The following is a 55773-nucleotide window of genomic DNA, read 5'->3' as shown; positions in this document are numbered from 1 at the left end:
CGATCTCGCGAATCGTGCCGCCCGCCATCACCACGATCCGGTCGGCGCCGCGCACGGTGGACAGGCGGTGCGCCACCACGAAGGTGGTGCGGCCGTGCAACAGCCGCGCGACGGCCTGCTGGACAAGCGCCTCGGACTGGGTGTCCAGCGCCGAGGTCGCCTCGTCCAGGACCAGCACCCGCGGGTCCCGGATGAGCGCGCGGGCGATGGCGAGGCGCTGCCGCTGGCCTCCGGAGAGCCGGGCGCCGCGCTCGCCGACCATCGTGTCGAGCCCGTGGGGCAGCCGCTCGACGAACTCCAGGGCGTTGGCGTCGCGCAGCGCCGCGCGCACCGTCTCCTCGTCCGCGTCGTCCATGCCGTAGGCGACGTTCTCCCGGACCGTGCCCTCGAACAGGATCGACTCCTGGGGCACGACCGACACGAACCTGCGGTAGGTGCGCAGATCGAGGCCGCTCATGTCCCGGCCGTCGAGCAGGAGGCGGCCCGACGTGGGCCGGATGAAGCCGATGACGAGGTTGAGAACCGTGGACTTGCCCGCGCCGGACGCGCCGACGAGGGCGATCGTCTCGCCCGGCCGCACCGCGAGGTCGAAATCCCGTACGGCGGGCCGCCCGCGGTCGTCGTCGTAGGCGAGGCCGACGTTCTCGAAGGTGATCGCGCCGCGCACCGCGGTGACCTCCCGCTTGCCCTCGTTGTCCTCCAGTTCGGGGGCCTCGAGCACCTCGCCGACCGAGCGGACCGACTCGAACCCCTTGGTGATGACGGGGGCCAGTGCCGCGAGCGTGGTGGTCGAGTTGGTCAGGGTGGTGAGAAAGGCGCTGAGCATGACGACGTCGCCCGCGCTGACCCCCCACAGGCCGTAGTAGGAGATCAGCGCCGCGCCGGCCAGCACGAGCACGCCGACGACGTTGAGTACCACCCAGGCGAGCGAGGCGAACCGGCCGTTGAGCAGGTCCAGGCGCAGCCCGGAGGTCAGCAGGCGGCTGAGGGTGCCGTCCATCCGGCGCAGCGCCTTGTTCTCCAGTCCGTGCGCCCGGGTGACCGGGATGAGGCGGGTCATCTCGGTGACCCGGGTGGACAGCGTCTCCACCTCGTGCCGGAACCGTTCGTTGTGGGTGCGCAGCCGGGCCCGGAGCCGGGCCACGAGCAGCGCGGCGACCGGCACGACGACCAGGAAGACGGGGACGAACTCAGGGGTGCGGACGGCGATGATGACCAGTCCGCCGGTCAGCACGGTCAGGGCGCCGAGCCCGTTTTCCGCGGTCTGCTGCACCATCTGCTCCACGGTCTCCACGTCGCGCACGACCTTGGCCTGGAGCACGCCGGCGCTGACCCGGGAGTGGTAGCCGATGGACAGCTGCTGCATGCGGGTGCACAGCGCCGAGCGCAGGGTGGTTCCCATGCGCCGCACACTGCCGTACAGCAGACGGACGTAGAGCAGGTGCAGTGGATAGTTGACCAGCAGGATGAACAGGATGACCGCGGTGCTGGTCCACAGCCGTGCGATGGGCTGGTGCTGCACGACGGTGTCGATGATGGACGCGGTGATCAGCGGCAGCAGCCAGACGGGGCTGTGCTTGACGGTGAACACGAGCACGGCCCCGGCCAGCCTCCCGCGGTCGGCGCGGAACAGGTAGGCCAGGGTGCGCACCGGGTGTTCGCCGCGGTAGCGGTGGTCGAGGGGTCTTGGCGACGACGAGGCCATCGACGGTTCCTCTCCGGTGACCGGACGGTCGGGCAAGCGCTCTCTACCCAGCCGTCGCGGTCCTACGTCCGATCCGCACCGGCAATCCGGTGCCGTCCGCGGGACGGATGAGGACTGACGAGGACTGACGAGGACGGACGAGGACGGAGAGGGGGGCTACTCCCCCAGTGCGCGGGCCAGTTCCCTGGTGGCGCGGGCGACCTCGGGGCAGTCGCCCGGCGGCAGGTGGCGGATCAGGCCCCGGCCCGACCGGACGGCCTCCCGGGCGTTGCGCTCCCAGACCACGTGGTTCTCCCGGTGGTTGAGCAGCTTGGGGTAGACGGCGGCCGTCTCCTCCCACTGGCGTGCCGCCGCGATGCTGCCGAGGAGTTCGATGATCTGGGCGCGGCAGGCGATGCGGGGCTGCCGGGCAAGTTCCCACAGGAACGGCACGGTGACGGCCGTGGCCTGTTCCACGACGAATCCGTACTGGCAGATGCGGGTGCGCAGTTCGCCGAGTGCCTGCCGGGCGCGGTCCTCGTCGCCGCGGGCGATGATGTGCAGCAGCAGCGGGATGCCCTCGGCGGACCCGGTGGAGTCCTTGAACTGGTGCCAGGGCACCTCGTCGACGGCCGCCAGCGGCGCGGTCGCCGCCCGGAGCGAGGCCGTCGCGGATTCGGTCCGCCCGGTGCTGGAGGGGTTGGTCCGAGGCGCAGGCGATGACACGACATCTCCCTGATTCGCGGTCAGGTCGGGACGCCGACGGCGGGAGCGGCGTCGGCGCCATTATTCACGTCGACAACGCCCGCGTGCAATTGCACGGGAAATTGCGCGAGAAGTGGGTAGGAACCCGGGGCCCGCCCCGGCGGCCTCGCGTCAGGCGAGCGTCCGCTCCCCGGGGGCGGGACGTGAAGCCACAAGGAGGCTGTGATGTCACCGGTGCCGAACGGCGTGCGGGCCAGCTCGCTCGACGTGCGATGGATCAAGAGCAGGCACAGCAACGCCGAGGGCAACTGCGTGGAGGTGGCGGCCCTGTCCGGCGGCTGTGTCGCGATGCGCAACTCCCGCGACCCGGACGGCCCCGCGCTCGTCTACACGCCTGCCGAGATGGCCGCCTTCCTGGCGGGTGCGAAGGACGGCGAGTTCGACAACCTGCTCTAGCCACGCCCCCCGCGGCGCACCCTGCCCGGAACCCAACGCCCCACATGTGTCGGGGACATGGGCCGGGGTGCGCCGCGTGCGTTAGTCTGACGGTCTCCGTCGCCGGTCTGCCGGGAGCAAGGATGTCAGCGAAATCCCCTCGCGTCTCCCGTCTCGAACCCTATCTGGACCGCGCCGAACCGGCCCCGACTTTGCTGAAGATGCTGGTCGGCGTCCAACTGGCGGGCTTCCGCGAGGACGCGGGGCTGGCCCAGGAGCAGGCTGCGCGTGGCGTCGGCTTCAGCGCGGCGAAGCTGTCCCGCATCGAAGCGGGCAAGGGCCGCAGGCCCCCGACCGAGACCGATGTGCGGGCCCTGCTGACGCTGTACGGCACGGAAGCGTACGAGTCCTCGGTCCTGCTGAGGCTGCTGCGGCGGGCCGGTGAGCCGGGCTGGTGGCAGCGGTACGACAAGCGGCTGATGCCCGAGTGGTTCGACCGGCTGGTCGGTCTTCAGGAGGCCGCCGTCGCGATCCGTACCTTCGAGATCCAGTACGTTCCTGGTCTGTTGCAGACACCGGACTACGCCCATGCGGTGGTACGGCGCGGCCTTCCGACGGCGCCGGAGAACGAGGTGCGCAGACGCGTCGAACTGCGCATGCGCAGGGTGGAGTTGCTGCACCGCCCGGATGCGCCCCAGGTGTGGGTGATCATCGACGAGTCGGTGCTGCTGCGGGTCCTGGGCGGTCCCGAGGTGATGCGCGAGCAACTGGAGCACCTGCTGCGGATGGCCCAACGCCCGCATGTCACGCTGCAGATCGTCCCGCTGGACGTGACCGACGCGTCGGCGCCCGCGATCCCGGTCACCCATCTGCGGTTCGGCGGCCTCGATCTGCCCGATGTGGTCTACCTGGAGCACATCAGGAGCGCCAACTTCCTGGAGGACCGGGACGAGACCGAGGAGTACCGGGTGGCCCTGGACCGGCTGGCCGACGAGGCGTTGCAGCCGCGGCAGTCGGTCGACCTGCTGGACCGGATCATGACGGAACGCTACCCGGCCCCCTGACGGGCCGTGCGGGCCGTGCGCGCACGACCCGCCTGCGCTCTGCGCGTTGCTCTCTAGCCGACGCGGCCCACGCCGCCGAACTCGATCCACTCGTGGGTGAGCTGACGCGGAGCCACCTCCGAGTCCGGCCGCCATGTCGACACCTCGACGAGGCCGGGCTCCAGGATCTCCAGGCCCTCGAAGAGCTCGGCGACGTCCTTCTCCTGCCGCACCCGGCCCCAGTTCCCCTGCGTGGTCTGGTCCATGAAGTCGGTGACGAACTTACGGACCTCGGCGTCCTCGCTGACCAGTTGGCACATCACCATGAAGCTCCCGGGGGCGAGGCGCTCGGCCACCCGCCGGGCCAGGGCCGGCGGTCCGTCGGTCTCGCTGTCCGGGAGGCAGTGCATCACCGAGACGAAGAGCACGCCCACCGGCCGGCTGAAGTCGATGAGCCGCTGCGTCTCGGGGTGCCCGAAGATCCCGTCGGTGTCGCGCATGTCGGCCTGGATGACGGCGGTGCGTTCGTCCTGCTCCAGCAGCGCCCGGCCGTGCACCAGCACCATGGGGTCGTTGTCGACGTAGACCACATGGGAGGTGGGGTCGACGGACTGGGCGACCTGGTGCACGTTGTCCTGGGTGGGCAGCCCGGAACCGTGGTCGAGGAACTGCCGGACGCCGTAGTCCCGGGCCAGCGTGCGCACCACGCGCTGCAGGAAGCGGCGGTTGTTGACGGCGAGCCGCCGGGTGCTCGGCACCACCTTGTCCAGTTCTTCGCACGCCGCCCGGTCCGCCGCGTAGTTGTCCTTGCCGCCGAGGTAGTGGTCGTACATCCGCGCGGCCGTCGGCACGGTGGGGTCGATCTCCTTGGACGGCTGGTTTCCTGCTTGCATCGCTCCCCCGGTACGTACTGTGTCAACTGGCCGGTGATAACAGGGAGTACATACTAGGGACTGGGCCGTACTCGTGGTAAGTCCACGCGCGGACGATCTGTGAAACCCTCATCCAGGACCGGCGGGCCGCGCCGGTCGTCACGTTCGGCACCCTGGAGAGGCAGCGCGATGCGCATCGGACTGCTCGGCACCGGCCCTTGGGCCCAGATGGTCCACGCCCCCGCCCTGAGCGGGCACGACGAGGTCGAGTTCACCGGGGTGTGGGGGCGGCGCGCGGACGCCGCCGCCGAACTGGCGGACCGGCACGGCACCCGGGCCTACACCGACGTGGACGCCCTGCTCGCCGACGTGGACGCGGTCGCCGTGGCGCTGCCGCCCGACGTGCAGGCCGCGCTCGCCGCGCGGGCGGCCCGCGCCGGACGCCATCTGCTGCTGGACAAGCCGCTCGCCGCCACGGTGGCGCACGGCCGGGAGGTCGTCGAGGCCGCGCGGCGGGCCGAGGTCGCCTCCGTGGTGTTCTTCACCACCCGGTTCCAGCCCGAGGCCGACGCCTGGATCGCCGAACAGGCGAAGAAGGGCGGCTGGTTCACCGCGCGGGCACAGTGGCTGGGCTCGGTGTTCACGACGGACAGCCCGTTCGGGGCGTCGCCGTGGCGCCGGGAGAAGGGCGCGCTGTGGGACGTCGGCCCGCATGCCCTGTCCGTGCTGCTGCCGGTGCTGGGCGATGTGCGCCGGGTGAGCGCGGCGGCGCACGGACCCGGTGACACCGCGCATGTCGTCCTCGACCATATCGGCGGCGCCTCCAGCACCTTGACCCTCAGCCTGACCGCGCCGCCGGCGGCGGCCGGTGCCACCGTCGAGCTGCGCGGCGAGGCCGGGGTGAGCACGCTGCCGGACAGCGCGGACGGCGCCCTCCCGGCCTTCGGCCGGGCCGTGGACGCGCTGCTGGAGGCGGCGCGCACGGGGAGGTCTCATCCGTGCGACGCCGCGTTTGCCCTCCGGGTGAGCGAGGTCCTTGCCGCAGCGGAGTCCCTGCGGGGCCTTGGCGGGGGGGGCGTCCCTCAGCTGAACGCTCCGCTGGAAGAGCCGCGCTGTGCCGTCGGTTGCCTGCGGCGCCGTGGCCGTTAGCGTTCTGCTGAAAGAGCCGCTACCTGTCGTTCGTCGTGTGCGGCGCCGTTGTGGCTGGTCGCGCCGTTCCCCGCGCCCCTTCCGGGGCGCTGTCGCACCGTCCTTTGCCGAGTGCTTCGTGGGAAGGGCCGCTACCTGTCATTCGTCGACTGCGGCAGCGTCGTGGCTGGTCGCGCCGTTCCCCGCGCCCCTTCGGGGCGCCGTCGTGGCTGGTCGCGCCCGCGCGGCGGAGCCGCATATCGACACGGCCCCGCGCCCCTTCCAGGGCGCTGTCGCACCGTCCGGGCCGCTACCTGTCGTTCGTTGGCTGCGGCGGCGTCGTGGCTGGGCGCGCCGTTCGCCGCGCCCCTTCGGGGGTGCTGTCGGTCGGCTCCTGGGCGCGGTGGAAATGGGCGCGTTCTCGGACGACGGGGTAGCCGGTGCGTGCGAAGTGGGCGGCCATGGGGAAGTTGCCTCGGTCGGTCGCCGCGGCGATGGTCTGCGCGCCGTGCTCGGCGAGGAAGTGGGTGCATTCGGCCAGCAGGTCGCGGGCGTAGCCGTGGCCGCGTTGTTCCGGCAGGACCCCGATGAAACCGATGCAGGGTCCCACCGGGTTGTGCGCGGGAATGTGGATGCCGACGGGCTCACCCCGCGGGGTGTACGCGATCTGCCACCACTCGCGCGGCGACGGACACCAGCGGAAGAAGTCGATCTCCTCCTGGGCGGCCAGTTCCACTCCGCCCTTCTCGATGGCCCGCAGGGCGTGGGCGTCCAGGGTGACGGAGTGGATGCGGCGCAGGGCGTCGAAGAACACCGCGTCGTCGGGCTCGGGGCGGAAGACGAGCCGCCCCGGCCGTGCGGGCAGCCCGCACGGCGGCGTCCACCGGTAGATGAAGCGCTCCACGAAGGGCCGGTAGCCGGCCGTCCGGGCGGCGGCGAAGCGGGTCTCGGCTGCGGCCTTCAGGGCGGGTACGTCGCGCCAGCCGCCGGGAAGGTTGAATTCGAGGTCGTCGACCTGCCAGGGCGCGGTCCGCAGCAGTTCGGCCCCCGCCTCCTCCTCGCCCTCGGCCACGTCGAACCAGTTGACGACGAGGGGCTGTGTGTCGTCGGGTCCGCCCCACCAGGCGGCCCGCGCCACCACCTGGCCGTCGCGCAGCGCCACCCGCTTCCAGTCGGGGCGGTACCGGGTCAGCCGGTGCGCCTCGCGTGCGCGCAGCGGGTCGGGCAGGGCGTCGAAGAGGTGGACGGTGTGCTCGTCGAGCGTCTGGATGACCGGACCGGTCATGGATTCCTCCGGGATGCGTACGTAACGGGTGCGCTCCCGGTCAGGTCAGACGTGGCACGCCGGGGCAACGGAGAGGGAGCGCTGGGTGAACTCGGACCACATGGCACTCGCCTCCTTCCGTCGGGTCTCGGGCGTGCGGTGCCAGCGTAGGGGCGGGCCATGCCCCGGGTCCACCGCTTTTCCGGGATGGCCCGGGGATCCCGCCCGGGGGGCGCCTGCGGACGGCCGGGTGCCGCGGCCGGGCGTAGCGTGGGCGTGTGGGAAGGGTCCGCGGCCGGCCCTGGCGCCGGTACCGGGACGAGCGTGACTGGCTGCGGGGCGCGCCGCCGCCGCGCTGGGTGCGGGTGCTGCCCGTGGCCCTGGTCGCCTGTGTCACCACGGCCACCCTGCTCAGCCGCAACGCGCTCGACATCGGTTTCCTGCTGGGGGCGATCCCGCCGCTCACCGTCCTGTCGTACGGGCCGCTGGCCACCGCGGTCATGGGCGCCCTGGTGGTGGTCGTGCTGAACGTGCCGGCCACCCATCTGAACCGGCCGGGCAACACCGATCTGCTCACCATCGTCTTCGTCGTGCTGCTGAGCGTGTTCGTCTCCTATGTGCGCAGTCATCGGGACGCCCAGCTGGTCACCGAGCGTACGGTCGGGCAGGCCGTGCAGCGGGCCATCGCGCCGCCGCTGCCCCAGCGGGTCGGCGATGTCGGCTGTGCGGGGCTGTACCGGGCCGCCCAGCGCGGGACGCTGGTCGGCGGGGACTTCTTCGATGTGCGCGACGGCCCGTACGGGGTCCGGGCGGTGATGGCCGATGTGCAGGGGCACGGGCTGGTCACCGTGCCCACCGTGGTCTCGTTGCTGGGTGCCTTCCGGGAGGCGGTGCTCGACCAGCCGGACCTGGAGGGCGTCGCGGCCCGCCTCGACCGCAGGCTGGCGGCGGACTCGGCGGGCGAGCGGCACGCCGAGATGTTCGCCACCGCGGTACTGCTGGAGTTCTCCGTCGACGTCCGCGATGTGCGGATCGTGGTCCGCGGGCATCCGCCGCCGGTGCTGCTGCGCGACGGGCAGGCCCGCGAGATCGGGGTCAGTCCCGGGATTCCGCTGGGTCTCGGCCCGTTCGGCCTGGACCCGCCCAAGGAGGTCACCGTGGGTCTGGAGCCCGGTGACCGGCTGTTCCTGGCCTCGGACGGGGTGTGGGAGGCACGGGACGCCTCCGGTGCGTTCTACCCGCTGGCGAAGCGGCTGCGTGCGCTCGCCGCCGGGGACCCGGCCGCGCTGACCTCCCGCGTGTGGGCGGATCTGCTGGAGCACGCCGACGCCGTCCGGGACGACGCGACCATGCTCGTCCTCACCCCGCTGCCCACCCGGTGAACCGCGCCCGGCGCCGGGTTCAGCCGACGTCCCACAGGAAGCGGTGGGTGTGGATGCCGAAGTACGGGAACGACTGGATCTGCCGTACGCCGTCGATCGGCCGCACGACGTCGTTGACGAAGTCGAGCAGGTCCTTGGGGCCGGGGGTGACGACCTCGGCGAACAGGTCGAAGCCGCCGGAGGTGAGCACCGCGTAGATCACCTCGGGGTGGTCGGCCAGTTCGTCGGCGACGGCACGCGGATCGCCGTCCACGCCGATGCCGAGCAGCGCCATGGCCTGACCGCCCATGGCCATCGGATCGGTGACGCCGACGACCTGGACCGCCCGGGAGTCCAGCAGCCGTTGCAGACGCTGCCGGGCCGCCGAGGCGGACAGGCCGACCTTCGGGCCGAGGTCGGCGTACGCGATGCGCCCGTCGGTCTGCAGTTCGCGCAGGATGGCCCGGTCGATCTCGTCCACGTTCGTCCTCTCCCGCCGTCGGCCCGGCTGCGCCCACCTTATCGGCGCGCCCCAGCCGGCCTGTTCCGTCAGGCCCGCGGCGAAGACCTCGGTGGGGGCGTCCAGGAGGCCCGGCCGCCCGGTCCACCCTCGAACAGGGAGACGACGGAACGCGGGAAGCGTACGCGCCGTAAAGCGCCAGGGCACGCCACCCCTTCCCCGGCATAGAAATATCTACAAGGATGCATATGCCGGGTCGGTGTGCCGTATCGTGCGGTTCTCTCGTGCGCCCGGCATCCGGAGCGGCAGATGACGGACGCGACGTGGATGCGGGGCGTGGAGTGGCTGGCGGCGGCCTCCTGCGACCCACGGACCTGCAAGCGGGAGTGGGACCATGGCGCCGGCATCGCCCTGCTGGAGGCGGGGCGCTACTGGGACGTGCTCAGCGTCCCCGACGAGTTGGGGCTGCTCACCCTCGATCTGCTGTGGAGCCCGTCGCTGCCCCTGCCGGGCCCCACGCTCGCGGACGGCGGCGCCCACCGGGTCGGCTTCTTCCTGCCACCGGACCCGGGCAGCCGCTGGGTCGGGGCCGGGCTGCGGCACGCGAGCAAGGGCGCATGGGTCGCGGTGCCGCCGCCGTACCGTCCGGCCGGGCTCATGGAGTGGCTGGTCCCGCCGGACGGATCGGGCACCCTGCACGCCCCGGCCGCGCTGGAGGTGGCGCTGCGTCAGGCACACGGCACCCTGTCCGTCCTCCAGCCGCCGGACCCCGGCTGAGCCGGGCGGCGCGCACGCCCGGGAGCGCTCGGCACATCCGGGCGCGTTCAGCCGATCCGGGCAGCGTTCAGCAGATCCGCGGCAGTTGCTCCCCGAGCGGCATGTCGACCACCCGGGTGCCGCCCAGGCCGGTGCGGGCCACCACCATCCCGGGGTGCTCCGCCACCGCCTCGCCGATGATCGCGGCCTGAGCGCCCAGCGGATGCGCCCGCATCGCCGCCAGCACGGCGTCGGCGTGCTCGCGCGGCACGAACGCCACCAGCTTGCCCTCGTTGGCGACGTAGAAGGGGTCGAGGCCCAGCACGGCGCAGGCGCCGGCCACCGCCGGCGGGACGGGCACGGCGCGTTCCGCGATGGCGACACCGGTGCCCGACGCGCTCGCGATCTCGTTGAGGCAGGCCGCGAGCCCGCCGCGGGTGGGATCGCGCAGGACGTGCAGATCCGGGGTGACGGCCAGCATGTCCGCCACCAGGCCGCCGAGCGCCGCGCAGTCGCTGACGATCTCGACCCCGAACTCCAGGCCCTCGCGCACGCTCATGATGGCCACACCGTGCGCCCCGACCGGCCCGCTGACGATCACCACGTCGCCGGGCACCACCCGGGCCGGGCGCAGATCGACACCGGCCGGGATCAGGCCGATGCCCGCCGTGTTGACGAAGATGCCGTCCCCGTGCCCGGACTCGACCACCTTGGTGTCGCCGGTGGCGACCTCCACGCCCGCGGTCCGCGCGGCGGCGCCGAGCGCGTCGGCCACCCGGGCGACGGTCTCGATCTCCACCCCCTCCTCCAGGATGAATCCACAGGAGAGGTAGGCGGCCCGGGCGCCGCTCATCGCGAGGTCGTTGACGGTGCCGTTGACGGCGAGGTCGCCGATGCTGCCGCCGGGGAAGAACAGCGGGCGCACCACGAAGGAGTCGGTGGAGAAGGCCAGCCGGACCCCGCCGAGGCTGAGCGCCGCGGCATCGCCGAGTTCGGCGAGGGCCGCACCGCCGAAGGCGGGGGCGAAGACCTGCTCGACCAGTTCCGCGGAGAGCGTGCCCCCGCCGCCGTGGCCCATGACCACGCGGGGCCGGTCGCGCAGCGGGGCCGGACAGGTCCAGCCGGTCACGTCCAGGGTGTCGGTGGTGTCAGGCAACGGGGCTCGCCTCCCGGGGCGCGGGTGTGGTCCGAAGACGTCGGTAGAGGTGGTAGGCGGCACAGGCGCCCTCGCTGGAGACCATGGTGGCGCCGAGCGGGGTGCGCGGGGTGCAGCGGGTGCCGAACATCTCGCACTCGTGGGGTTTGAGCAGCCCTTGCAGCACCTCGCCGCTGCGGCACTCGGCCGGCTCCAGGGTGCGGATGCCGTCGACGCGGAACCGCAGTTCGGCGTCGTAGTCGCGGTACCTGCCGGACAGCCGCCAGCCGCTTTGGGGGATCACGCCGATGCCCCGCCAGGCGCGGTCGGTGACCTCGAAGACGTCCTCCAGCACGGCCTTCGCGGCCGGGTTGCCCTCGGCGCGCACGGCCCGCGGGTAGGCGTTGTCGACGGTGTGTTCGCCGCGTTCCAGCTGTGCCACGGTCCGGCGTACGCCTTCCAGGATGTCCAGCGGTTCGAAGCCGGTGACGACGATCGGCACGCGGTGGCGCCGCGCCAGTTCGGGATACTCGCCGAGGCCCATGACGGTGCACACGTGCCCGGCGGCGAGGAACGCCTGCACCCGGCAGCTCGGCGAACGCATGATCGCCTCGATGGCCGGGGGCACCCGCACATGCGAGACCAGAACGCTGAAGTTGCGGATGCCCAGCCTGCGGGCCTGGTGGACGGTCATCGCATTGGGCGGCGCGGTGGTCTCGAAGCCGATGCCGAAGAACACCACCTCACGGTCCGGGTGCCGCTGCGCGAGCCGCAGGGCGTCCAGCGGCGAGTAGACGACCCGTACGTCGCCGCCCTCCCCGCGCACCTGGAACAGGTCGCGGTCCGTCCCGGGCACCCGGAGCATGTCGCCGAAGGAGCAGAAGATCACCCCGGGGCGGGCGGCGATCTCCAGGGCCTTGTCGATGACCTCCAGCGGTGTGACACACACGGGACAGCCCGGACCGTGGATCAACTCGATCTGCTCGGGAAGGAGTTGGTCGATGCCGTGCCGGATGATGGAGTGCGTCTGGCCGCCGCAGACCTCCATCAGCGCCCATGGCCTGGTCACCGTCGCATGGATCTCGTCCAGCAGCCGCCGGGCCAGCTCGGGGTCCTGGAACTCGTCGATGTACTTCACCGGTGGGCCTCCTCGCCCGTGTGCGCGGCGCCCGCGCCCGCGGCCGCCTCCCAGGGGTCGCCGAACTCCTCCTGGAGCATGCCGAGTTCGGCGAAGAGTTCCAGCGTCCGCCGGGCCGACTCCTCGTCCAGACGCTGCAGGGCGAAGCCGACGTGCACGATGGCGTACTCGCCGACCTTCAGGTCGGGCAGGTATTCCAGGCACACCTCCTTGACCACGCCGCCGAAGTCGACGGTGGCCACCCGGGTGCCGTCCCGCTCGTCGATGTCCAGCACTCTGCCGGGTACCGCCAGGCACATGGGCCTCTCCTCGCTGTCAGGTCGTGCGTCGGTCGTCAGGGGGTCGTCCCGCCCGGGCCGCCGGCGCGGGCGGCCACCATCAGCTGCCCGAGGGCCAGTCCCCCGTCGCCGGGCGGGACGAGGTGGTGGCGCAGCACGGTGAATCCGTCCGCCGTAAGGGCCGCGGCGCAGGCCGAGGAGAGCAGGGAGTTGAGGAACACGCCGCCGGTGAGGGCGACGGTGTCCACCCCGTGCCGGTCCCGGGCCAGCAGGCAGACACGGCGGACGAGGCCGGCGACGGCGCGGTGGAAACGGGCCGCGATCGACGCCGCCGGCACGCCCGCCCGCAGATCGTCGACGACCGCGGCCAGCACGGGCGCCGGGTCGGCCCGCAGCGGGCCGCCGGCCGACGCGGCTCCGGCCACGGCGAAGGCGTACGCGGTGGTGTCATCGGCGGGCGCGGACAGCGCGGCGGCCTCCAGTTCCACGGCGGCCTGCGCCTCGTAGCCGGAGCGGTGGCACACGCCGGCGAGGGAGGACACGGCGTCGAACAGGCGCCCCATGCTGGAGGTCGGCACGCAGTGGATGCCACGCTCCAACTGCCGTGAGAGCACCGTGAGTTCCACGGCGGGACAGGCGGCGACACAGGGCAGGTCGGCGGACCAGCCGAGCCCTGCGGCGCGCAGGTGCGCGAGCGCCATGCGGTAGGGCCGGCGCACGGCGGCGTCACCGCCGGGCAGGGGCACATAGGCCAGGTGCCCGACACGGGTGAAGCCTGCGTAGTCCGCGAGCAGGAACTCCCCGCCCCACACCGCCCGGTCGTCGCCGTGACCGGTGCCGTCGAAGGCGGCGCCGAGCACCCGCCGCGTGCCGTCGAGGCCGTGCTCCGCCATCACGGCGGCGATGTGCGCGTGGTGGTGCTGGACGCGGACCACCTCGCGTCCCGCCGCGTGGCGCAGGGCCCACTGGGCGGAGCGGTAGCCGGGGTGCCGGTCGGCCGCGAGCAGTGCGGGCCGCACCGGTGTGATCGACTCCAGGTGTGCCACGGCCCGCGCGAAGGCCCGCTGGGTGGCGAGGTCGTCCATGTCGCCGATGTACGCCGACAGCCAGGCACGCCGCCCCTCGCCGAGACAGCACGCGTTCTTCAGGTCGCCGCCGACCGCGAGGGCCGGGCGCACCGGGACGGGCAGGTCGAGCGGCAGCGGCGCATAGCCGCGGGCGCGGCGCACGATGAGCGGTTTCCCGTCGCACAGCCGCACCACGGAGTCGTCGCACGGCACCCGGATGGGCCGGTCGTGGGTGAGCCAGGCGTCGGCCAGGTGCGCCAGGCGTTCCAGGGCCTCCCGCTCGTCGGTGACGATCGGCTCGCCGGAGACGTTGCCGCTGGTCATGACGAGCAGCCGGGGCCCTTCGGGGTCGCCCGGCAGGCCCAGCAGGAGGTGGTGCAGCGGGGTGTAGGGCAGCATGACGCCGAGGTCGGGGCTGCCGGGCGCGACCTGCTCGGCCGGGCACTCACCGGCGGTCCCGGCCGGTGCCCGGCGGCGCAGCAGCACGATCGGGCGGGCCGGACCGGCGAGCAGTTCGCGTTCCGCGGCGGTGAGCGACACCAGGTGCTCGATGTCGTCCGCGCCGCGTGCCATGAGCGCGAAGGGCTTGTCGCCCCGCGCCTTGCGGCGGCGCAGCAGCGCGACGGCCTCGGGGTCGGTCGCGTCGCACGCCAGGTGGTAGCCGCCGATTCCCTTCACCGCGAGGACCGCCCCGCGAGCCAGCAGCCGGCGTGCCGCGGCCACCGCGTCCGCGTCGGTGACCTCCTCGGGGGCGCCGCCGCTGTGCGGGCGGGTGACGAGCAGCCGCAGCCGTGGCCCGCAGTCCGGGCAGGCCACGGGCTGGGCGTGGAAGCGCCGGTCGGCGGGGTCGGCGTACTCGCGGGCGCAGTGCGGGCACAGCGGAAAGCCGGCCATCGTGGTGTGTGCCCGGTCGTAGGGCAGACCGGTGACGATCGTGAAGCGGGGCCCGCAGTGGGTGCAGTTGACGAAGGGGTGGCGGTGGCGCCGGTCGGCGGGGTCGGCCAGTTCGCCGAGGCATGCGGCGCAGGTCGCCGTGTCCGGGGGGATCAGGGCGCCGGACCGGCCGTCGGACCGGGAGGCGAGGATGGTGAACACGCCGTCGCCGGTGGCGGGCACGTCCTCGTGGTCGACGCCGTCGACGCGGGCCAGCGGCGGGGCGTTCGGCGTAAGGCGGGCACAGAACAGGTCGACGGCCGCACGGTCGCCCTCGATCTCGACGACCACACCGTCGGGAGTGTTGGTGACGTGTCCGGTCAGGCCGAGCGAGGTGGCGAGGGCATGGACGTACGGCCGGAAGCCGACGCCCTGGACCACGCCGCGCGCGGTGAGCCGGCGGCGCAGGACCGTCGCGCCGGCCGTCCCGGTGACACTCACGAGCGGGCCGGGACCGCGGCGTGCGCGTGCCCGTGCTCATGCCCGGTGTGCTCGTGCGGGCGGGCGGCCATCACCGGGGTGTGCGGCGGGACGCCGTCCGCGGCGGCCAGGGCCCGCTCCAGCAGGATGCCCAGGCCCCGCCCGGCGCGTACCGAGGTCAGCACCACCTCGACGCCCGGGTTGACCTGTTCGACATGGGCGCGGAATGCCGCCTCGTCGAAGTCCACGGCCGCGGCGATGTCGGTCTTGGTGACGACCACCAGGTGGGCGAGGCCGAAGGCGGTGGGGTACTTCAGCGGCTTGTCCTCGCCCTCCGTCACGGAGGCGAGGACCACCCGCAGGGTTTCGCCGAGGTCGTAGGAGGCCGGGCAGACGAGGTTGCCGACGTTCTCCACGAAGAGCAGCCGCGTGGGCCGCGGCAGCCACTCCTCGACGTGCCGCGCGAGCATCCCGGCCTCCAGGTGGCACAGCCCGTCGGTGAGGATCTGCCGGACCGGGACGCCGGAACGGGCGAGCCGTGCCGCGTCGTTCTCGGTGGCGAGGTCGGCGGTGAGCGCGGCGACCGGCACGGATCGCTCACGGGCCAGGGTGAGTTCGTGCTCCAGCAGGGCGGTCTTGCCGCTGCCGGGGCTGGAGAGCAGGTTGACGACCGTGGTGCCGCGGGCCGCGAGCCGGGCACGCAGGGCGTGCGCCGACTCGTCGTTCCTGGCGAGCACGGACTGGTGCAGATCCACCGCACGGCACATGGTTCAGCGCTCCTCGCTCGGTTCACGGGCGGCTGCCGCCGTCGTGCCGTCCTCCCAGCGCACCCCGACGATGCGCAGTTCGCGGCCGGACAACAGCTCGGTGGTCGCGCCCCGGCACCGCGGGCAGCCGAGCCGGGGCGGCATGCCGACGGCCCATTCGTGGTCGCAGGGCGTGCAGCGGGCCCGTCCGGGCACCGCGTCGGTGACCAGTTCGGCGCCCTCCAACAGGGTTCCGGCGCAGGCGAGTTCGAAGGAGAAGGCGAGGGCTTCCGGTACCACGCCGGCCAGTTCGCCCACCTGGAGCCGTACCGAGCGCACCGCGCTGACGTCACCGGCCCGTTCGGCCGCCTGTGCCACCTGCTCGATCACCGCCAGCGCGATGGACATCTCGTGCATCTGCCTCCGTCCCGGCGGACCGTGTCTGCGCTGCGCGCCGGCCGCACGGACGCGATGCGGCCGCCTCCCATTACAGAGGCGGGGTACCGGGCCGGTGTTCCGGCACGCCGCCACAGCAAGCCCGCATCCGTCGTTTGCCGCAGCCCCACCCGGTGGTGGGTCCGCGACCGAGCGGGCTGGACACGGCCGCCGGTACGGTCGCGGCCAGTGCCCCGCCCGGTCGGCGCGCACCCGCGTCAGGTCACATGCGGCGGATGCGCAGATAGCGTCGCAGGTCGGGCAGGGACTGTACGACCAGCACGGCGGCCACGGCGGTCAGGGCGCCGAAGACGATCTTCTTCACGTCTCTCTCCTCAGGTCGCGGCCTTGCCGGCCGGCGGACATGGCTCGGGCTCGCGGTCCACGCCCAGCAGGTCCTCGACGAGCCGGACGGCCTGCGGTACGGCGTCGGAGACGGGCCCGCTCAGCCCCATCCCCTCGGCCACACAGGCCGGTTCGCACCCGACGACGAGCGTGCGGCGCGGGGGCTGCCCGCCGGTGCCGGCGCACAGGGTGCCGAGCAGGGCGAGCACGGCGTTGGGCGTCATGCGGTGACCGTCCGGCGCGGCGTCCGCCGGATCCGGCGCGGGGGTGCTCACGGGCTCGATGACGTACAGGGTGCCCGGCGGTCCACCGCGTGCGGTGGCGTCCACCAGGATCAGCGTGTCGTACCCGTCGAGGAGTTGATAGGCGAGGTGCACTCCGCGCACCCCGACGTCCAGCACCTCGACGTGGCGGGGCAGGGACCGCCCGGCCAGGACGCGGGCGGCCTCCACGCCGAAGCCGTCGTCGCCGAGGAAGACGTTCCCGACGCCGGCGACGAGGACCCGGCCGTCCGCGGGACGCGCGCTCATGCGGGCTCCCCGGGCCAGGCGAGTTCGTCGGGCTGGAAGTACAGGAAGCGGCCCTGTGCGCGGCGCAGATCGGCGCCCGGGTCGCCGTCCACGGTGACCGCGACGTGCACCGCGCCGTCCACGTCGTGCAGCACGGCCTCGACCGTCGCGGTGCGCCCGCGCAGGAACAGGTCCTGGGCGTCGGTACGGCGCAGCCCGGGCCGCAGCACGAGGCGGCTGCCCGCGCCCGCGGGCCGGCCGGCCACCAGGACGCTGTCGTGGCCGGGGTCGTACCCCGCGTCGCCTGCCGGGTCCCACCACGGGGTGTCCGGCCGCGGCACCCTGTGCTCGTCGGGGAGTCCGGTGCCGGCGGCCGGCCCGGTCACCTCGCGCAGGCCGCGGACCGCGCCGTGCAGGCGCTCCAGCACCTCGGACGGCAGCGAGTCCGCCAGGTCGATCACGGCTGCGGCCCGCTCGTCGGTGCCCCGCGCCTCGCGCTTCTCCTCGTCGGTGAGGGCGGCGGTGCGCAGCGCGAGGATCTCGTCGATCTCGGTGGCGTCGTACAGCGCGCCGGGGCTCTCGGGCGCGATGGCCGGGTGGTCCTCCAGGATGATCGGCGAGGACAGCAGCACGTCTGCGCGGCCCGGCTCGCCGGCCAGGACGGGCCAGGTGTGCAGATTGCGGCAGGCGGCGACCGCGCCCCGGGCCCATTCGGGAGGGTCGGTCATCGACAGGAACGATCCCCGGTCCACGGCCATGAGGAGGTGGGCGGCCACCAGGGAGCGTGGGAGTGCCGCGTCGCGGTCGGCGCCATGGCCGGCCGGCGGGGTCCAGTCGCTGGTGTTCTCGGTGACGGCGGTCAGCCGCACCACCCGGCAGGGGCCGTCGAGTTCGCGGGCCGAAAGCCGCAGCCGGCCGGCCAGCGGCTCGTACCGGTGGACGGTCCGGCCGGCCGTGCGGCCTTCCGGGTCGCGGACCGTCTCGTGCTCGGTGGCCGCGGACCGCTCGAAGGGCACCGTGACGTCCCCGGCGAGGAGGCCGGCGACCGGTACCACCGCCGCGACGCGCTCCTCGATCCCCTCGTCCCAGGGGACCAGCACCCGGTCGGCCAGGCGCAGTTCCGGTACGGTCTCGAAGCCGCCGTCCGCGCGGGCCCGTTGGACCGTGCGGCGGCGGGCGCGCAGGAAGCGCAGTTCGACGGCGAGCATGGCGCCGTCCTTGGGTTCCAGCAGGCACTCGGTGTGCTGGAAGGCGTGTTCCTCGCGGTCGGCGCCCCAGCCGGGCGGCACCAGCACGCCGAACTGCCAGCGCAGCCGGTTCTTCGCGGCGGAGGCCCGGTAGGGGTAGAGCACATAGCCCTCGAAGAGGACGGCGTCGGCCACCTTGCGGGCGAGGGCGAGGCGCGCCTCGGTCTGCGGGGCGAGGGCGGTCGTGCTCACGAAACGGTCCTTCCGGTGGTGCCGGTCGGGGCGGATTCCGGCGCGGGCACGGCGTGGGCGAGCAGGTCCCGCACGGTCGCCTCCCAGGAGGGCAGCGCCCGGCGCGAGCGGTGGGCCAGCAGGGCGTTCATGGTGTCGCGGGGCAGCCGGATCCAGCCGCAGCCGGGGAAGTGCTGTTCGACCATCTCGCGCCAGGTCGCGACCGGCATCCGGAAGGCGGCCTCCCGGTCCCAGGGGACGGGTTCGACACGGAAGCCGCCGGTTCCGGTGAACGCCGTTCCGGAGAACAGCATCAGCAGCGGCACCTCACCGCCGTCGAGCGCGGCGAGGTAGCGGGTGGCGGCGATGTCCATGTCGTAGGTGCAGGGCACGACGAGGTCGGTCTCGGTCTCCCGGGTGAAGCCGGGCACCATCAGCGGGACCTGCGCGAACTGCACCGGCTGAAGGGTGCTGCCCCAGCGGGACGGCTCGCCGAACAGGTCCACGAGCCCGTCGGCCTCGGCGCGGTCGTAGCCGCGCCTGGCGGGTTCGATGCGGATCTGGCAGCGCAGGGCCAGGGCGTGCACGGGTTCGTCGCCGGGTGTGGTGACGCGCAGCCGGAACACCAGGGTCGGCCCGGCGGCGTAGCGGTCGGCGCGCACCCCGGTGCAGGTGAAGGAGAGTTCCGTCATGGCCGGTCCCCGGTGCCGACGGGCCGGGCCAGGGTCTCGACGCGGGCGAAGAACGCGTCCAGGGCGGCCCTGGCCTCGGCCCCGCCGTCGAAGCCCTGCCACAACCGCCGCATACGGCCGACGAGTTCGTAGCAGATGTCGATGGGCACCAGGTAGCAGGCGCAGTCGTCGGCGGTGCGGCGCAGCAGCAGTGCCTCGACGTCGGGTTCGAGCAGTCCGGCGAGGGCGCTCTCGCCGAGGACCGTGGTCCAGGCCCGCGGTTCCCCTTCGCTCTCGGTGGCGCCGGCCGGGCTCGGGTAGAGGGCGACGAGGCGGCCGAGGGCGGTGTTGTGGAAGACGAAGGCGACGGAGACCGGGATGCGCAGGGTGTCCCAGGCGCGGACGTCGAGCCGGTGGCCGGGGTCGGTGAGGTAGCGGGCGGGGACGGGGCGGAAGCGGCCCGCGCCCGCGCCCGGCCGTTCCATCAGCAGGAAGCAGGGCGGGCAGGCGCAGACCAGGGACCGCTGTTCGGTGTCGGCGAGGTGGCGGTGGTCCGTGTCCGCCACGGGTGCCGCGCACAGCCCGCAGCGTTCGGGCGGTGCGGGGCGTTCGGTCAGGAACCGGCGCAGGCCGCGGCCGGACCGTGCCGTCGGGGCCCGGGTCGCGCTCATGCACCGGCCCCGGGGCGGGTGCCGATCTGCAGCAGTGCGGGCTCGTTCGGGCTGGGCTCGGTGCGTACCTCCACGGCCGTGACCTCGGGGGCGAAGCAGGAGAGCGCGTCCTCGGCGGCCCGGCGCAGGTCCGGTGCGCCGGCGGCGCAGCCGCAGCTCCCGCCGGTGGCCGCGCGCAGCCGGAGCGTTCCGGTCGCCTCGTCGAAGCCGAGCACATGAAGGGCGGCGCGCCCGTCGCCGTCGAGGCCGTGCAGGGCGCGGTCGATGCGGGTGGTCAGGTCCTCGGGGTGCAGGTCGTGCAGGAGCAGCAGGCTCGCGACGAGTGCGTCGCCGAACAGGGCCTCGGCGCGCGGACGGTCCTCGGGGGCCGACAGCAGTTCGAGGATCCGGGCGAGTCCCGCGCCGTAGAACTCCATGAGGGAGCGGACCAGTTCCTCGGCCGCGGCGGCGGCTGCCGGGTCCGTGGTGCCGGAGAGCCGGTCCAGTACCTCCTCGATGCGCCGGCCGGCCCGCTCCGCGTGTGCCGGTGCGGTGGTGGGGCTCATCCGCCCAGTCCGCTCAGGCCGGTGGGCACGTGCATCTTCTCCACGGTGTGGCCGGCGCCGACGTACATGTGGACGCCGCAGGGCAGACACGGGTCGAAGCTGCGCACGGTGCGCATGATGTCGATGCCCTTGAAGCTGTCCGGCGGGTTCTCCTCGAAGATCGGGGTGTTCTGCACGGCGTCCTCGTAGGGGCCGGGCGTGCCGTAGGGGTCGCGGACGCTGGCGTTCCACGGCGTGGGCGGGTACGGGTGGTAGTTGGCGATCTTGCCGTCGCGGATCACCATGTGGTGGGAGAGCAGGCCGCGGACCGCCTCGGTGAATCCGACGCCGATGGCCTCGTCGGGAACCTCGAACTTCTCCCAGGTCCGGTTGCGTCCGGCGCGTACCTCTTCGAGGCCCTGCTCGGCGAAGTGCAGGGCGAGGGCGGCGACGTATGCCTGGAAGTAGCTGCGCGCCCGGTTGCGTTCCAGCGCGTTGCTCCACTTGGGGATCTTCCACTCGAAGGTGGTCTCGGGCCGGGTCATGGTGCGCGGCAGGTTGATGACGACGCTGTGTCCGGTGGCCCGCACCCCGCCGGTGTCGACCAGGCCGGCCAGGGCGGTGGTCCACAGCCGGGCGAGCGGGCCGCCGCCGGTGTCCAGGGCGAGGTGGTCCTTGCCGTCGAACCAGCGCGGCGACATCACCCAGCTGTACTTGTCGTCGAAGTCGCGCTTCTGCGGGGCGGGGATGGTGTGCTGGTTCCAGGGGTGGCGCGCGTCGACCGGGTTGCCGAGCGGGTCGTGGGTGACGAACCGCTCCCTGCCCTGCCAGTCCTCGTAGTAGGAGCTGCCCAGCAGGATGCGGATGCCGAGGTTGATCTCGGTGAGGTCGGTGGTGACGAGTTTGCCGTCGACCACGATGCCCGGGGTGACGAACATCCGCCGGCCCCAGTCCGTCATGTTGGCGTAGGTGAAGTCGCAGTGCTCGGGGTCGTTGAGCGCTCCCCAGCAGCCGAGCAGGACGCGCCGCCGGCCGACCTCCTCGTAGCCGGGCAGGGCCTCGTAGAAAAAGTCGAACAGGTCGTCGTGGAGCGGGACGACACGCTTCATGAACTCGACGTAGCGCATCAGACGGCTCAGGTAGTCCGTGAAGAGCTGCACGGAGGCGTTGGTGCCGACACCGCCCGGGTAGAGCGTGGAGGGGTGCACATGGCGGCCCTCCATCAGGCAGAACATCTCCCGGGTGTAGCGGCTGACCTGAAGCGCCTCGCGGTAGAACTCGCCCTCCATGGGGTTCAGGGACCGCATGATGTCGGCGATGGTGCGGTAGCCGTGCTCCGCGGCGTGCGGTGCCTCGGTGCGCTCGGCGAGTTCGAGGACGCCCGGGTTGGTCTCCTTGACCATCTTCTCGCAGTAGTCCACCCCGACCAGGTTCTCCTGGAAGATGTTGTGGTCGAACATGAACTCCGCGCACTCGCCGAGGTTGATGATCCATTCGCCGAGGTGCGGGGGCTTGACGCCGTAGGCCATGTTCTGCGCGTACACCGAGCACGTGGCGTGGTTGTCGCCGCAGATGCCGCAGATGCGGCTGGTGATGAAGTGCGCGTCGCGCGGGTCCTTGCCGCGCATGAAGACGCTGTAGCCGCGGAAGACGGACGAGGTGCTGTAGCACTCGGCGACCCGCTTCTGCTTGAAGTCGATCTTCGTGTGGATGCCCAGGCTGCCCACGATCCGGGTGATCGGATCCCAGGACATCTCGATCAGGCCGCTACCGTCGCCGGCCGCCTTGGTCGTCGGTGCCATCGTGTCAGTCGTGCCCTTCTGCGAGCGGGAGGTGCGGGAGGTGCTGACGGGTTCGGGGACGGGCCGCCGATGGCGGGCCGCCCGTGGGCGCTCACCACGGCGGCCGGTATCCGGTGGTGAGCGTGCCGCCGGTGTGGCGCCACTTGGGTTCCTTGTCGACGGTGTGCCGGGTGATGTCGCGCAGCCGGCGGATGACCCGGCCGTAGGCGCCGCTGGCCTTGGTGGACAGGGTCGCGCCGGGAGGCTGGTCCATGAACGGCATGAACTTGTCGGGGAAGCCGGGCATGGTGCAGGCGATGCAGATGCCGCCGACGTTCGGGCAGCCGCCGATGCCGTTCATCCAGCCCCGCTTGGTCACGTTGCACTTCACGACGGGGCCCCAGCAGCCCAGCTTGACCGAGCACTTGGGCGAGTCGTACGCCTCGGCGAAGTCGCCCTGTTCGTAGTAGCCGGCCCGGTCGCAGCCCTCGTGGACGGTGGCGCCGAACAGCCAGGTCGGGCGGAGCTTGTCGTCCAGGGGGATCATCGGGGCGGAGCCCGCCGCCTGGTAGAGCAGATAGGTGAGCGTCTCGGCGAAGTTGTCGGGCTGGATGGGACAGCCCGGGACGCACACGATGGGGATGCCCGCCTTGGACCTCCAGTTCCAGCCGAGGTAGTCGGGCACGCCCATCGCGCCGGTCGGGTTGCCCGCCATGGCGTGGATGCCGCCGTAGGTGGCGCAGGTGCCGATGGCGACGACGGCGAGGGCCTTGGGCGCGAGACGGTCGATCCACTCGCTCGTGGTGATCGGCTGGCCGGTCTCCGGGTTGTCCCCGAAGCCGCACCAGTAACCCTCGGGCTTGATCGTCTCGTTGGGCACGGAGCCCTCCACGACCAGCACGAAGGGGTCGATCTCGCCCCGTTCCCCCTTGAAGAACCACTCGATGAACGTGTCGGCGCCGCCGACCGGACCGCATTCGAAGTCGATGAGGGGCCAGTGCACCTCGACCTTCGGCAGTCCCGGCAGCACACCGAGCGCGATCTGTTCGATGCTCGGCTGCATGGCGGCGGTCAGCGAGACCGAGTCGCCGTCGCAGCTCAGCCCGGCGTTGATCCAGAGGATGTGGATCGTGGGTGTCTCACCCGCGGGTGCACCGCCGGTGGGCGCCTCGGCGCTGCTGGGCGTGGCCGGAGTCATGGGACCGCCTCCTCGGGGAGGTAGGGGAGGTGAGGCAGGAAGGGGGCGGCCGGCACAGCGACCGCCGTGTTTTTCTTGCTACCAGGCGTCCGCGGGCGACGAGAGGTCGGCGCGGTCCGTTCCAGTGACGGGGGACCTCGTCGGGCCGCTTCGCCGGGTGCCCGCGTGCGGTCCGGTGGCGCGGGTGAGGTGCGGTGGTGTGACGGACGGGCGCTGCTTGCGTACGAAGGCCCGGCGCAGCGCGTGGTAGGGGGCGTCCGGGTCGTCGAAGACGGGGCGCATCCGGGCCAGCTCGCGCTGCCGGAACGCGGCCAGCGGCTCGGCGCACTCCTGGCGGTCCAGTTCCGCCTTCTTGGCCGCGATCCGGGACGGTGTCCCCGGCATCGTGGCGAGCCGGGCCGCGAGCCGGGCCGTCTTGGCCGCGAACTCCCCGGGCGGGCACGCGATCACCCGGTCGGCCAGGCCGGCCCGCAGGGCGCCGGCGGCGCTCACCGGCAGGGCGTCCGCCATCAGCCGCTCGGCCGCCGCCGCGCCCACCCGGCGGGGCAGCGAGTACGTCCAGTACTCGGACCCGTACAGGCCCATGAGCCGGTAGTGCGGGTTCAGCACGGCACCGGAGCGGCACCAGACCTCGTCGGCCGCGAGGGCGAGCATCACCCCGCCGGCGGCGGCGTTGCCCGCGAGGGCGGCGATGACGAGCCGGTCCGTGGTGGTCAGGACCGCCTCGACGAGGTCGTCGATGGCGTTGATGTTCGCCCAGGACTCGGCGGCGGGGTCCGGGGCGGCCTCGATGACGCCGAGGTGGATGCCGTTGGAGAAGAAGTCGCGCCGGCCGCCCAGCACCAGCACGGCGGTGGGGCGTGCGCATGCCTGACGGTAGGCGGCGAGCAGGCGCCGGCACTGCGCGGTGCTCATCGCGCCGCCGGGGAAGGAGAACTCCAGGAAACCGACGTCGCCGTCCTCCCGGTAGCAGATGTCGCTCCAGCCGCGGCTGTCCGCGTCCGCGGTCGGCGCGGGCGCGAACTCGGGCAGGTCGGGCAGCCGGTCCCCGAGGGCCGTCACCGCCGGCAGCTTGACCGCGGGCGGCTGCCCCGCACCCCGTCTGCGGCGCAGTTCGGGGATCCACACGGCGCCGTCGGCGGTGGCCCGGCAGACCGCGCCGGTGCGGGTGGCCAGCAGGGCTCCGGGCGCGCCGTGCAGCCGGTACTCGGGGTGGCCGCCGTGCAGGTACCACTCCTCGCCGCACAGGACGTCGAGCACGCCGGGCCGAGAGTCCGCGGCGCGCAGCTTGCACACGACGGTACGGGTGGAGTCGGCGGCCCAGTCGATCCGCCGGACGCTCTGGTCGAGGTGGGGACGGGTGCGCCCGGTCCGCTGCGGTACGGGCCGGTAGGTGCCCGAGGCGAAGCGCTCCACGGCGAGGGTCACGGCGGCCAGCGCGGCGTCGGCGATCTCGCCCCGGTACAGGTCGCTCTTGGCCACCGGGGGCAGCGGGCAGCCGACCGTCGCCCACACGGCGCCGGCGTCCATCTCCTGCTCCGCCTGCAGGACCGTGACGCCCCAGGTCTCGGCGCCCTCGTGGATGGCCCAGTCCAGCGAGGAGGGGCCGCGGTCGCCGAGCGGGCCGGGGTGCACGACGAAGCAGGGCCGCACCGTCCACACCTCGACGGGGATCGCCGTCCTCAGCATCGGGGCGAGGACCAGGTGCGGGTCGTGGCGGTCGACGGCCTCGGTCAGGCGGTGGCCGGGCAGGGCGAGTTCCACCGCCACGGTGTGCCCGCGGTCGCGCAGTTCGGCGTGGACGCGTTGGGTGAGGCTGTTGAAGGCGCTGGCCACGAGCAGGATGTGCACGGTGTTCTCCCGGCGGACGAGGGCGCGGGTCCTTCCGCCCGGCCGATGCGATCGTCGGGCATCGGCCGCCCCGCTCCCGGGCGCCGGGCTGCCGGGTCACCCGAAAGCGGACGGCGGCACCGCCACCCGGCGGCGTGCCCCGGCCGGGCGCGGGCTCCGCCCGCCGGCAGCCCGCCCAGGGCTCAACTCCGGTTCGGTATACGGGACTTGAGGCACCGTGCCCGGACGGCGGCCGGGCCGCGCACCGGCGCCGGTGCGGGCCGCGCGGCGGGGAACGCACCGTGGGGGCGCGACCGGTCCCCCGTTCCGGTCGTGCCCCCATCGAGTGCCGAACTTACGTGCGCGACAGGCCGTGGGGGTATCGCGCCGGTGCCCGCTGCGGCGCCGCGAGGACTCACCTGTGCACAGCCGAGTCCGTTTGACCCTGTTTTTGACCCTGCTTCGTACGGCGCAGCACGGGCTCGGGGAGGTCACCGACCACCAGGTGGGCGAGGACGACCTCGTACAGGTCGCTGCCCGAGGCGAGGAGCTGGCGTTCCAGGACGGGTTCCGCGCTGCGGACGTGCTCGCGCACCGTCTGGGCGTGCACGCCGAGGTCCTGGGCGGCCCGTTCGGCGTTCGCGCCGGCGCCGATCCAGGCGCGCAGGGTGCCGCGCAGGTCCCGTCCGTCGTGGGTCAGCCGGTCCAGCAGGTCATGGGCCCAGGTGCGGATCGCGGAACCGGCGAGCAGGGCGCCGAGCCGGACGGCGGGCGGCCCTGCGGCCGGTCCCGGGCCGCCGGGCACGGCGCAGCCCGCCTGGATGTTCAGCGCCAGATGGACGGTGGCACGGACGGCGAGGTCGGAGAAGTCGGTGTCCAGCAGCGTCTCGACGCGGTCCATGCGGGCCCGTACCGTGTTGCGGCTGACGCCGAGCACCTTGGCCGCGCTGACCGCGGTGTACTCAAGGCCCAGCCGGGTGGTGGCGAGCAGTTCGGCCCTGGTGTGGTGGGGCAGGGTGTCCAGCGGGCGCAGCACGTCGGCGGACCAGGCGCGCAGCGCGGCGAGGTCCATCAGCGTCTCCGGGTGCGTGCGTTCGGCGTAGACGGCCGCCTGCTCGGGGCGGAAATGGGCGACGGCGAGGGCGCTGATGGCCTGCCCGTAGGCGAGGGCGGTCTGGGCGAGGCTCTGCCGGACGCTGCCGCCGAGATAGGTGCCGGGGCGGCGGTCGACCAGCGGGCGCAGCCGCTCCTCCGCCGTGGCGGCGGGGCTGAGGACGATGACGTGCCGGTCCATCGCGGGGCAGCGCACGACGAGGGCCCGGCCGCCGGTCGCCTCTATGCACTCGTCGACGAGCCCGTCCCGTTCCTCGGCGGCCCCCTCGACGACATACACGCTGGCGGTGTCGGTGTCGAGCAGGCCGGGCCACAGGCCCGCGGCGACCCGGCGGGCGGCGACGGTGTCCTCCACCATCAGCAGTTGCAGGATGGCCAGCCGCAGGTCGGCGGTGGCCCGGCTGAGCCGCCGCCCGGCGGCCGTCAGTTCGCGTTCGCGCAGCAGGAGTTCGACGACCGGGGCGGTGCGGGCCACGATCTCCGCGCTGCGCCGGTCGAAGGGGATGGCGCGGGCCACGGCCAGCACGCCCGTCGCATCCCGGAACGGTCCGCGGTGGCGCACCGCGACCAGGCGGACGTGCCGCCCGCCGTCCGCCACCGCGGCGGACGAGATCCGGCCGCTCACCACGTCCGCGACCAGCGGCTCGGGGAGCGGCACCGGTTCGCCGGCGAGTACGGCTCCGGCGTCGTCCCGCAGGCAGACGGTGCCGTCCACGTTCCGTGCGAGCCAGTCGACGACCCGGCTCAGGTCTCGTCCGGTGGACCGCAGCTGGTCGAGGAGTTCCCCGGCCCAGGCGGCGTCCTCGCCGTGCGTCGTCCGTGTCTGCGGGCCCTCGTCCGCCAGGCCGGCCATCTCGCGCTTCTCCTCGTCCATCCCGTTGGCCTCGGTCTACGGAGAGCGACGCTACCCGACGCACGGCCCGGGTTCCGCCTGCCCGGCGGCCGACCTTGTTCTCCGCCGGCGGTCCCGGGGGACGGACCGCCGGCGGAGCAGGCCGACTCGGGCCGGGGGGTGGGTCCCGAGCGGCACGCCCGTCGCCTTCCCCGCCGAACCCGACCCATGCCTACGGCTGTCCGCCGGGAAACACCACCGCCGGCGCAGGCGGCGCGGGACGCCCGGGTGAGCCCCGTTCGGGGGAGGCGGACGGGATCCGGGTCAGAGACCGCCGGGAGTGGCGACGGGTGAGCGAGCCGAGTGTGCGCCCGTGGACGGGAGCCGACGGCGTCCGGCTCACCGTCGGCCGGGGAACATCCGAGCCACACACGCCCGCCCCGGCCCCTCGGCTCCCGCCCCCGCACACACCGCCACCCTCACCCCTCCGCCCGGCCACACAGCACCACGCCACCACCCGCACCACCCGACACCAGCCCCGACCCGCCCCCACACTGCGCAGCCCCCGCACACACCCCCACCCCCACCCCTCCGCCCGGCCACACAGCACCACGCCACCACCCGCACCACCCGACCCCGACCCGGACCCGCCCCCGCACGCCCGGCCGCCGCACTACGCCGCCCACCGGCACCCGCCGCGCCACCACCGGTCCTCCCCCACACCTCTCCCACATCTCCACCGTTCCGCTCCCCGTCGCGCAGCGCGAGGCACGGGGTGGGTGGTGCCGGGGGGGTGCGGGGGTGGGGGACGGCTTAAGCTCGGCGGATGGCGAAGTACTTCGACGTGCACCCCGACAATCCGCAGCCGCGCAGCATCGCCCAGATCGCCGACGCGGTGCGCTCAGGTGCCCTCATCGCGTACCCCACCGACTCCTGCTACGCCCTGGGGTGCCGGCTCGGCAGCCGTGACGGCATGGACCGGATCCGTTCGATCCGCCGCCTCGACGACCGGCACCACTTCACCCTGATGTGCCGGGACTTCGCGCAGCTCGGCCAGTTCGTACGCGTGGACAACGATGTGTTCCGGGCCGTGAAGGCGTCGACGCCGGGCAGCTACACCTTCATCCTCCCCGCGACCAGGGAGGTGCCGCGCAAGCTGCTGCACCCCAAGAAGAAGACCGTGGGCGTGCGCATCCCGGACCACGTGGTCACCCAGGCGCTGCTCGCCGAACTCGGCGAACCGCTGCTGTCCAGCACGCTGCTGCTGCCCGACGAGGACGAGCCGCTGACCCAGGGCTGGGAGATCAAGGACCGGCTCGACCACGTGGTGGACGCGGTGGTCGACTCCGGGGACTGCGGCACGGAGCCGACCACCGTGGTCGACTTCTCCGGCGGTGAGGCCGAGGTGGTGCGGCGGGGAGCGGGCGACCCGGCACGCTTCGAGTGAGCCGGGACGGGCCGGGCCCGCCGGACGGGACCGACCTGATCCCGCGTGACAGCATGGCCGGTACACGCACCGCCGGGGGCACGCCCGTTCCCCGGCGACCACCCCGCGCAGGGAGGCGACCACGCCATGACCGCCGTACAGGGAACGACCGTGGACATCCCGACCGAGGACGGCGTCGCCGATGCCTATCTGGTCCATCCCGGTGACGAGCGTCCCCGTCCGGCCGTCCTGTTCTTCCAGGACGCGTTCGGGCTGCGCCCGCATCTGCGGTCGATGGCCGACCGGCTGGCCGCGGCCGGCTACACGGTTCTGCTGCCCAATGTGTTCTACCGGCACGGGCGCGTCCCCGTGGTCGAGTTGCCCGAGTTCATCGACCCGGCCCAGGACCCGGCCATCTGGGGCCGGATCGGCCCGGTCATGCGGTCGCTGACGCCCGGCCTCGCGATGCGGGACGCGGGTGCCTGGCTGCGGTTCCTCGCCGACAGCCCGCTCGCGGCCGACGGCCCGGTCGCGGTGACCGGCTACTGCATGGGTGCCCGGCTGGCCCTGCTGACCGCTGGGACCTGTCCGCAGCGGGTCGCGGCGGTCGCCGGGTTCCACGGCGGGCAGCTGGCCACCGAGGACCCGGACAGCCCGCACCTGGTCGCCGAACACATCACCGCCGAGGCGTACTTCGGCCACGCCGACCAGGACTCCTCGCTGCCCTTCGAGCAGATCCGGCGGCTGGAGGACGCGCTGACCGCGGCGGGCGTACGCCACCGGTGCGAGGTCTACCCGGGCGCCCAGCACGGGTACACCCAGGCGGACACCCCGGCCTACGACCGGGAGGCGGACGAGCGGCACTGGGCCGCGCTGCTCGACCTGCTGGAGCGGACCTTGTGAGACGCGCCGCGGGGCCCGTGACACCCACGGGCACCCGCGGACTTCGCCCGCCACATTGACATGGTCGCGTCTCGACGCAACGCTGAGAGCGCTCTCAGACAGGTACGGACCAAGCCCGTACGACCCCGACCCCACACGGAGGTGGAGAGTGCTCGTACGACTCACGCGCCCCACGCTGTCCCTGGCGGCGGCGACCGCCCTGGTCGGCGCGCTGCTCGCGCTCGGCGCACCGGACCGGGCCGCCGCCGCGGTGCCGGACACGATCACCCTGACGGTGACCAACAACTCCGGCCGCACCGACCCGGTGTACCTCTACGACATCGGCACCCAGCTCTCCACGGGACAGCAGGGCTGGGCCGACGCGAACGGCACGTTCCACGCCTGGCCCGCGGGCGGCAACCCGCCGACTCCCGCCCCCGACGCGGCGATTCCCGGACCCGCCGCGGGGCAGTCGACGACGATCCGGATCCCCAAGTTCTCCGGCCGGATCTACTTCTCCTACGGCCAGAAGCTCGTGTTCAAGCTGACCACCGGCGGACTCGTGCAGCCGGCCGTGCAGAACCCCAGCGACCCCAACCGGGACATCCTGTTCAACTGGTCCGAGTACACGCTCAACGACGCGGGGCTGTGGCTCAACAGCACCCAGGTCGACATGTTCTCGGTGCCGTACGCGGTCGGCGTGCGGCGCGCGGACGGCGGGGTGAGCACCACCGGTCACCTCAAGCCGGGCGGCTACAAAGGGGTGTTCGACGGGCTGCGCGGTCAGCCGGGCGGCTGGGGCGGCCTGATCCAGACCCGCTCCGACGGCACCGTGCTGCGCGCGCTCTCGCCCGGGCACGGCCTGGAGACCGGCGCGCTCCCCGCGTCCGCCATGGACGACTATGTCAATCGGGTCTGGAACAAGTACGCCACCTCGACGCTCACGGTCACGCCGTTCGGCGACCAGCCGAACACCAAGTACTACGGCCGGGTCTCGGGCGGCGTCATGAACTTCACGAACGGCTCCGGCGCGGTGGTGACGAGCTTCCAGAAGCCGGACGCGGACAGCGTGTTCGGCTGCCACAAGCTGCTGGACGCGCCCAACGACGCGGTGCGCGGCCCGATCTCCCGCACGCTGTGCGCGGGATTCAACCGGTCCACGCTGCTGACGAACCCCAACCAGCCCGGCACCGACCCGGCGGGCTTCTACCAGGACGGGGTGACGAACCACTACGCGCGGCTCATCCACGGGCAGATGGCCGACGGCAAGGCGTACGCGTTCGCCTTCGACGACGTCGGCAACCAGGAGTCGCTGGTGCACGACGGCGGACCGCAGCAGGCGTATCTCACGCTGGATCCGCTCAGTTGACGCGGGCGGCGTCCCGCGCGCGGAGCGGTTGCGCGCGCGGGACGCCGGCTGCGCCGCGTCAGCCGGTCGTGACGGCGGTGTCGTCCACCACGAAGCTGGTCTGGTAGAGGGAGTCCTCCGCTCCGGTGAACTTCAGGGTGACCGTCGAGCCCGCGAAGGAGGACAGGTCGAAGGTCTTCTGGCTGTAGCCGGAGGCGGCGTTGAGGTTCGAGTACGTCGCCAGGGTCGTCGAACCGGCGGTCACCGTCAGCTTGTCGTACTGAGTGCTGGTGGTGGTCTCGGCGGTGTCGATGTGCAGGTAGAAGGTGAACGTCGCCTTGCAGCCGGCCGGGACGGTCACCGACTGGGACAGCGTGTCGGTGTGCGTGCTGCCGTAGCCGTCCAGCCACGCCTTGTACGAGCCGGTGCGGGCCGCCTGCCCACTGGCGTTGGTGATCACGCCGCTGGTCGCGGTCCAGGTGGTGCTGCCCGACTCGAAGCCCGGGTTGCCGAGCAGTTGGGCCGAGGTGCAGCCGCCGCCGGAACCCACCGTCCAGGTGAAGGAGGCCGTGCCCTTGGCGCCCGTGGAGTCGGTCACCGTGACGGTCGTGCTGTAGCTGCCCGCCGTCGTGGGCGTGCCGGAGATCAGACCGGTCGAGCCGTTGACCGACAGGCCCGCGGGCAGTCCGGTGGCCGCGTAGGACAGGGAACCGCCGTTGGTGCTGCTCGCCGACACCTGGAGGTTCACGGCGGTGCCCACGGTGGAGGTCTGGTTGCCCGGGTTGGTCACCGTGACCCCGTTGCCCGGCGGGGTGATGTGGCCGCCCACGCCGATGCCGGCGAAGGCGTTGCCCACCCCGGCGTACTGGGTGGAGTTCGTGCCGTACAGGGCGGCGGCCGCGTTGAGGGCGGCGGTGCGGGCCCCGGCGTAGTTGGTGCTCGACGTCATGTACGTGGTGAGCGCCTTGTACCAGATCTGCAGGGCCGCGGCCCGGCCGATGCCGGTGACGGCCACGCCGTCGGCGGTCGGGCTGTCGTAGGTGACGCCGTTGATGCTCTTGCTGCCGCTGCCCTCGGAGAGCAGGTAGAACATGTGGTTCGCCGGACCCGATGAGTAGTGCACGTCCAGGCTGCCGATGCCCGAGTACCAGCTGTCCTTGGAGGCGCCGTCCTTGCTGGGCTTGTCCATGTAGCGCAGCGGGGTGCCGTTGCCGTTGATGTTGATCTTCTCGCCGATGAGGTAGTCGCCGACGTCGGAGGCGTTGCCGGCGTAGAACTCCACGCCGGTGCCGAAGATGTCGGACGTGGCCTCGTTCAACCCGCCGGACTCACCCGAGTAGTTGAGGTTCGCGGTGTTGGAGGTGACGCCGTGGCTCATCTCGTGGCCGGCCACGTCCAGCGAGGTCAGCGCGTGGGTGCCGCCGGAGCCGTCGCCGTAGGTCATGCAGAAGCAGCTGTCGTCCCAGAAGGCGTTGACGTAGTTCGTGCTGTAGTGGACGCGGGAGTAGGCGGCCACGCCGTCGTTCCTGATGCCGCTGCGGCCGAAGGTGTTCTTGTAGAAGTCCCAGGTCTCCTGGGCACCGTAGGCGGCGTCGGCGCCGGCGGTCTGGGTGTTGGACCCGGACCCGGTGCCCCAGACGTCGTCGGCGTCGGTCATCAGGGTGCCGGTGCCCGAGGTGCCGTTGTTGAGGCTGTAGGTCCTGTGGCCGCCGCGGGTGGTGTCGTACAGCTGGTACGTCGAGCCGGACAGCGTGGTGCCCAGCGTGACGGTGCCGCTGTACTGGGTGTTCCCGGTGCCCGTCTTGATCGCCTGGTACCGGTGGAGTTCCCGGCCGGTGCCGGCGTCGGTGATGACGTGCAACTGGCTGGGCGTGCCGTCGTCCTGGAGGCCGCCGATCACGGTCTCCCAGGCGAGCCTGGGCGTGCCGCTGCCGGCCCAGATCACCTTGCGGGCGCTGTCGGCGGCCGGCTGCCGGGCGTCGAGGGCGCGGGCGGCCTTGAGCGCCTTGGTCTCGGCGGCCGACTTGGTGAGGGTCGTGGTCGTGGAGGCCACCTTGATGGTGCGTTCGGTGTTGAAGGTGGTGCTCACGGTGCCGGCGGCCACGGAGGCCGGCGGGGTGTGCACGACGAGGTCGCCGCCGAGGACCGGGAGCCCGTCGTAGGTGCGCTCGTAACGGGTGTGCACGGTGCCGTCGTTGTCCTTGACGACATCCTTGACGACCAGTTTCTCCTTGGCGCCGAGACCGAGGGTGCGGGCCGTCGCGGCGGTGTGCTGCCGGGCGTCCTTGATCAGCGTGTGCTGCTGGGCCGGGGTGAGCCGTGCCTCCAGGCCGCCGGTGCGCAGCGGGCTGGGGTGCGGGGCGGCGGGCTGGGCGCCCGCCGGGACGGCCTGGACGCCGACGGCGAGGAAGGCGGCGGCGGAGACCAGGGCCGCCGCGACCATGGACGGTCTGTGAGGAAGGGGTCTCACTCGTACTCCTACTGCTGCGGCCGCCGGGGCGCGGCCGGTGACAGACCGGGCAGACGGATGTGCTGTCCGGGAAGAGCTGAGCCGTGCGGGACCGTGCTCGTGAACCCAGGTGCGGGTCCGGTGCGGGGGGCGAGGAGAGAATTCCAGCTTTGACTCGTCCATGTCATCATGGCGGCCGCATTCGAGGGTTTTCCCTATCCGCAGGTCAACGGCGCACGCGGGACATCCCTACGGGGGCGGTCCGCCCCGGCCGGAACACGCCGAGAAGCCGTCCGCGCTCGGCCCGAGGACGGCGCGGGCCGCCCGCACCGGTGTGCTCAGCCAAGTGATCACACGCCCGCAATGTTCGCCTGCCACAATCGGGACGGAACTGACGTACGACCGCCGGAGGAGCCCGTGCCGCCCACCGACCGCCCGCTGCGCAAGCTGGGCTTCCTGACGATCGGCCTGTTCGACGCGGACGATCCGGGCCGGGGCCACGAGTCCACGCTGGAGATCATCGAGCTGGGGGAACGGCTGGGCTTCGACAGCGCCTGGGTGCGCCACCGCCATCTGCAGTACGGCATCTCGTCGCCGGTCGCCGTCCTCGCGGCCGCCTCGCAGCGCACCAGCCGGATCGAACTGGGCACCGCGGTCACCCCGTTGGGCTGGGAGAACCCGCTGCGCCTCGCCGAGGACCTGGCGACGGTCGACATCCTGTCCGGCGGGCGTCTCAACCCGGGCGTGAGCGTGGGCCCGCCGATGCACTACGACCAGGTGAAAGAGGCCCTGTACCCGGACACGGCGGACGCCGAGGACTTCAGCCACCAACGGGTGCGCAGACTGCTGGACTTCGTGCGCGGCAGACCGGCCACCGACTTCGGCGGGGTCGAGGGGTTCGAGGTGTTCTCGCAGGTGGTGCAGCCGCACTCCCCCGGGCTCGGCAGCCGCCTGTGGTACGGCGCGGGCAGCCTGCGCTCGGCGCGCTGGGCGGGCGAGCACGGCATGAACCTCCTGACGAGCAGCGTCGTCAAGGCCGAGGAGCCCGAGGAGAGCCGGGACTTCGCCGAGATCCAGCTGTCCCACATCCGTGAGTTCCGCGCCCACCACCCCGACGGTGACGCGGCCCGTGTCTCCCAGGGCCTGGTGGTGATCCCCACCGACTCCGCGACGCCCGGGCAGCGCGCCAAGTACGCCGAGTACGCGGCGCGGCGCCTGCCCCGCACGGCGTCCCCGCAGGGGCCCGCGCGGCTGCTGTTCGCGCCCGACCTGGTGGGCAGTTCGGCCGAGATCGCCGAACGGCTGCACGCGCACGCCGCGTTCCGCGAGGTCGACGAGGTGGCGTTCGCGCTGCCCTTCACCTTCGACCACGAGGACTACGTGCAGATCCTCACCGACATGGCGACCCTGCTCGGGCCCGCGCTCGGCCGCCCGGCCACCGCCTGACTCACCAACGGCCGGGCCGGGTACCGGTGATCGGCTCCGACGGCCTGCCGTCCACGCCCACCGGCACCTCACCGGCGAGCATGACCCGGTGCATGGTCCGCGTGCAGCCCAGGTGGGCGTTGTCCGACGGCGCGAGGTGGATGGTGGCCCGGTTGTCCCAGAAGGCCACGCTGCCCGGCTCCCAGCGGAAGCGGACCGTGTACTCGGGCCGTACCGCCTGGGCCAGCAGCATCTCCAGCAGCGCCGCGCTCTCCGGCCGGGAGACGTCCACGATGCGTTCGACGTAGTAGCCGTTGACGTACAGCACCCGCTCGCCCGTCTGAGGGTGCACCCGCACCAGCGGGTGCACGGAGGCCACCTGATGGTCCAGCAGATGACGCAGATAGGCGTCGTCGCCCGGGCGGGACTGGTAGCCGACGCCCAGCCGGTGCTCGGCGCGCAGGGTGTCGGCGAAGGCACGCACCGGCGCCGACAGCCCGGCGTAGGCGGCGGCCAGATTGGACCAGGTGGTGTCGCCTCCGTAGGGCGGGACGGTCTCGGCGCGCAGGATCGTCGCGGCGGGCGGGTCGATCCGCGCCCCGTGGTCGCAGTGCCAGCCGCGCAGCAGGGTGTGCCGGCGCCGGTCCAGCCATTCCTCGTGCTCCATGCCGAACCGGCCGCCCAGCTCAAGCCGGTCGGCGGTGGTCTCCACCTCCGGGTACCGGGCCGGCGAGGCGCTGCCGCGCCGCCCGAGCACCACCGGCTCGCCGAACCGGCGCGCGAAGGCGACATGGCCGGCGTGGTCCAGGCGCTGTCCGCGGAAGAACACCACCTTCCAGCGCAGCACCGCCTCCCGGATCAGGGCGACCTCCGCGGCGTCGAGGCCGACCGCCAGGTCGACGCCCGTGATCTCGGCTCCGATGTGCCCGGCGACCGGTCGCACCTCGATTCCGGCGACCGGTTCCGCCTGCCGTCCCGTGCCCTTGTCCGTCGTCATGGCCCCGTCCCAGCCGTCCGGTTGATCACGGCCCACCCTATCCGTGACGCTGGGTGTACGACACAGCGTGTACGACACAGCCGACGGAAGGTCCCACCGTGATCAGCATTCCGACGCAACCGCTCAACGACGGTACGGCGCTCCCGGCCCTCGGGCTCGGCACCTGGCCGATGAGCGACGCCGAGGCCGAGGAGGCGGTGCGCGGCGCGCTGGCGGCCGGCTACCGCCTCGTGGACACCGCGACGAACTACCGCAACGAATCGGGGGTCGGCCGGGGCATCGCGAGCAGCGGCGTGCCCCGTGAGGAGGTCGTGGTGACGACGAAGCTGCCGGGGCGCCACCACGGGTACGAGGAGACCCTGGCCTCCTTCGAGGAGTCCCGGCGCCGGCTCGGTGTGGAGTACGTCGACCTGTATCTGATCCACTGGCCGCTGCCCCGGGTCGGCAAGTACGTCGACGCCTGGCGGGCCATGATCAAGCTGCGCGAGGACGGACTCGTCCGTTCCATCGGCGTCTCCAACTTCACCGCCGAGCACATCGGGCAGCTGGAGGAGAAGACGGGGGTGCTGCCGTCCGTCAACCAGATCGAGCTGCATCCCCTCTTCCCGCAGGACGCCCTGCGCGCCTTCCACGCGGGCAAGGGCATCGTCACTGAGAGCTGGAGCCCGCTCGGCCGGGACGTGCGGCTGCTCACCGACCCGGCCGTCGTGGCGGTAGCCGACGCGCTCGGGGTGACGCCCGCCCAGGCGGTGCTGCGCTGGCACGTCCAGCTGAGCGCCGTACCCATTCCGAAGTCGGCCGACCCGGCCCGGCAGCGCGCGAACCTGGATGTGTTCGGCTTCGAGCTGAGCGACGCCCAGATGTCCGCGATCGCTGACCGCGCGCACCGACGCCTGGGCGGCAACCCCGAAACCCACGAGGAGTTCTGAACGCCCCGCCCCGTCAGGGGCGCGAGGGCCCGACATCGACCCCGGCACGCCCCCTCAGGGGCGCGGGGAACTGCGCGACCAGCCACGACCCACCCGCAGCCACGAACAGCACAGGCCCCCCCCCCACGCGGCGACGAACGCCGAGCCCGGCACGCCCCCTCAGGGGCGCGGGGAACTGCGCGACCAGCCACGACCCACCCGCAGCCACGAACAGCACAGGCCCCCCCACGCGGCGACGAACGCCGAGCCCGGCACGCCCCCTCAGGGGCGCGGGGAACTGCGCGACCAGCCACGACCCACCCGCAGCCGCAAACGGCGATGGCGCCCCCGGGCGATGGCGAAAGACGGTCCGGATCAGGTTGGCGTCAGTCGGGCAGTGACGGGTACCCGGCGGGAGCCAGTCGCACGGAAGGGAGCCGCGCGTGGGCAGCGACGACCGGCTGCGGACGTACCGCGGCAAGCGGGACTTCGGGCGGACCCGTGAGCCGCGGGGCGCGGCGGCCCGCGGCGGCGAACAGCCCCGGTTCGTGGTCCAGATCCACGACGCGCGCCGGATGCACTTCGACTTCCGGTTGCAGGTCGACGACGTGCTGAAGTCCTGGTCGGTGCCGAAGGGCCCGTCCGGCGATCCGCGGGACAAGCGGCTCGCCGTGCCGACCGAGGACCATCCGCTGGAGTACGAGGACTTCGAGGGCGTCATCCCGCGGGGCGAGTACGGGGGCGGGACGGTGATCGTCTGGGACCGCGGGACGTACGAACCGCTCAGCCACGACCGTGCCGGGCGGCCCGTCGACTTCGCCCGCTCGCTGGCGGACGGGCACGCCACGTTCCGGCTGCACGGCACCAAGCTGCGCGGCGAGTACGCGCTGACCCGGTTCCGCGGGCGCGACGGGGAGGACGCCTGGCTGCTGGTCCGCAAGGGCCCGGGCACGTCCTCGGGGCACGGCACGCCCGACCCGCGCCGGGCCCGCTCGGTCCGCACCGGCCGGACCCTCGCCCAGGTGGCCGCTGACGACGGCTCCCCGGCCCGGTGATCACTGCTCGGGCAGCGGCTGCTCCGCCCAGATCGTCTTGCCGCCGCCCGTCTGCCGGCTGCCCCAGCGCTGGGTGAGCTGGGCGACCAGCAGCAGTCCCCGGCCGCCCTCGTCGAAGGCGTGCGCACGGCGCAGATGCGGGGAGGTGGAGCTGCCGTCGGAGACCTCGCAGATGAGCGCGCGGTCGCGGATCAGCCGCAGCTGGATGGGGGACGCGCCGTAGCGGATCGCGTTGGTGACCAGTTCGCTGACGACGAGTTCGGTGACGAAGGCGGTCTCCTGAAGGCCCCAGGCGGTCAGCCGGTCGATCACCGCCTCCCGGGCGGTGCCCACGTGCGCGGGGTCGGCCGGCACGTCCCAGGTGGCCACGCGGTCGGCGCCGAGCGCCCGGGTACGGGCCAGCAGCAGGGCCACGTCGTCGCCGGGCTGCTCGTCGAGGACCGCCTTCAGCAGCCGGTCGCACAGAGCGTCGGTCGTGTCCGCGGGCGTGGTCAGGGCCCGCAGCAGCCTTCCGGTCGCCCGGTCCACATCGAGGTCGCGGCCCTCGACGAGGCCGTCGGTGTACAGGGCGACGAGCGAGCCCTCCGGCAGTTCCAGCTCCGTCGCCTCGAACGGCAGACCGCCGACGCCCAGCGGCGGCCCCGCCCGCATCGGTACGAGTTCCGCCGCGGCGCCGGGCAGTACGACGGCCGGCGCCGGGTGGCCGGCGGCGGCCAGCGACAGCCGGCGCGAGACCGGGTCGTAGACGGCGTACAGGCAGGTGGCGCCCAGCTCGGCGACCTCTTTGCCGTCGCCGTCCGCGGCGAGGTGGGTGACCAGGTCGTCCAGGTGGGTCAGCAGTTCGTCGGGGGCGAGGTCCACGTCGGCCAGGGTCCGTACGGCCGTGCGCAGCCGTCCCATGGTCGCCGAGGACTGGATGCCGTGCCCCACGACGTCGCCGACGACCAGCGCGACCCGGCTGCCCGACAGGGGTATCACATCGAACCAGTCACCGCCGATGCCCGCCAGCGACCCGCAGGGCAGATAGCGGTGGGCCACGTCGACCGCGGCCTGTGGGGGCAGTCCGCTGGGCAGCAGGCTGTGCTGGAGGGCGAGCGCGGTGTGGCGTTCGCGGGCGAAGCGGCGGGCGTTGTCGATGCAGACCGCGGCGCGGCTGGCCAGTTCCTCGGCGAACGCGGCGTCGTCGCCGCCGTAGTCCTCCGGGTGGCCCATGCGCACGGCCACCGCCACGCCGAGTGTGGTGCCGCGGGCCCGCAGCGGCACCGCCAGCATCGAGTGGACGCCCTTGCGGTGCGGCCTGCCCTCGGGGGAGCGCGCGTTGCGATCGTCGACCCACCGGCCGAACTCCGGGTCGCCGCCCTGGCCGAACACCACCCGGCCCTCGCGCAGGGCCCTGGCCGGCGGGGAGAACGGCGGGCAGGGGTCCTGGTCCCCGACGCGCACGGCGGCCTCCGGGGTGCCCGGCGTGGCGGAGCCGTGTGCGACGCGGCGCAGCACCAGGTCCGTGTGCGGCACCCGCGGGGGCTGCTCGTCGGTGCCGAGCACCCAGTCCAGCAGGTCCACGCTGGCGAAGTCGGCGAACCGCGGGACCAGGACGGCGATGAGTTCCTGGGCGGTGCGTACGACGTCCAGGGTGGTGCCGATGCCGGTCGCCGCCTCGTTCAGCAGGGCCAGCCGCCGCCGGGCCCAGTACTGCTCGCTGCTGTCGCACGCGGCCAGGGCGACGCCGGTCAGCTCGCCCGACGCGTCCCTGAGCGGCCACATCTCGATGTCCCAGGCCTGCTCCCGGTCCAGGGCGGGCGCGCCCGTGAAGGTCTCGTAGCGGACCGGCGCGCCGGTCTCGGTGACCCGGCGCAGATGGCTGAGGAAGCCGCGGGTGTGCTCGTTGTCCTCCAGGGTGTCCGGGTAGTACCGGCCGAGCAGCGCCTCCTCGGGGATGCCGAGCACCTGGCAGGCCTTCTCGTTGAGGCGGAGGTAGCGCTGGCGGGTGTCGAAGACCGACATGGACATGGACGCCTGCTCGAAGGCGTGCTCGGCCAGACCGGGTCCGGGCCGGGCCGCGGTGACCACGTGCCCGCCGGGCCGCCCGGCCGGGCCGAGCACGGGGCGGGCCGTCAGCGCCAGCTCCATACGGTGGCCGTCGCGGTGCCGCAGGGCGACGACCCCGGTCTGCGCCTCGAAGGTCCCCGGTGGCATCCGCTCGGCGAGCAGTCGGGCCGCCGGCCTGCCCACGATCTCCTCGGCCCGGTGGCCGGTCAGCTTCTGCGCGCCCTCGCTCCACGCGGTGACGATCCCGAGGGCATCGATCACCGCCGTGGCCACGAGATGCTCCATATGCCCCAGGATGATCCCATCGGCGCCGCGCATCAAGCGGGGTGCTCGCGCTGGGCGTGGGCGACAGCGGGCTGGGCACGCCCTTCGTCTGCCGCGCCGTCGTGGTCGCTCGCGCAGTTCCCCGCGCCCCCTTCGGGGCACGATCCTCGTCGCGGTAGCGCCGCCAAGCGGACAACCGGACAGGCACACCCTTCGTCTGCCGCGCCGTCGTGGCCGCTCGCGCAGTTCCCCGCGCCCCTTCCGGGCACGACCCCCCTCGCAGAAGCGCGCCAAACGGACAACCGGACAGGCACACCCTTCGCCTGCCGCGCCGTCGTGGCCAGTCGCGCAGTTCCCCGCGCCCCTTTGGGGCACGATCCTCGTTGCGGTAGCGCCGCCAAGCGGACAACCGGACAGGGACACCCTTCGGCTGCCGCGGGGCCGTGGTCGGTCGCGCAGTTCCCCGCGTCTCCTTTGCGTCAGGGTGGGGTGTTGCCCGGCTCGGTGGGGTCGTCCTCGGCGGAGTGGGTGAGGAAGTCGTCGACCATGCGGTGGAAGAGGGTGGCGAGCTGCCGCAGTTCCTCGGGCGTCCAGTCGGCCAGCGCGACCTGCATGCCCCGCGCCCCGGCGTCCCGGACCCGGCCGATGGCGTCCCGGCCGGCGTCGGTCAGCTCGATCCGCTGGGCGCGGCGGTCGTCCGGGTCGGGGACGCGGCTGACATAGCCGGCCCTCTGGAGTTGCTGCACCGTGCGCGTCACATGGGACGCCTCGACGCCGAGCCGCTGGGCCAGTTCGCCGGGCCGCAGCGGCTCGGCGTCCACGATCTGCCGCAGCAGCGCCACCGCGGCGCGGTCCAGCGGCACCCCGGCCAGCGCCATCAGCCGGTCGTGCTGCCGGGCCCGGGTGCTCAGATACGTGATGCGCGAGAGCGCGCGCTCGATCTCGACGACCTCGGCGGAGGCGGCGGGAGCGCCGGGCGGCGGTTTCGTGGACATGCTCGCCACTTTACCATGTCGTTGCGTAACTCAAGTAATTCGGAGGGCCCGCACGGCGTCCGCGACCGCGGCGGGGGCGGGCGCTGCGTCCCGGGCACGTCCCGGGCGTCCCGCGGGACGCGGGAACGGCATCCTGACTGGTCGTCACGGAAACGCTGGCTGTCGTGATCACGGCTCGTGGTCACGAGAACGACAGCCCGGAGGTTTCCATGATCCGACGGACCGTGAAGAGCGGCCTGCTGGCCACCGTCGCGGTGTTCGCCCTCCTGCCCACGGCGGCGTCGGCCGCCGACGCGGGCCGGACGGCACCGCTGCCCGCACCGGCCGCCGCGGCCCAGTCCGCCCTCTCGTCAGTGCTGCCCGCCCCCGCCCGGCACAACCCGGCGCGGCACGGCGCCGAGCACCGGCGGCACCACTGGCACCACTCGCACCAGGGACACCACCGGCACCACGCCACGCACCGGGTGCACGGCATCGCCCTGCGAACCGCGTACCGGCAGGGACCGTCCGCCACGGGACGGGTGGCCACCCACCACGGACGCGTGGCCACCCACCACGTCCGGCTGAACGTCCGCTCCGGACCGGGCACCGGGTACCGCGTGGTCGGTCACCGGCACGTCAACCGGCTCGTGACGATCACCTGCAAGACGCATGGTTCATGGGTCTCGGGCAACCGGACCTGGTACCGGCTGGCGCACCACAAGGGCTACGTCTCCGCGCGCTACGTGCGGGTCGGCACCGCCGTGCCGTGGTGCTGACGGCTCCGGCCCGCCGCACGCCCTGACCACCGAAGGCCCGTTCGGGAACCCCGCGTTCCCGAACGGGCCTTCGGTCTGTCGCCACCTCACCCCTCTTCTGCCACAGACCGGTTGGGCCGCCGTGCGGCCGGGAAGCCATGGCGACATCAGGGGCGAAGTGCCCATAGCGGAAAAGGAGTCGAGGGACGCACCATGCGGCAGCCGCCACCCCCCGGACCCACCTCTGCCGACGAGCCGCTGGCGGTGCGGCTGCGCGCACTCAAGGACCGTACGGGACTGAGTCTGGCGGCACTGGCCGCCCGCACCCCGTACAGCAAGTCCGCCTGGCACCGGTATCTGACCGGCCTCCAGCGCCCGCCCCGCTCGGCCGTCGAGGCGCTCGCCCGGCTCGCCGACGTCGATCCCGGCCCGGTCGTGGCGCTGTGGGATGCCGCCGACGGCCCGCCGTGCCCGGGGGTGCCCGTGGCGGCCGGCCGGCTCCGCCCGCCACGGCCCCGGCTGCCGCGGCTGCCGCTGTCGGCGCTCGCGCTGCTGGCCGTGGCCGTCGCGACGGCCGCCGCCTTCGCGGTCTTCGACCGGCACGGGCGGCAGGGGGCGCAGAACGTCGTGGCGGCACCCCGCTGTCACGCCGCGTCGTGCCGGGGCGCCCTGCCGGACGCGTCGGCCTGCGCGCGGGACGCGCGGACCGAGAGCGCCGTTTCGGACACCGGGTACGACGTCAGGCTGCGTTACTCGCCCGCCTGCGGAACCGTCTGGTCGGAGGTGCGGGTGCGCTCGCCGCGCGCCCGTGAGGTGTCCGTGCGGGCCGGCCAGGACGTGCTGTCGGCGACCTATTCCGCGGCGGACCCCACCGGGTACACCAGCCCGATGCTCGCGGTGCCCTCGTCCCGGGGTGTGGAGGCGTGCGCGGCGGTGGAGGGCAGGCTGGCCTGCACGGGCCTGTACATCGACGCCTCCGACGAGGCCGCGGGGGCCGGGGCGGGGCGGTGACCACCGCGCCGCCCGTCGACGGTCCCGCCCCCGCCGGACCGGACCCACAGCTGAAAGGTAGGACACGATGACCTCAAGGCCCCGCACCCGCCCTCGACGCGACCGGCCGCCCGCCCCGGGCCCGTAGACGGCGAATGCCCAGGGGGTCCCGGTCGCGACGACCCGCGCCCCCATGGGCCGGGCGCCGTGGCCTGCATGCCGACGGCGAGCGCCCGGGATCCGATGCTCGGCCGGCTGCCGCACCATCTCCGCCCCGGTGGCCTCGGCCCCCGCCCGGTAGCCCGCCAACTCCATTGTGATGGCGGGCCGTTCGCTGGTGTCCGGTTCGTCCGCCGGGACGAGGACACGCCGGCCCGCGCCGGGGGGCGGGGATTCGCTTGCGTAAGTCAAGTAAGGCGCATATGGTTGCCTAACTCAAGTATGGCGCCTCTCCGGTGTGGAGGGGCGTTTCAAGCCGGGGCCGCCCTTGAGCGGAGGCGGCCCCGCGCGCCGGACCCGTGGGGACGGGGACCGGCGCCGCCCTCGGGCCCGGACGCCGGAGCGGTGCGCCGCCCGGCACCGGCCCGGGGGCCGCCCCGGCGGCGTATGCCGGCCCCTGGCTGCCCGAGCCGCTGGGCGCGCACGGCCCCGCGCCCGACGGCGTACCCGCCCACGACCGCGCCACCGCTTCCGCGCAGCCATCGCTTCGGCGCAGCGGAACTCCTCGCGCGCCGCGAGGAGTTCGCATGGTCCGCCGGCCGCCGTGTGCCGGTCCTTCCGGCCCGGCCGGCCGGGCGGGACGGCGCGAGGCGCGGCCGGCCTCCCGCGAGTCCAACTCGGCCCACGGGCCCGCCAGTCGGGGGGCGACGGGGTGTCGCCGTGCGCGGGCCGCCGGGACGGGCCCGTTCAGGGGAACCGGCGGGGAAAGGCGCGTGAGCGCGCCGGAGGCGGTCGACACCTTCTGCCGTGACCGCGACCCTTGCGACGATCCCGCCGATGCTCGCCACCCCCGGCTCGCTGCCGCCCGCCGCCCAGGACGCCCGGTGGGCCTACGAGACGAAACAGGACGGCCAGCGCGTCATGGCCTATCTGCCCGCCGACGGCAGCCTGCTGCTGCGCGCCCGCTCGGGCGAGGACATCACCGGCGCCTACCCCGAACTGCGCGCGCTGGGCGGCGCCCTGGGCAGTACGCCCGCGATCCTGGACGGTGAGGTGCTGGCCCTGGACGAGCGCGGACGCGCCGACTTCCAGTTGCTGCAGAGCCGCATGGGCCTGGCGCACGCCCCCGAACGGGCGGCGCGCCGGGCGGCCCAGCTCCCCGTCCACCTCGTGCTGTTCGACGTGCCGCACCTCGGCCGCCCGCTGCTCGGGCTGCCGTACGCACGGCGCCGGACCCAACTGGTGGACCTGGGGCTCCACGGCCCCTACTGGTCCACCCCGGCCGCCGTGGTCGGGCACGGCGCCGAGGCACTGCGGGCGACCAGGGAGCACGGCCTGGAAGGTCTGGTGTGCAAGCGGCTGGACTCGGTGTACGAACCGGGTGTGCGCTCCCGCGCCTGGATCAAGATCCGCAACATGCGCACCGCGGACGTCGTCGTCGGCGGCTGGCTGCCGGGCAAGGGGCGGCTCGCCGGGCTGCCCGGCGCGGTGCTGGTCGGCCAGCGCGCCGCCGGCCGGCTGCGGTACGTCGGCGGGGTGGGCACCGGCTGGAGCGAGTCCGAGCGGGCGGAGCTGGCGGCGCTGCTGCGGGCCGCCGAGACCGGCGTGTGCCCCTTCGACCCCATGCCGCGGATCGCCGGGGCCCGCTGGGTGCTGCCCCGGCTGGTCGGCGAGGTCGGCTACAGCACCCGTACCCGGGCGGGTCTGCTGCGTCAGCCGTCCTGGTACCGGCTGCGGCCGGACCTCACGCCCGAGGAGTCGGCCGCCGACCTGCCCGACGACGCCGTGTGACACGAGGGCCGGGAGCCAAGTGTTGGGCGGGGCTTCACCGATGTGACGCCCGGGCCGTCTTGGCAACGCACTGATCGCCCGCGATCCTGAACTCCCCCACCCCCCACCGCCGTTGGAGGACGCAGTGTCGTCACGGACGTTCCGTATCCGGTCCGGGCGCTGGCTGGCCGGGCTGGCCGGTGCCGCCGCCCTCGTCATCGCCTTCCCCGCCGTCGCCTTCGCCGCCCCGCCGCCGGCGCTGCCCGTCAACGCCGAGGCGGCGGAGCTGACGTACCAGCCCGCCTTCGACTACGACACCGACGGCTGCTACTCGACGGCCGCCATCGGGCCGGACGGCACCGTCAACCCCGGTCTGAACCCGACCGGTGCCCTCAACGGCAACTGCCGCGACGCCTCCGATCTGGACGACACCAACGCCTACTCGCGCTACAAGTGCAACAACGGCTGGTGCGCCTATCTGTACGGCCTGTACTTCGAGAAGGACCAGGCGATACCCGGCATCAGCCTCGGCGGCCACCGGCACGACTGGGAGCACGTCGCGGTGTGGGTGCAAAACGGCCAGGTGCAGTACGTGTCGACGTCCAACCACGGCTCGTTCACCGTGCACGCGGCCTCCTCGGTACGCTTCGAGGGCACCCATGCCAAGATCGTCTACCACAAGGACGGCGCCAGCACGCACTGCTTCCGGCTGGCCGACTCGGGCGACGAGCCGCCGGAGAACCACAAGGGCACCTGGCAGTACCCGCCGCTGGTCGGGTGGAACGGCTACCCGGCGGGGCTGCGTGACAAGCTGAGCGCGTACGACTTCGGCAGCGCCAACTTCGGCCTGAAGGACGCGAGTTTCACATCCCACCTCGCCTCGGCCAAGCCGTCCGGCATCGCCTTCGACCCGTACGCCTGAGAGCCCGCGACGGCCACGCCCCGCCGCGACGGCCACGCCCCGCCGCGGCGGGGCGTGCCCCCGGCCGAGGCACGGTGGACGCGGAGGCACCACCCGGCACCGGGTCGCGCGGTGGCCGGGAACCGCCCGGCGGTGGGCCGACGGGAGCGGGGTGAGGGTCTATCGTATGTCCATGGCCGTCCCGGAACTCGTCCGTATCGTCTCCCGTGATTCGCCCATGGCCCTCGCCCAGGTGGAGCGCGTCCGTACCGAGCTGACGGCGCTGTACCCGCATGTGCGCACCGAGGTCGTGCCGGTGAAGACGACCGGTGACAAGTGGCTGGGCGACCTCTCCCTGGTCGAGGGCAAGGGCGCGTTCACCAAGGAGGTGGACGCCGCGCTGCTGGCCGGCCGGGCGGATCTCGCGGTGCACTGTGTGAAGGACGTGCCGGCCGACCGGCCGCTGCCCGCGGGCACCGTGTTCGCCGCGTTCCTGAAGCGCGACGACATCCGCGACGCACTCGTCCACCCGGGCGGTCTCACCCTGGACGAACTCCCGGCGGGCAGCCGCGTCGGCACCTCCGCGGTGCGCCGCGTCGCCCAACTGGCCGCCACCCATCCGCACCTGCAGTGCGTGCCGCTGCGCGGCAACGCCAACCGGCGGCTGGCGAAGCTCGCCGCGGGCGAGGCGGACGCGCTGCTGCTGGCGGTCTCCGGGCTGGAGCGGATCGGGCGGCCCGACATGATCAGCGAGGTGCTGTCCCCGGAGACGATGATGCCGCCGATCGGCGCGGGCATCCTCGCCCTGCAGTGCCGCGAGGACGACGCCGAACTGATCGACGCCGTCAGCGGTCTCGGCGACCCGGACACCCATCGCGAGGCGACGGCGGAACGCATGTTCCTGCACGTCCTGCAGGGGCACTGCAACAGCCCCATCGCCGGTTACGCCCGCGTGGACCGCGGCGGCGAGCTGTCCCTGCGGGCGTGTGTGTTCACCCCCGACGGCAAGACCCGGCTGAACGCCCACGAATGGGCGGGCCGGCTCGACCCCGCCACCCTGGGCACCTCGGTGGCGGTGTCCCTGCTGCGGCAGGGCGCCCGCGAGATCATCGACGGCATCCCGCACTGAACACCCGCGGCGCTCAGGCTCCCTCGGGCTCCGCCTGGTCCCGCAGAAACGTGCTCACCTGGTGGGCAAGGCCGCCCTGGCAGGCGCCCGCCGGGGCCGCCGCGGCCGGGCCCTCGGCCAGCCCGATGCCGCCCGCCCACAGCCGGCGGTCGGTCCACTCCTCGTCGACACGCAGCTGCACCTGGACGTCCACCTGTGACAGGGACGCCTCGCCGCCCGCCGCGTACAGCACGGCGGTGACCCGGCGCAGCGGGTAGACGTCGAAGCCCTCGATGAACTGGGAGTTGCGCCAGTCGATGAACGCGCCCTCCCCGTCGGGGCCGACCCGGACATCGATCTGGCCGTCCTCCAGCTGCACGGAGCAGTGCCCCGCGCCCCGGTTCTCGACGGTCACCCGGACGCTGAAGTACGTCAGCCCGTCGGCGGCGTCGTCGCGCCCGCGCGGCGGCTCCGACCTCTCCAGACGGTGGACGCGGACCCGCAGACCGGCATGCTCGTCGTACTCCTGCCAGTCACCGACCACGTTCGGCTCGTACACAGCGCCCCTTTCGGCCTCGGAGAGCTGCTGTCTATCTGTGCGCTCAGCGCACTGTCAAATGAGCGGAATACGCCATGGGCAGGTGATTCGCCCCCTTTGATCGCTGATCAAGCGTTGCGCAGCGGGAATCCGTTCAGGGGGCGTCAAGGCGGTGTGCGGCGCGTGCCGCACATCACGTCCGCGGCAAGATCAGCGAGCCAGCCGGCCGAGCAGGGACGAGGCCGCGGCGATGCCGAGGGCGGCGGCCACGGCGAGGACGCCGAAGTCGAGTCCCGGGTGCGCCGGAGTGCCCAGGAGCAGCCCGCGCAGGGCGTCCACCTCGTAGCTCAGCGGGTTCACCTTGCTGACCGCCTGGAGCCAGCCGGGCATGACGGACAGCGGGTAGAGGGCGTTGGAGCCGAAGAACAGCGGCATGGTGATCGCCTGCCCGAAGCCCATCAGACGGTCGCGGCTGAGCACGATGCCCGCGATGGTCATCGACAGGCAGGAGAAGAAGGCGGAGGCGAGGACCACGGCCAGCGCGACGCCGAGCAGCTTCAGCGGGTTCCAGCTGAGCGCGACCCCGAGCAGCGCGGCGATGACGACGACGACGACGGCCTGGATCAGCGCCTTCACACCGGCAGCGAAGGCCTTGCCGGTGATGAGCGCCGACCGCGGGGTCGGGGTGACCAGGAGCTTGTTCAGAATGCCGGCATCGCGTTCCCAGATGATCTGGATGCCGTAGAAGATGGCGATGAACATCGCGGACTGGGCGATGATGCCGGGCGCGAGGTAGTCGATGTAGGGGATGCCGCCGGTGGGTATCGCCCGGATCCGGGTGAAGGTCTGGCCGAAGATCAGCAGCCACAGCGCGGGCTGGACCGCCCTCGTGTACAGCTCGGTGCGGTCGTGGCGCAGCTTCTGCAGTTCGACGGCGCACATCGCGACGACCCGGGCGGGCAGCAGCCGCCAGCCGGCGCGGGGCTCGGGCGGGCGCAGCAGCAGGGCCCCCGCGTTCGGGGCGCCGTCAGCCGATGCGGCGGGCGGTGCGGCGGGTGCTTCGGACATCGCGGAAACCTCCTGACTCGTCGTCGAGACCGCTGCCCGCGACGTCCCGGAAGACGTCTTCCAGCGTGGGCGGCGCATCCGTGGCCGGCGCGCCCTCGGCCCGGCGGCGGTCGGCGAGCCGCCGCCGCAGTTCGGCCGGGGTGCCGAGCGCGCGGATGCGGCCGCGGTGCATGAGGGCGACGCGGTCGCAGTACTGGTCCGCCTCGTCCATGGAGTGGGTGGTGACCAGCACGGTCATGCCGGTGACCGCGCGGACGGCGTTGATGTGGTCCCATACGCCGGTGCGGGCGATCGGGTCGAGGCCGATGGTCGGCTCGTCGAGGATCAGCAGCCGGGGCGCGCTGACCAGGGCCTGGGCCAGCTCAAGGCGGCGGACCATGCCCCCGGAGTATGTGCCCGCCAGCCGGTCGGCGGCGTCCGTGAGGCCGACGGCGGCCAGGGCCTGGCCGACCCGGGCGGCGCGTTCGCGGCGCGGGATGTCGAAGACACGGGCGAACAGGACGACGTTCTCCCGGCCGGTGAGGCCGGCGTCGGCGGACAGCTGCTGCGGGACGTAGCCGAGCAGCCGGCGCACCGCCATGCGTTCCGCGGCGGGGTCGTGGCCGAAGACGCGGACCATGCCGGCGGGGACGGGCAGCAGCGTGGTGATGCAGCGGATCGCCGTGGTCTTGCCGGCGCCGTTGGGGCCGAGCAGTCCGAAGACCTCGCCCCTGCGCACGGTGAGGTCGAGCCCGTCCACCGCCCTCGTCTCGCCGAAGCTGTGGGCGAGGCCGGTGCAGATGACGGCCTGTGCCGGGCCCGCGGTGGTGTCGGACGTCATGGTTGTTCGGCCTCCTCGTGCAGGGTGACGGCCAGCCGGTGCAGCGCGGGGAGCGCCGCGCGCAGGGCGTCGCGTTCCGCCTCGGTCAGCCGCGCCACATGCAGGCCGACCAGGGCGGCCCGGCGGCGCTGCCAGTCGTGCAGCCGCCTGTGGGCCGCGTCGGTGAGGTGCAGGCGCGCGGCACGCCGGTCGGCCGGGTCGGTCTCGCGGACCAGATGACCGTCCATGGCGAGCCGGTTGACCAGTGTCGACACGGAGTTGCCGGCCAGGTGCAGCTCCCGGGCGGCCTCCTTGATGCCGATGCCGGGCCGGGTCTGCACCAGGCGGAGCAGTTCCACTTCGGCGCCGCGCAGCCTCGGGCCGGTCAGTGTGCCGCGCAGCCGGCGGCGGATCAGCCGCTGGATCCCGACCAGGGTGTCGGCCAGTTCCTCCGAGAAGGTCTCGGCCGCCGCACGGCCGGCCCGCGCACGACCGGCTGCCGGGCGGTCCGTTTCCGGGCGGTCCGTTTCCACACGAGAAGATTACCTCTCCTACAGAGGTATTTGCCGTTCGAGGGAGACCAAAGAACAAGTCAAGGAGCGTAGGCTGGATATCACGCTTTAGGCGGATCTGTTTCGATATAACAGGTCACGGGAATCTCCAGAAAAGTGCTTCGGACAGGAGGCACGTCCGTGGGGGCTCGGCCCGCAGATGCGGCCGCCCCGGACCCTCCCACCGGTCCGAGCGCGCGCCTCCCACGCTGTCCGTCCAGCCGGCACACGCTGAGGGAGGTGCGCACCCATGACGGGTACCACCACCAGGGCCAAGCCCCATCCACACGACGACGCCCCCGACACGGCCGCCGCGTTCGAACGGCTCGCGGCACTGCCCGAGGGCCCGGAGCGCCGGGCACTGCGCGACGAACTGGTCGGGACCTGGCTGCCCATGGCCGAACGGATCGCCGTCCGCTTCCGCGGCCGGGGAGAGGCGCTGGAAGACCTCTACCAAGTGGCGGCGCTCGGCCTGGTCAAGGCCGTCGACCACTACGACCCCTCGCGCGGCCGGGCCTTCGAGGCGTACGCGGTGCCGACCGTCACCGGCGAGATCAAGCGCCACTTCCGCGACCACATGTGGACCCTGCACGTGCCGCGCCGGGTCCAGGACCTGCGCAACCGGGTCCGCGGCGCCGTCAAGGAACTGGCGTCGGCGACCACCGGCCGGGTGCCCACCGTCGCCGAGATCGCCGAGTACACACGGCTGACGGAGGCGGAGGTGCGCACCGGCCTTGAGGCACTGGAGTGCTTCGCCGCGCTGTCCCTGGACGCGGAGACGCCCGGCGCCGACGGCCGCTCCCTCGGCGACACCCTCGGCGCGCCGGACCCCGGTTTCGACCTCGTCGTCGACCGGGCGGCCGTACGACCCTGTCTTGAGGCGCTGCCCGAGCGCGAGCGCACCATCCTCTACCTGCGGTTCTTCCGCGGTATGACACAGAGCCGGATCGCCAGCCAGCTCGGCATCTCACAGATGCACGTCTCCCGGCTGATCAGCGGCTGCTGTGACCGGCTGCGCGAGGAACTGCTCGCCGATCCGGGCTGAGGGGCCCGGGCCGAGGCCGAGGGATCGGGCTGATGCCGGGGCCCGCGCGTTCACTCCGTCGGTGTCCCCGGGAGCTGCGTCGGGCCGTACCGGTCGAGCGCGTCCTCCAGTGCGGCGCCGATCTCGGGGGGCATGTCTCCCGTACGCCCCCAGATGAGGATGAATTCGGCGACGTTGCGCAGTTTGATGTTCGTGTGCTGCGAGACCTCCTTCAGCACGGCCCACCCCTCGTCCGGGGTGACCCGGCCGAGCGCCACCACCATGCCGATGGCCTGGTCCACGACCGCATGGGAGGTGACCGCCTCCTTCAGCTGGTGAACCTCTTCCTGAAGCTCGAAGATCCGGTCCGGCTCGCCGTCGCCCATGGATCCATCGTCGTCACTCGCCCGGCCGCCTGCCACCGGACCGCTCGACAGGCACGGGAACGGGTTCCGGTTGGACACTGGTGACAGACCGGGGGCCACCGGTCCATGAGATCAGGACGCGACTGTGATGAACCATGACACGCCCCTTGCCGGCGATCCGAAGAAGAAGGACGTCATCTCCACGCACTCCGTTTTCGGCGCACCGTGCTGGGTGAGTCTGACCAGCCGTGACCTCGGGGCCACGGCGGACTTCTACTCGGCCGTGCTCGGCTGGCGCTGGCGCAGCGTCCGGCTCGGCGACCACTTCCGGATCGCGCTGGCGAACGGGGTGCCGGTCGCCGGGATCGCCGCGGTCGCCGCCATGTGGCAGATGGCGGTGGCATGGACACCGTACTTCGCGGTGCGGGATGCGGACGTGGCCGTGAGCCGGGCCCGCGAGCGCGGCGGCACGGCCGCGGTCGGACCGCTGTCCTTCCCGCCCGGCCGGGCGGCCCTGCTCGCCGACCGGGACGGGGCGACCTTCGGCATCTGGGAGGGCCAGCTGATCTCCAACTGGGAGTCGTGGCGGCGGGCGTCCCCGACCTTCATCCGCCTGCACACGCGCAACGCCTTCGACTCGGCCCTCTTCTACGGCGAAATCCTCGACTGGGCCTCGGGGCTGCCCGGCTGCTGCGAGGTCGAGTACGAGGGCGGCGAGGTCGTGCTGCGCAGCGAGGGTGCGGTGGTGGCGCGCATCGACTCCGGTGCGGTGGAGGCGGCGCCGGATCCCGCGGTCCGGCCGCACTGGCAGGTCCACTTCTTCGTGACCGACGTGACCACGTGCGGGCGGGCCGCGGAGAAGCATGGGGGGAGCGTGTTGCGGGAGGATGCCGCGGAGGCGGTGCTGCGTGATCCGGACGGGGCGCAGTTCACGGTTACTTCGCGGCGTGGGCGGTGACGTTCGCTTTTGGCGGGTGGGGTGGCTTGGGTGGGCCTTGTCGGTCTGGGTGCGGTGGGGATGTGGGGGGCGGGGTGGTTTCCGTCGTCGTTCGAGTGCGGGAGCGTTGTGGCTGGTCGCGCAGTTCCCCGCGCCCCTGACGGGGGCACCCGCAGTCGTTCGAGTGCGGGAGCGTCGTGGTTGATCGCGCCGTTCCCCGCGCCCCCTGACGGGGTGCCTGCAGTCGTTCGAGTGCGGGAGCGTCGTGGTTGATCGCGCCGTTCCCCGCGCCCCCTCCGGGGGCACCAGCCCCGCCCTCAAACACCGGAACATCGCGGCCGAGTACGCCCACCCCCTCGTCCCCGGGCAAGGGCTAGGGGGTGGGTGGGTGGGTGAGGAGGGTCAGGCTGCGGGGGGCGATGCGTAGGCGGGTGCCGGGTTTGTGTTCTTGTTCGTCGGGGGGGCCGTCGGGGGTGGCGGTGTCGATCAGGGCGGTCCAGTGGTCGCCGTACGTGGCGTCGGGCAGGCGGAAGTCGACGGGCTCCCAGTGGCCGTTGAGGAGCAGCAGGAACGAGTCGTCGATCACCCGTCGCCCGTAGGGGTCGCGTTCGGCGATGGCGTCGCCGTTCAGGAACACGCCGACCGAGTGCGCGTCGGAGCGCTGCCAGTCCCGGTCGGTCATCTCGCGCGCGTCGGGCAGCAGCCACACCAGGTCGGGCAGCGGCTGTGCGGCGTGGATGGCCGTCTCGCCGCGGAAGAAGCGGCGCCGGCGCAGGACGGGGTGGGCGGCGCGCAGTCCGATGACGTACCGGGTGAAGCGGATCAGCGCGCGCTGCTCGTCGGTCAGCCGCCAGTCGATCCAGGAGATCTCGCTGTCCTGGCAGTAGGCGTTGTTGTTGCCGCGCTGGGTGCGGCCGAGTTCGTCGCCGTGGCACAGCATCGGAATGCCCTGCGACAGCAGCAGCGTCGCCAGGAAATTGCGCTGCTGGCGGGCCCGCAGTTCGAGGACCGCGGGATCGTCGGTGTCCCCCTCGGCGCCGCAGTTCCAGGACCGGTTGACGCTCTCGCCGTCCCGGTTGCCCTCGCCGTTGGCCTCGTTGTGCTTGTCGTTGTAGGAGACGAGGTCGCGCAGCGTGAAACCGTCGTGCGCGGTCACGAAGTTGACGCTGGCCCTCGGGCGGCGCCTGTTGTGCGCGTAGAGGTCCGAGGACCCGGTGAGCCGGGAGGCGAACTCGCCGAGCGAGCCCGGCTCCGCCCGCCAGAAGTCCCGTACGGCGTCCCGGTACTTGCCGTTCCACTCCGACCACAGCGGCGGGAAGTTGCCGACCTGGTAGCCGCCCTCCCCCACGTCCCAGGGCTCGGCGATGAGCTTGACCCGGCTGATGACGGGGTCCTGCTGTATCAGGTCGAAGAACGCCGACAGCCGGTCCACCTCGTGGAACTGCCGGGCCAGGGTGGCCGCGAGGTCGAAGCGGAAGCCGTCCACGTGCATCTCGGTGACCCAGTACCTGAGCGAGTCCATGATCAGCTGGAGTACGTAGGGGTGCCGCATCAGCAGGCTGTTGCCGGTGCCCGTGGTGTCGTAGTAGTGCGCCCAGTCGCCGTCCACGAGGCGGTAGTAGGAGGCGTTGTCGATGCCGCGCAAGGAGAGCGTGGGACCGTGCTCGTTGCCCTCGGCGGTGTGGTTGTAGACCACGTCGAGGATCACTTCGAGTCCGGCCGCGTGCAGCGCCTTGACCATCGCCTTGAACTCGTTGACCTGCTGACCGCGGGTGCCGAACGCGGCGTAGGCGTTGTGCGGCGCGAAGAAGCCGATCGTGTTGTAGCCCCAGTAGTTGGCCAGACCGCGGTCCTGGAGCACACCGTCGTGCACGAACTGGTGCACGGGCATCAGCTCGATCGCGGTCACGCCCAGCGAGGTCAGGTGCTCGACGACGGACGGGTGGGCGAGCGCGGCGTAGGTGCCGCGCAGCCGCTCCGGGACGTCCGGGTGGGTGCGCGTCAGACCGCGCACATGTGCCTCGTAGATGACGGTCTCGGCGTACGGCCGCCGCGGCGGGCGGTCGTCGCCCCAGTCGAAGTAGGGGTCGGTCACCACGCCGAGCATGGAGTGCCCGGCGCTGTCGGCCGGGGCGGGGCCCAAGGGGTCGCGTTCGTAGAGCGAGGCGTGGTTGTCGATCTGCCCGTCGACGGCGCGCGCGTACGGGTCGAGGAGCAGCTTCGCCGGGTTGCACCGGTGGCCGAGGCCGGGGTCCCAGGGTCCGTGCACACGGTAGCCGTAGCGCCGGCCAGGCCCGACCCCGGGCACATAGCCGTGCCACACGAACCCGTCGACCTCGGTCAGCGGGAGACGTGTCTCGGCGCCCGCGTCGTCGACCAGGACCAGGTCGACGCGTTCGGCGACCTCGCTGAACAGCGCGAAGTTGGTGCCCTGCCCGTCGAAGGCGGCGCCCAACGGGTAGGGGTGCCCGCTCCACACGGGCACCCCTGTGCGGGACGTCGATGCCGTCACCGGGCGCCCTCCAGAACGGCCCGGGGCACGCCCGCCGCCCGGGCCGCGAGTGCGGCGGCCGGAGTGTCGCGCGGCACCTGGCGCACGTGGCGCAGGCTGGGCGCCGGGGCCGTCGGGACCAGGGGGACGCGTTCGCCCGCACGGGCCCGCTGCGAGAACCAGATGATCTTGCTGCCGGTCTCCGACGCACAGCACCCCCAGCCGTCGCTGATCGCCGCGATACGGGCCAGGCAGGCCCGCAGATCCTGGTCGGGGCGCAGATCACGGTCGTCGTCGCCGACGGCGGTGATGAGGTGCTGGCCGTTCCACCACATCTCGATCGACGCGTGCTTGTCCGTGGCGTGTTCGTCGATGGCCCGCAGCAGCAGTTCCGCGCCGCTGCGGACGGGGACCACCAGGTTCTCCAGGTTCCAGTGGCGCAGGCGGGCGGCCAGGATGCGGCTGACCTGTCCCACCCGCTCGGGGCTGACTTCCACGTCGAGGTGGTAGTAGCAGGGCACTGCGGTCTTCATCGTCGCTTGCTCCTCACCGGCGGAACTCCCGCTCGTCATCGCCCCCCACGGGCATGGGCCCCGATCACGGAGCGTCGAGCGCTGGTCGCTTCTGAGTCAGATCCACAGTGGAGGCGCTACGCCATTCGTGCAACAGGAGCACACCCGAGGTGGTTGAAGAACCAACAAGACGCTGCGTGCTCATCCGTGCACCATGGGTGAAATGCCTCGATCGCCGTAACGGACCCGTGCCGCCGAGAGCCCGGAGTCCACCCGACCGTCGGGAGACGCGCCCAGTCGAGTGCGTGGAGGGTGAACAGGGCCATGCTGATACCCGCGAAGGCCGAGGTGGCCAGGCAGTTGCTGCGGTACCGGGCGTGGGAACGCGCGATGCTCGCGGCGCCGTCCGACCACGCGGTGCGGGCCACCTTCGAGGACTCGGGCTACACCCTGTGCGTGCTCATGGGCAAGCGCTGCGCGCGTGAGGCCGCGGAAGCCGCCGAGCGCTATCTGCGCGGCGGCCGGGACGGCTGCCCTCCGAAGCGGGGCGGCGGGCCGCGGCGCCGCGGCGGGATCCGGCGGGCGCCCCCGGTCAAGCCGCGTTCGACGGCGGCGAGGCACTGAAGGTTCCCGCGCAGAGCGGATCCACGGCCGGGCCCCGGGCCCGGCTTCGCCCACGGCGGAGGTGAGACCCATGAGTTCGACTCCGGCCATCGGCCGTATCCCGGTACGGGACGTCCGGCCGGCCGTGGAGTACGGCAGGCGCCCGGCGAAGGCGGTCGTCGGGGAGACGTTCGAGGTGTCCGCGACCGTGTTCCGCGAGGGGCATGACGCGGTGGCCGCCAATGTGGTGCTGTGCGACCCCGAGGGCCGGCCAGGACCCTGGACCCCGATGCGCGAGACGGCTCCCGGCACCGACCGCTGGGCCGCGGACGTCACCCCGGACGCGATGGGCCGCTGGACCTACCACGTGGAGGCATGGAGCGACCCCGTCACCACCTGGCGGCACACCGCGGCCGTCAAGATCCCCGCGGGCCTCGACACCGGGCTCGTCCTGGAGGAGGGCGCCGAGTTGTACGCGCGGGCCGCCGCCCAGGTGCCGCAGGGGCCCGGCCGCGATCTGGTGCTGGCCGCGGCGCGCTCGCTCGGTGACGACAGGCGCCCGCTGCGGGAGCGGCTGGCGGTGGCGCTGGCGCCGGAGGTGGCCGGGGTGCTGGCCCGGTATCCGCTGCGGGACCTGGTGACCGCCTCGGCGCCGCTGGTACTGCTCGTG

General features: G+C 73.1%; 52 protein-coding genes (1 of these 52 only partly in view). 20 read left to right on the top strand and 32 right to left on the bottom strand.

The window, feature by feature from the left end; translation table 11 throughout:
• Positions 1 to 1705, bottom strand: the 5' portion of a protein-coding gene (locus ACIRFL_RS16230) for an ABC transporter ATP-binding protein (protein ID WP_404028798.1). Its footprint begins 65 nt before the window's first position; only the first 1705 of its 1770 coding nucleotides appear in the window; the start codon lies at positions 1703 to 1705; its stop codon lies off the left edge, out of view.
• Between the two features lie 156 nt (positions 1706 to 1861).
• A complete protein-coding gene (locus tag ACIRFL_RS16225; RefSeq protein WP_404028796.1) occupies positions 1862 to 2410 on the bottom strand; it encodes a hypothetical protein in 549 nt (182 codons plus the stop codon).
• 204 nt (positions 2411 to 2614) lie between these two features.
• Here ACIRFL_RS16225 and ACIRFL_RS16220 point away from each other — a divergent pair, with 204 nt between their 5' ends.
• Together ACIRFL_RS16220 and ACIRFL_RS16215 are read left to right on the top strand one after the other, a co-directional pair.
• Positions 2615 to 2845 (top strand): DUF397 domain-containing protein, encoded by a 231-nt coding sequence (locus ACIRFL_RS16220; RefSeq protein ID WP_404028793.1) that lies wholly within the window; start codon positions 2615 to 2617, stop codon positions 2843 to 2845.
• 122 nt (positions 2846 to 2967) lie between these two features.
• Positions 2968 to 3888 (top strand): helix-turn-helix domain-containing protein, encoded by a 921-nt coding sequence (locus tag ACIRFL_RS16215; RefSeq protein WP_404028791.1) that lies wholly within the window; start codon positions 2968 to 2970, stop codon positions 3886 to 3888.
• A 53-nt stretch (positions 3889 to 3941) separates the two neighbouring features.
• On the opposite strand, the gene ACIRFL_RS16210 is transcribed toward ACIRFL_RS16215, so the two are convergent.
• Positions 3942 to 4760, bottom strand: coding sequence for an SAM-dependent methyltransferase (locus ACIRFL_RS16210; protein ID WP_404028789.1), 819 nt, complete (start codon positions 4758 to 4760; stop codon positions 3942 to 3944).
• Between the two features lie 168 nt (positions 4761 to 4928).
• On the opposite strand from ACIRFL_RS16210, the gene ACIRFL_RS16205 reads away from it, so the two are divergent.
• On the top strand, positions 4929 to 5888 hold the full coding sequence (locus tag ACIRFL_RS16205) for a Gfo/Idh/MocA family protein (RefSeq protein ID WP_404028786.1): 960 nt from the start codon (positions 4929 to 4931) through the stop codon (positions 5886 to 5888).
• A gap of 289 nt (positions 5889 to 6177) precedes the next feature.
• Here ACIRFL_RS16205 and ACIRFL_RS16200 read toward each other — a convergent pair whose 3' ends face one another.
• Entirely contained in the window at positions 6178 to 7152 is a 975-nt protein-coding gene (locus ACIRFL_RS16200) for a GNAT family N-acetyltransferase (RefSeq protein WP_404028784.1), read from the bottom strand.
• Positions 7153 to 7409: 257 nt separating this feature from the next.
• Here ACIRFL_RS16200 and ACIRFL_RS16195 point away from each other — a divergent pair, with 257 nt between their 5' ends.
• A complete protein-coding gene (locus tag ACIRFL_RS16195; protein WP_404028782.1) occupies positions 7410 to 8513 on the top strand; it encodes a PP2C family protein-serine/threonine phosphatase in 1104 nt (367 codons plus the stop codon).
• Between the two features lie 19 nt (positions 8514 to 8532).
• Here the strand turns inward: ACIRFL_RS16195 and ACIRFL_RS16190 are convergent, their stop codons facing one another.
• The gene (locus tag ACIRFL_RS16190) at positions 8533 to 8973 is read right to left on the bottom strand and encodes an Lrp/AsnC family transcriptional regulator (RefSeq protein ID WP_404028779.1); all 441 of its coding nucleotides are present in this window, start codon (positions 8971 to 8973) and stop codon (positions 8533 to 8535) included.
• Positions 8974 to 9261: 288 nt separating this feature from the next.
• Between ACIRFL_RS16190 and ACIRFL_RS16185 the strand changes: the two genes are divergently transcribed.
• Positions 9262 to 9729, top strand: coding sequence for a hypothetical protein (locus tag ACIRFL_RS16185; protein ID WP_404028777.1), 468 nt, complete (start codon positions 9262 to 9264; stop codon positions 9727 to 9729).
• A 67-nt stretch (positions 9730 to 9796) separates the two neighbouring features.
• Here the strand turns inward: ACIRFL_RS16185 and hypE are convergent, their stop codons facing one another.
• The 16 genes from hypE to ACIRFL_RS16105 form a co-directional block, all read right to left on the bottom strand.
• Entirely contained in the window at positions 9797 to 10864 is a 1068-nt protein-coding gene (gene hypE / locus ACIRFL_RS16180; protein ID WP_404028775.1) for a hydrogenase expression/formation protein HypE, read from the bottom strand.
• Positions 10857 to 11981, bottom strand: coding sequence for a hydrogenase formation protein HypD (hypD, locus tag ACIRFL_RS16175; RefSeq protein WP_404028773.1), 1125 nt, complete (start codon positions 11979 to 11981; stop codon positions 10857 to 10859). The genes hypE and hypD overlap by 8 nt, the downstream gene beginning before the upstream one ends.
• Positions 11978 to 12280 (bottom strand): HypC/HybG/HupF family hydrogenase formation chaperone, encoded by a 303-nt coding sequence (locus ACIRFL_RS16170; RefSeq protein WP_404028770.1) that lies wholly within the window; start codon positions 12278 to 12280, stop codon positions 11978 to 11980. Before ACIRFL_RS16170 ends, hypD begins: the two co-directional genes overlap by 4 nt.
• Before the next feature lie 35 nt (positions 12281 to 12315).
• Positions 12316 to 14700, bottom strand: a complete 2385-nt coding sequence (hypF, locus tag ACIRFL_RS16165) for a carbamoyltransferase HypF (protein WP_404028768.1) — start codon at positions 14698 to 14700, stop codon at positions 12316 to 12318.
• Entirely contained in the window at positions 14697 to 15446 is a 750-nt protein-coding gene (gene hypB, locus ACIRFL_RS16160; protein WP_404028766.1) for a hydrogenase nickel incorporation protein HypB, read from the bottom strand. The genes hypF and hypB overlap by 4 nt, the downstream gene beginning before the upstream one ends.
• Before the next feature lie 3 nt (positions 15447 to 15449).
• Positions 15450 to 15842 (bottom strand): hydrogenase maturation nickel metallochaperone HypA, encoded by a 393-nt coding sequence (locus ACIRFL_RS16155; protein WP_404028764.1) that lies wholly within the window; start codon positions 15840 to 15842, stop codon positions 15450 to 15452.
• 241 nt (positions 15843 to 16083) lie between these two features.
• Entirely contained in the window at positions 16084 to 16185 is a 102-nt protein-coding gene (locus tag ACIRFL_RS16150; protein ID WP_404028761.1) for a DUF6893 family small protein, read from the bottom strand.
• A 10-nt stretch (positions 16186 to 16195) separates the two neighbouring features.
• Positions 16196 to 16735: a hydrogenase maturation protease gene (locus tag ACIRFL_RS16145; protein WP_404028758.1), complete on the bottom strand. Its 540-nt coding sequence runs from the start codon at positions 16733 to 16735 to the stop codon at positions 16196 to 16198.
• Complete coding sequence (locus ACIRFL_RS16140; protein WP_404028755.1) at positions 16732 to 18153, bottom strand: hypothetical protein; 1422 nt, start codon at positions 18151 to 18153, stop codon at positions 16732 to 16734. Before ACIRFL_RS16140 ends, ACIRFL_RS16145 begins: the two co-directional genes overlap by 4 nt.
• Positions 18150 to 18824 (bottom strand): DUF6084 family protein, encoded by a 675-nt coding sequence (locus tag ACIRFL_RS16135; RefSeq protein WP_404028753.1) that lies wholly within the window; start codon positions 18822 to 18824, stop codon positions 18150 to 18152. The genes ACIRFL_RS16140 and ACIRFL_RS16135 overlap by 4 nt, the downstream gene beginning before the upstream one ends.
• Complete coding sequence (locus ACIRFL_RS16130; RefSeq protein ID WP_404028750.1) at positions 18821 to 19474, bottom strand: DUF5947 family protein; 654 nt, start codon at positions 19472 to 19474, stop codon at positions 18821 to 18823. Before ACIRFL_RS16130 ends, ACIRFL_RS16135 begins: the two co-directional genes overlap by 4 nt.
• Positions 19471 to 20019, bottom strand: coding sequence for a hypothetical protein (locus ACIRFL_RS16125; protein ID WP_404028747.1), 549 nt, complete (start codon positions 20017 to 20019; stop codon positions 19471 to 19473). The genes ACIRFL_RS16130 and ACIRFL_RS16125 overlap by 4 nt, the downstream gene beginning before the upstream one ends.
• The gene (locus ACIRFL_RS16120) at positions 20016 to 21800 is read right to left on the bottom strand and encodes a nickel-dependent hydrogenase large subunit (protein ID WP_404028744.1); all 1785 of its coding nucleotides are present in this window, start codon (positions 21798 to 21800) and stop codon (positions 20016 to 20018) included. Before ACIRFL_RS16120 ends, ACIRFL_RS16125 begins: the two co-directional genes overlap by 4 nt.
• Positions 21801 to 21891: 91 nt before the next feature.
• Positions 21892 to 22977, bottom strand: a complete 1086-nt coding sequence (locus ACIRFL_RS16115) for a hydrogenase expression protein HypE (RefSeq protein ID WP_404028741.1) — start codon at positions 22975 to 22977, stop codon at positions 21892 to 21894.
• Between the two features lie 78 nt (positions 22978 to 23055).
• Entirely contained in the window at positions 23056 to 24828 is a 1773-nt protein-coding gene (locus ACIRFL_RS16110) for a hydrogenase maturation protein (protein ID WP_404028739.1), read from the bottom strand.
• A gap of 394 nt (positions 24829 to 25222) precedes the next feature.
• Positions 25223 to 26773: a helix-turn-helix domain-containing protein gene (locus ACIRFL_RS16105; protein WP_404028980.1), complete on the bottom strand. Its 1551-nt coding sequence runs from the start codon at positions 26771 to 26773 to the stop codon at positions 25223 to 25225.
• Between the two features lie 805 nt (positions 26774 to 27578).
• Between ACIRFL_RS16105 and ACIRFL_RS16100 the strand changes: the two genes are divergently transcribed.
• From ACIRFL_RS16100 to ACIRFL_RS16090, 3 genes are all read left to right on the top strand, one after another.
• Positions 27579 to 28199, top strand: a complete 621-nt coding sequence (locus ACIRFL_RS16100; RefSeq protein ID WP_404028736.1) for an L-threonylcarbamoyladenylate synthase — start codon at positions 27579 to 27581, stop codon at positions 28197 to 28199.
• Positions 28200 to 28325: 126 nt separating this feature from the next.
• Positions 28326 to 29081: a dienelactone hydrolase family protein gene (locus ACIRFL_RS16095; protein ID WP_404028734.1), complete on the top strand. Its 756-nt coding sequence runs from the start codon at positions 28326 to 28328 to the stop codon at positions 29079 to 29081.
• 148 nt (positions 29082 to 29229) lie between these two features.
• On the top strand, positions 29230 to 30429 hold the full coding sequence (locus tag ACIRFL_RS16090; RefSeq protein ID WP_404028732.1) for a glycoside hydrolase family 64 protein: 1200 nt from the start codon (positions 29230 to 29232) through the stop codon (positions 30427 to 30429).
• A 58-nt stretch (positions 30430 to 30487) separates the two neighbouring features.
• Here the strand turns inward: ACIRFL_RS16090 and ACIRFL_RS16085 are convergent, their stop codons facing one another.
• Complete coding sequence (locus tag ACIRFL_RS16085) at positions 30488 to 32851, bottom strand: M4 family metallopeptidase (RefSeq protein ID WP_404028978.1); 2364 nt, start codon at positions 32849 to 32851, stop codon at positions 30488 to 30490.
• 423 nt (positions 32852 to 33274) lie between these two features.
• On the opposite strand from ACIRFL_RS16085, the gene ACIRFL_RS16080 reads away from it, so the two are divergent.
• Positions 33275 to 34303, top strand: a complete 1029-nt coding sequence (locus tag ACIRFL_RS16080; protein WP_404028729.1) for an LLM class flavin-dependent oxidoreductase — start codon at positions 33275 to 33277, stop codon at positions 34301 to 34303.
• Between the two features lies 1 nt (position 34304).
• Here the strand turns inward: ACIRFL_RS16080 and ACIRFL_RS16075 are convergent, their stop codons facing one another.
• The gene (locus tag ACIRFL_RS16075; protein ID WP_404028726.1) at positions 34305 to 35279 is read right to left on the bottom strand and encodes a TauD/TfdA dioxygenase family protein; all 975 of its coding nucleotides are present in this window, start codon (positions 35277 to 35279) and stop codon (positions 34305 to 34307) included.
• Between the two features lie 98 nt (positions 35280 to 35377).
• Between ACIRFL_RS16075 and ACIRFL_RS16070 the strand changes: the two genes are divergently transcribed.
• Together ACIRFL_RS16070 and ACIRFL_RS16065 are read left to right on the top strand one after the other, a co-directional pair.
• Complete coding sequence (locus ACIRFL_RS16070) at positions 35378 to 36208, top strand: aldo/keto reductase (RefSeq protein ID WP_404028723.1); 831 nt, start codon at positions 35378 to 35380, stop codon at positions 36206 to 36208.
• A gap of 422 nt (positions 36209 to 36630) precedes the next feature.
• Positions 36631 to 37242, top strand: a complete 612-nt coding sequence (locus ACIRFL_RS16065) for a DNA polymerase ligase N-terminal domain-containing protein (protein ID WP_404028721.1) — start codon at positions 36631 to 36633, stop codon at positions 37240 to 37242.
• On the opposite strand, the gene ACIRFL_RS16060 is transcribed toward ACIRFL_RS16065, so the two are convergent.
• Positions 37243 to 39576: a SpoIIE family protein phosphatase gene (locus ACIRFL_RS16060; protein WP_404028718.1), complete on the bottom strand. Its 2334-nt coding sequence runs from the start codon at positions 39574 to 39576 to the stop codon at positions 37243 to 37245.
• A 458-nt stretch (positions 39577 to 40034) separates the two neighbouring features.
• The gene (locus tag ACIRFL_RS16055) at positions 40035 to 40550 is read right to left on the bottom strand and encodes a MarR family winged helix-turn-helix transcriptional regulator (protein ID WP_404028716.1); all 516 of its coding nucleotides are present in this window, start codon (positions 40548 to 40550) and stop codon (positions 40035 to 40037) included.
• 209 nt (positions 40551 to 40759) lie between these two features.
• Here ACIRFL_RS16055 and ACIRFL_RS16050 point away from each other — a divergent pair, with 209 nt between their 5' ends.
• The 5 genes from ACIRFL_RS16050 (at position 40760) to hemC (ending at position 46236) form a co-directional block, all read left to right on the top strand.
• Positions 40760 to 41308 carry an SH3 domain-containing protein gene (locus ACIRFL_RS16050; protein WP_404028713.1) on the top strand — a complete coding sequence of 183 codons (549 nt, stop codon included), beginning with the start codon at positions 40760 to 40762 and terminating at the stop codon, positions 41306 to 41308.
• 192 nt (positions 41309 to 41500) lie between these two features.
• Positions 41501 to 42298, top strand: coding sequence for a DUF2690 domain-containing protein (locus tag ACIRFL_RS16045; protein WP_404028711.1), 798 nt, complete (start codon positions 41501 to 41503; stop codon positions 42296 to 42298).
• Between the two features lie 975 nt (positions 42299 to 43273).
• The gene (locus tag ACIRFL_RS16040) at positions 43274 to 44227 is read left to right on the top strand and encodes an ATP-dependent DNA ligase (protein ID WP_404028976.1); all 954 of its coding nucleotides are present in this window, start codon (positions 43274 to 43276) and stop codon (positions 44225 to 44227) included.
• A 124-nt stretch (positions 44228 to 44351) separates the two neighbouring features.
• A complete protein-coding gene (locus ACIRFL_RS16035) occupies positions 44352 to 45128 on the top strand; it encodes an NPP1 family protein (protein WP_404028708.1) in 777 nt (258 codons plus the stop codon).
• 166 nt (positions 45129 to 45294) lie between these two features.
• Entirely contained in the window at positions 45295 to 46236 is a 942-nt protein-coding gene (hemC, locus tag ACIRFL_RS16030) for a hydroxymethylbilane synthase (protein ID WP_404028706.1), read from the top strand.
• Between the two features lie 13 nt (positions 46237 to 46249).
• On the opposite strand, the gene ACIRFL_RS16025 is transcribed toward hemC, so the two are convergent.
• The 4 genes from ACIRFL_RS16025 to ACIRFL_RS16010 all read right to left on the bottom strand — a co-directional run bounded on the left by ACIRFL_RS16025 (position 46250) and on the right by ACIRFL_RS16010 (position 49066).
• On the bottom strand, positions 46250 to 46774 hold the full coding sequence (locus tag ACIRFL_RS16025) for a hypothetical protein (protein ID WP_404028703.1): 525 nt from the start codon (positions 46772 to 46774) through the stop codon (positions 46250 to 46252).
• A gap of 189 nt (positions 46775 to 46963) precedes the next feature.
• Complete coding sequence (locus ACIRFL_RS16020; protein ID WP_404028701.1) at positions 46964 to 47821, bottom strand: ABC transporter permease; 858 nt, start codon at positions 47819 to 47821, stop codon at positions 46964 to 46966.
• The gene (locus ACIRFL_RS16015) at positions 47781 to 48641 is read right to left on the bottom strand and encodes an ABC transporter ATP-binding protein (RefSeq protein WP_404028699.1); all 861 of its coding nucleotides are present in this window, start codon (positions 48639 to 48641) and stop codon (positions 47781 to 47783) included. Before ACIRFL_RS16015 ends, ACIRFL_RS16020 begins: the two co-directional genes overlap by 41 nt.
• The gene (locus ACIRFL_RS16010; RefSeq protein ID WP_404028975.1) at positions 48638 to 49066 is read right to left on the bottom strand and encodes a MarR family winged helix-turn-helix transcriptional regulator; all 429 of its coding nucleotides are present in this window, start codon (positions 49064 to 49066) and stop codon (positions 48638 to 48640) included. The genes ACIRFL_RS16015 and ACIRFL_RS16010 overlap by 4 nt, the downstream gene beginning before the upstream one ends.
• Positions 49067 to 49421: 355 nt before the next feature.
• Here ACIRFL_RS16010 and ACIRFL_RS16005 point away from each other — a divergent pair, with 355 nt between their 5' ends.
• The gene (locus ACIRFL_RS16005) at positions 49422 to 50216 is read left to right on the top strand and encodes an RNA polymerase sigma factor SigF (protein WP_404028696.1); all 795 of its coding nucleotides are present in this window, start codon (positions 49422 to 49424) and stop codon (positions 50214 to 50216) included.
• Positions 50217 to 50266: 50 nt separating this feature from the next.
• Here ACIRFL_RS16005 and ACIRFL_RS16000 read toward each other — a convergent pair whose 3' ends face one another.
• A complete protein-coding gene (locus ACIRFL_RS16000; protein ID WP_404028693.1) occupies positions 50267 to 50581 on the bottom strand; it encodes an ANTAR domain-containing protein in 315 nt (104 codons plus the stop codon).
• Between the two features lie 127 nt (positions 50582 to 50708).
• On the opposite strand from ACIRFL_RS16000, the gene ACIRFL_RS15995 reads away from it, so the two are divergent.
• Positions 50709 to 51518: a VOC family protein gene (locus ACIRFL_RS15995; protein WP_404028691.1), complete on the top strand. Its 810-nt coding sequence runs from the start codon at positions 50709 to 50711 to the stop codon at positions 51516 to 51518.
• 352 nt (positions 51519 to 51870) lie between these two features.
• Here the strand turns inward: ACIRFL_RS15995 and glgX are convergent, their stop codons facing one another.
• Both glgX and ACIRFL_RS15985 read right to left on the bottom strand, forming a co-directional pair.
• Positions 51871 to 53982 (bottom strand): glycogen debranching protein GlgX, encoded by a 2112-nt coding sequence (glgX, locus tag ACIRFL_RS15990; RefSeq protein ID WP_404028973.1) that lies wholly within the window; start codon positions 53980 to 53982, stop codon positions 51871 to 51873.
• A gap of 23 nt (positions 53983 to 54005) precedes the next feature.
• Complete coding sequence (locus ACIRFL_RS15985) at positions 54006 to 54521, bottom strand: pep a2 (RefSeq protein ID WP_404028688.1); 516 nt, start codon at positions 54519 to 54521, stop codon at positions 54006 to 54008.
• A 303-nt stretch (positions 54522 to 54824) separates the two neighbouring features.
• Between ACIRFL_RS15985 and ACIRFL_RS15980 the strand changes: the two genes are divergently transcribed.
• On the top strand, positions 54825 to 55124 hold the full coding sequence (locus ACIRFL_RS15980) for a DUF5133 domain-containing protein (RefSeq protein ID WP_404028685.1): 300 nt from the start codon (positions 54825 to 54827) through the stop codon (positions 55122 to 55124).
• A gap of 70 nt (positions 55125 to 55194) precedes the next feature.
• A partial coding sequence (locus ACIRFL_RS15975) for a maltotransferase domain-containing protein (RefSeq protein WP_404028682.1) occupies positions 55195 to 55773 on the top strand: 579 nt, incomplete at its 3' end.

Source organism: Streptomyces sp. NPDC102462 (genome assembly GCF_044765425.1).
GTDB lineage: Bacteria > Actinomycetota > Actinomycetes > Streptomycetales > Streptomycetaceae > Streptomyces.
The sequence above is the reverse complement of the archived record's forward strand: the minus strand, read 5'-3'. Positions and strand labels throughout refer to the sequence as shown.

Coding starts and splice junctions, on each gene's coding strand:
- ACIRFL_RS16005 (WP_404028696.1), top strand. CDS start 49,422: ATGACGGGTACCACCACCAGGGCCAAGCCCCATCCACACGACGACGCC.
- ACIRFL_RS16210 (WP_404028789.1), bottom strand. CDS start 4,760: ATGCAAGCAGGAAACCAGCCGTCCAAGGAGATCGACCCCACCGTGCCG.
- ACIRFL_RS16000 (WP_404028693.1), bottom strand. CDS start 50,581: ATGGGCGACGGCGAGCCGGACCGGATCTTCGAGCTTCAGGAAGAGGTT.
- ACIRFL_RS16050 (WP_404028713.1), top strand. CDS start 40,760: ATGATCCGACGGACCGTGAAGAGCGGCCTGCTGGCCACCGTCGCGGTG.
- ACIRFL_RS16060 (WP_404028718.1), bottom strand. CDS start 39,576: ATGGAGCATCTCGTGGCCACGGCGGTGATCGATGCCCTCGGGATCGTC.
- ACIRFL_RS16085 (WP_404028978.1), bottom strand. CDS start 32,851: ATGGTCGCGGCGGCCCTGGTCTCCGCCGCCGCCTTCCTCGCCGTCGGC.
- ACIRFL_RS16220 (WP_404028793.1), top strand. CDS start 2,615: ATGTCACCGGTGCCGAACGGCGTGCGGGCCAGCTCGCTCGACGTGCGA.
- ACIRFL_RS16045 (WP_404028711.1), top strand. CDS start 41,501: ATGCGGCAGCCGCCACCCCCCGGACCCACCTCTGCCGACGAGCCGCTG.
- ACIRFL_RS16015 (WP_404028699.1), bottom strand. CDS start 48,641: ATGACGTCCGACACCACCGCGGGCCCGGCACAGGCCGTCATCTGCACC.
- ACIRFL_RS16205 (WP_404028786.1), top strand. CDS start 4,929: ATGCGCATCGGACTGCTCGGCACCGGCCCTTGGGCCCAGATGGTCCAC.
- hemC (WP_404028706.1), top strand. CDS start 45,295: ATGTCCATGGCCGTCCCGGAACTCGTCCGTATCGTCTCCCGTGATTCG.
- ACIRFL_RS16075 (WP_404028726.1), bottom strand. CDS start 35,279: ATGACGACGGACAAGGGCACGGGACGGCAGGCGGAACCGGTCGCCGGA.
- ACIRFL_RS16115 (WP_404028741.1), bottom strand. CDS start 22,977: ATGACTCCGGCCACGCCCAGCAGCGCCGAGGCGCCCACCGGCGGTGCA.
- hypB (WP_404028766.1), bottom strand. CDS start 15,446: ATGTGCCGTGCGGTGGATCTGCACCAGTCCGTGCTCGCCAGGAACGAC.
- ACIRFL_RS16215 (WP_404028791.1), top strand. CDS start 2,968: ATGTCAGCGAAATCCCCTCGCGTCTCCCGTCTCGAACCCTATCTGGAC.
- ACIRFL_RS15985 (WP_404028688.1), bottom strand. CDS start 54,521: ATGAAGACCGCAGTGCCCTGCTACTACCACCTCGACGTGGAAGTCAGC.
- ACIRFL_RS16130 (WP_404028750.1), bottom strand. CDS start 19,474: ATGAGCGCGACCCGGGCCCCGACGGCACGGTCCGGCCGCGGCCTGCGC.
- ACIRFL_RS16095 (WP_404028734.1), top strand. CDS start 28,326: ATGACCGCCGTACAGGGAACGACCGTGGACATCCCGACCGAGGACGGC.
- ACIRFL_RS15980 (WP_404028685.1), top strand. CDS start 54,825: ATGCTGATACCCGCGAAGGCCGAGGTGGCCAGGCAGTTGCTGCGGTAC.
- ACIRFL_RS16185 (WP_404028777.1), top strand. CDS start 9,262: ATGACGGACGCGACGTGGATGCGGGGCGTGGAGTGGCTGGCGGCGGCC.
- ACIRFL_RS16020 (WP_404028701.1), bottom strand. CDS start 47,821: ATGTCCGAAGCACCCGCCGCACCGCCCGCCGCATCGGCTGACGGCGCC.
- ACIRFL_RS15995 (WP_404028691.1), top strand. CDS start 50,709: ATGAACCATGACACGCCCCTTGCCGGCGATCCGAAGAAGAAGGACGTC.
- ACIRFL_RS16055 (WP_404028716.1), bottom strand. CDS start 40,550: ATGTCCACGAAACCGCCGCCCGGCGCTCCCGCCGCCTCCGCCGAGGTC.
- ACIRFL_RS16155 (WP_404028764.1), bottom strand. CDS start 15,842: ATGCACGAGATGTCCATCGCGCTGGCGGTGATCGAGCAGGTGGCACAG.
- ACIRFL_RS16145 (WP_404028758.1), bottom strand. CDS start 16,735: ATGAGCGCGCGTCCCGCGGACGGCCGGGTCCTCGTCGCCGGCGTCGGG.
- ACIRFL_RS16100 (WP_404028736.1), top strand. CDS start 27,579: ATGGCGAAGTACTTCGACGTGCACCCCGACAATCCGCAGCCGCGCAGC.
- ACIRFL_RS16105 (WP_404028980.1), bottom strand. CDS start 26,773: ATGGCCGGCCTGGCGGACGAGGGCCCGCAGACACGGACGACGCACGGC.
- ACIRFL_RS16040 (WP_404028976.1), top strand. CDS start 43,274: ATGCTCGCCACCCCCGGCTCGCTGCCGCCCGCCGCCCAGGACGCCCGG.
- ACIRFL_RS16170 (WP_404028770.1), bottom strand. CDS start 12,280: ATGTGCCTGGCGGTACCCGGCAGAGTGCTGGACATCGACGAGCGGGAC.
- ACIRFL_RS16135 (WP_404028753.1), bottom strand. CDS start 18,824: ATGACGGAACTCTCCTTCACCTGCACCGGGGTGCGCGCCGACCGCTAC.
- ACIRFL_RS16200 (WP_404028784.1), bottom strand. CDS start 7,152: ATGACCGGTCCGGTCATCCAGACGCTCGACGAGCACACCGTCCACCTC.
- ACIRFL_RS16125 (WP_404028747.1), bottom strand. CDS start 20,019: ATGAGCCCCACCACCGCACCGGCACACGCGGAGCGGGCCGGCCGGCGC.
- ACIRFL_RS16120 (WP_404028744.1), bottom strand. CDS start 21,800: ATGGCACCGACGACCAAGGCGGCCGGCGACGGTAGCGGCCTGATCGAG.